Annotated in this window: 58 protein-coding genes (1 of these 58 only partly in view); 31 read left to right on the plus strand and 27 right to left on the minus strand. The window is 63.6% G+C overall.

Annotation, left to right across the window (positions count from 1 at the left end):
- From ACPPVR_RS38960 to ACPPVR_RS38985, 6 genes are all read right to left on the minus strand, one after another.
- A protein-coding gene (locus ACPPVR_RS38960) for an ABC transporter ATP-binding protein (protein ID WP_426611775.1) crosses the window boundary here: on the minus strand, positions 1–289 show its 5' end (the start). The gene continues 680 nt to the left of window position 1, outside the view; 289 of the gene's 969 nt are visible here — the first part of the coding sequence; the start codon lies at positions 287–289; the stop codon falls past the left edge of the window.
- A complete protein-coding gene (locus ACPPVR_RS38965) occupies positions 286–1,266 on the minus strand; it encodes an ABC transporter ATP-binding protein (RefSeq protein WP_426611776.1) in 981 nt (326 codons plus the stop codon). The genes ACPPVR_RS38960 and ACPPVR_RS38965 overlap by 4 nt, the downstream gene beginning before the upstream one ends.
- Positions 1,266–2,183: an ABC transporter permease gene (locus ACPPVR_RS38970; RefSeq protein ID WP_426611777.1), complete on the minus strand. Its 918-nt coding sequence runs from the start codon at positions 2,181–2,183 to the stop codon at positions 1,266–1,268. Before ACPPVR_RS38970 ends, ACPPVR_RS38965 begins: the two co-directional genes overlap by 1 nt.
- Positions 2,149–3,108 carry an ABC transporter permease gene (locus ACPPVR_RS38975; protein ID WP_426611778.1) on the minus strand — a complete coding sequence of 320 codons (960 nt, stop codon included), beginning with the start codon at positions 3,106–3,108 and terminating at the stop codon, positions 2,149–2,151. The genes ACPPVR_RS38970 and ACPPVR_RS38975 overlap by 35 nt, the downstream gene beginning before the upstream one ends.
- A gap of 29 nt (positions 3,109–3,137) precedes the next feature.
- Positions 3,138–4,928, minus strand: a complete 1,791-nt coding sequence (locus ACPPVR_RS38980) for a peptide ABC transporter substrate-binding protein (protein WP_426611779.1) — start codon at positions 4,926–4,928, stop codon at positions 3,138–3,140.
- 260 nt (positions 4,929–5,188) lie between these two features.
- Positions 5,189–6,607, minus strand: coding sequence for a M20 family metallopeptidase (locus ACPPVR_RS38985; RefSeq protein ID WP_426611780.1), 1,419 nt, complete (start codon positions 6,605–6,607; stop codon positions 5,189–5,191).
- A 284-nt stretch (positions 6,608–6,891) separates the two neighbouring features.
- Between ACPPVR_RS38985 and ACPPVR_RS38990 the strand changes: the two genes are divergently transcribed.
- The 3 genes from ACPPVR_RS38990 to ACPPVR_RS39000 all read left to right on the plus strand — a co-directional run bounded on the left by ACPPVR_RS38990 (position 6,892) and on the right by ACPPVR_RS39000 (position 9,244).
- Positions 6,892–7,863: a S1C family serine protease gene (locus ACPPVR_RS38990; RefSeq protein WP_426611781.1), complete on the plus strand. Its 972-nt coding sequence runs from the start codon at positions 6,892–6,894 to the stop codon at positions 7,861–7,863.
- 21 nt (positions 7,864–7,884) lie between these two features.
- Positions 7,885–8,955, plus strand: a complete 1,071-nt coding sequence (locus ACPPVR_RS38995) for a phospholipase (RefSeq protein ID WP_426611782.1) — start codon at positions 7,885–7,887, stop codon at positions 8,953–8,955.
- Positions 8,956–9,037: 82 nt separating this feature from the next.
- A complete protein-coding gene (locus tag ACPPVR_RS39000; RefSeq protein ID WP_045005422.1) occupies positions 9,038–9,244 on the plus strand; it encodes a hypothetical protein in 207 nt (68 codons plus the stop codon).
- Positions 9,245–9,320: 76 nt separating this feature from the next.
- Here ACPPVR_RS39000 and ACPPVR_RS39005 read toward each other — a convergent pair whose 3' ends face one another.
- The 4 genes from ACPPVR_RS39005 to ACPPVR_RS39020 all read right to left on the minus strand — a co-directional run bounded on the left by ACPPVR_RS39005 (position 9,321) and on the right by ACPPVR_RS39020 (position 11,668).
- Positions 9,321–9,980 (minus strand): DsbA family protein, encoded by a 660-nt coding sequence (locus ACPPVR_RS39005; protein ID WP_426611783.1) that lies wholly within the window; start codon positions 9,978–9,980, stop codon positions 9,321–9,323.
- An 87-nt stretch (positions 9,981–10,067) separates the two neighbouring features.
- Positions 10,068–10,790: an LrgB family protein gene (locus tag ACPPVR_RS39010; RefSeq protein WP_426611784.1), complete on the minus strand. Its 723-nt coding sequence runs from the start codon at positions 10,788–10,790 to the stop codon at positions 10,068–10,070.
- Positions 10,787–11,170: a CidA/LrgA family protein gene (locus tag ACPPVR_RS39015; protein WP_426611785.1), complete on the minus strand. Its 384-nt coding sequence runs from the start codon at positions 11,168–11,170 to the stop codon at positions 10,787–10,789. Before ACPPVR_RS39015 ends, ACPPVR_RS39010 begins: the two co-directional genes overlap by 4 nt.
- Before the next feature lie 42 nt (positions 11,171–11,212).
- The gene (locus ACPPVR_RS39020) at positions 11,213–11,668 is read right to left on the minus strand and encodes a PaaI family thioesterase (RefSeq protein ID WP_426611786.1); all 456 of its coding nucleotides are present in this window, start codon (positions 11,666–11,668) and stop codon (positions 11,213–11,215) included.
- A 97-nt stretch (positions 11,669–11,765) separates the two neighbouring features.
- Here ACPPVR_RS39020 and ACPPVR_RS39025 point away from each other — a divergent pair, with 97 nt between their 5' ends.
- Positions 11,766–12,314 carry a TetR/AcrR family transcriptional regulator gene (locus tag ACPPVR_RS39025; protein WP_426611787.1) on the plus strand — a complete coding sequence of 183 codons (549 nt, stop codon included), beginning with the start codon at positions 11,766–11,768 and terminating at the stop codon, positions 12,312–12,314.
- Between the two features lie 47 nt (positions 12,315–12,361).
- Here the strand turns inward: ACPPVR_RS39025 and ACPPVR_RS39030 are convergent, their stop codons facing one another.
- On the minus strand, positions 12,362–12,862 hold the full coding sequence (locus ACPPVR_RS39030) for a hypothetical protein (RefSeq protein ID WP_426611788.1): 501 nt from the start codon (positions 12,860–12,862) through the stop codon (positions 12,362–12,364).
- Positions 12,863–13,048: 186 nt separating this feature from the next.
- Between ACPPVR_RS39030 and ACPPVR_RS39035 the strand changes: the two genes are divergently transcribed.
- A complete protein-coding gene (locus ACPPVR_RS39035) occupies positions 13,049–13,336 on the plus strand; it encodes a PsiF family protein (protein WP_426611789.1) in 288 nt (95 codons plus the stop codon).
- Between the two features lie 102 nt (positions 13,337–13,438).
- Entirely contained in the window at positions 13,439–14,524 is a 1,086-nt protein-coding gene (locus ACPPVR_RS39040) for an AbrB family transcriptional regulator (RefSeq protein WP_426611790.1), read from the plus strand.
- Here the strand turns inward: ACPPVR_RS39040 and ACPPVR_RS39045 are convergent.
- Entirely contained in the window at positions 14,521–15,153 is a 633-nt protein-coding gene (locus tag ACPPVR_RS39045) for a pyridoxamine 5'-phosphate oxidase family protein (protein ID WP_426611791.1), read from the minus strand. The genes ACPPVR_RS39040 and ACPPVR_RS39045 overlap by 4 nt on opposite strands.
- Positions 15,154–15,277: 124 nt before the next feature.
- Here ACPPVR_RS39045 and ACPPVR_RS39050 point away from each other — a divergent pair, with 124 nt between their 5' ends.
- Entirely contained in the window at positions 15,278–16,162 is an 885-nt protein-coding gene (locus ACPPVR_RS39050; RefSeq protein WP_426611792.1) for a LysR family transcriptional regulator, read from the plus strand.
- 2 nt (positions 16,163–16,164) lie between these two features.
- On the opposite strand, the gene ACPPVR_RS39055 is transcribed toward ACPPVR_RS39050, so the two are convergent.
- Both ACPPVR_RS39055 and pobA read right to left on the minus strand, forming a co-directional pair.
- Positions 16,165–16,584: a PaaI family thioesterase gene (locus ACPPVR_RS39055; RefSeq protein WP_426611793.1), complete on the minus strand. Its 420-nt coding sequence runs from the start codon at positions 16,582–16,584 to the stop codon at positions 16,165–16,167.
- A 217-nt stretch (positions 16,585–16,801) separates the two neighbouring features.
- Positions 16,802–17,971 (minus strand): 4-hydroxybenzoate 3-monooxygenase, encoded by a 1,170-nt coding sequence (gene pobA, locus ACPPVR_RS39060; protein ID WP_426611794.1) that lies wholly within the window; start codon positions 17,969–17,971, stop codon positions 16,802–16,804.
- A 252-nt stretch (positions 17,972–18,223) separates the two neighbouring features.
- Here pobA and ACPPVR_RS39065 point away from each other — a divergent pair, with 252 nt between their 5' ends.
- The 9 genes from ACPPVR_RS39065 (at position 18,224) to ACPPVR_RS39105 (ending at position 27,154) form a co-directional block, all read left to right on the plus strand.
- On the plus strand, positions 18,224–19,240 hold the full coding sequence (locus tag ACPPVR_RS39065) for a TRAP transporter substrate-binding protein (RefSeq protein ID WP_426611795.1): 1,017 nt from the start codon (positions 18,224–18,226) through the stop codon (positions 19,238–19,240).
- A gap of 211 nt (positions 19,241–19,451) precedes the next feature.
- Positions 19,452–19,961, plus strand: a complete 510-nt coding sequence (locus ACPPVR_RS39070) for a TRAP transporter small permease (protein ID WP_426611796.1) — start codon at positions 19,452–19,454, stop codon at positions 19,959–19,961.
- Positions 19,962–19,963: 2 nt separating this feature from the next.
- Positions 19,964–21,283 carry a TRAP transporter large permease gene (locus tag ACPPVR_RS39075; protein WP_426611797.1) on the plus strand — a complete coding sequence of 440 codons (1,320 nt, stop codon included), beginning with the start codon at positions 19,964–19,966 and terminating at the stop codon, positions 21,281–21,283.
- A gap of 11 nt (positions 21,284–21,294) precedes the next feature.
- Positions 21,295–21,756: a DUF3237 domain-containing protein gene (locus ACPPVR_RS39080; RefSeq protein ID WP_426611798.1), complete on the plus strand. Its 462-nt coding sequence runs from the start codon at positions 21,295–21,297 to the stop codon at positions 21,754–21,756.
- Between the two features lie 235 nt (positions 21,757–21,991).
- Complete coding sequence (locus ACPPVR_RS39085) at positions 21,992–22,801, plus strand: crotonase/enoyl-CoA hydratase family protein (RefSeq protein ID WP_426611799.1); 810 nt, start codon at positions 21,992–21,994, stop codon at positions 22,799–22,801.
- A complete protein-coding gene (locus ACPPVR_RS39090) occupies positions 22,798–24,681 on the plus strand; it encodes a feruloyl-CoA synthase (RefSeq protein ID WP_426611800.1) in 1,884 nt (627 codons plus the stop codon). Before ACPPVR_RS39085 ends, ACPPVR_RS39090 begins: the two co-directional genes overlap by 4 nt.
- A 25-nt stretch (positions 24,682–24,706) precedes the next feature.
- Positions 24,707–25,468, plus strand: coding sequence for an SDR family NAD(P)-dependent oxidoreductase (locus ACPPVR_RS39095; RefSeq protein ID WP_426611801.1), 762 nt, complete (start codon positions 24,707–24,709; stop codon positions 25,466–25,468).
- A gap of 25 nt (positions 25,469–25,493) precedes the next feature.
- Positions 25,494–25,913, plus strand: coding sequence for an acyl-CoA thioesterase (locus tag ACPPVR_RS39100; RefSeq protein ID WP_426611802.1), 420 nt, complete (start codon positions 25,494–25,496; stop codon positions 25,911–25,913).
- Between the two features lie 89 nt (positions 25,914–26,002).
- Positions 26,003–27,154, plus strand: coding sequence for an ABC transporter substrate-binding protein (locus tag ACPPVR_RS39105; protein WP_426611803.1), 1,152 nt, complete (start codon positions 26,003–26,005; stop codon positions 27,152–27,154).
- 77 nt (positions 27,155–27,231) lie between these two features.
- Here the strand turns inward: ACPPVR_RS39105 and ACPPVR_RS39110 are convergent, their stop codons facing one another.
- Complete coding sequence (locus ACPPVR_RS39110) at positions 27,232–27,960, minus strand: glutathione S-transferase family protein (protein WP_426611804.1); 729 nt, start codon at positions 27,958–27,960, stop codon at positions 27,232–27,234.
- Positions 27,961–27,997: 37 nt separating this feature from the next.
- Positions 27,998–28,333: a hypothetical protein gene (locus tag ACPPVR_RS39115; RefSeq protein WP_426611805.1), complete on the minus strand. Its 336-nt coding sequence runs from the start codon at positions 28,331–28,333 to the stop codon at positions 27,998–28,000.
- 114 nt (positions 28,334–28,447) lie between these two features.
- On the opposite strand from ACPPVR_RS39115, the gene ACPPVR_RS39120 reads away from it, so the two are divergent.
- Together ACPPVR_RS39120 and ACPPVR_RS39125 are read left to right on the plus strand one after the other, a co-directional pair.
- A complete protein-coding gene (locus ACPPVR_RS39120; RefSeq protein ID WP_426611806.1) occupies positions 28,448–29,146 on the plus strand; it encodes a helix-turn-helix transcriptional regulator in 699 nt (232 codons plus the stop codon).
- Positions 29,147–29,151: 5 nt separating this feature from the next.
- The gene (locus ACPPVR_RS39125) at positions 29,152–29,475 is read left to right on the plus strand and encodes a YkgJ family cysteine cluster protein (protein ID WP_426611807.1); all 324 of its coding nucleotides are present in this window, start codon (positions 29,152–29,154) and stop codon (positions 29,473–29,475) included.
- On the opposite strand, the gene ACPPVR_RS39130 is transcribed toward ACPPVR_RS39125, so the two are convergent.
- Positions 29,472–29,870 carry a hypothetical protein gene (locus tag ACPPVR_RS39130; protein ID WP_426611808.1) on the minus strand — a complete coding sequence of 133 codons (399 nt, stop codon included), beginning with the start codon at positions 29,868–29,870 and terminating at the stop codon, positions 29,472–29,474. The two genes, ACPPVR_RS39125 and ACPPVR_RS39130, sit on opposite strands and share 4 nt — an antisense overlap.
- A 302-nt stretch (positions 29,871–30,172) precedes the next feature.
- Complete coding sequence (locus ACPPVR_RS39135) at positions 30,173–30,520, minus strand: DUF3307 domain-containing protein (protein WP_045005783.1); 348 nt, start codon at positions 30,518–30,520, stop codon at positions 30,173–30,175.
- A gap of 406 nt (positions 30,521–30,926) precedes the next feature.
- On the opposite strand from ACPPVR_RS39135, the gene ACPPVR_RS39140 reads away from it, so the two are divergent.
- The 4 genes from ACPPVR_RS39140 to ACPPVR_RS39155 all read left to right on the plus strand — a co-directional run bounded on the left by ACPPVR_RS39140 (position 30,927) and on the right by ACPPVR_RS39155 (position 34,756).
- Positions 30,927–32,372: a TAXI family TRAP transporter solute-binding subunit gene (locus ACPPVR_RS39140; RefSeq protein WP_426611809.1), complete on the plus strand. Its 1,446-nt coding sequence runs from the start codon at positions 30,927–30,929 to the stop codon at positions 32,370–32,372.
- A gap of 115 nt (positions 32,373–32,487) precedes the next feature.
- On the plus strand, positions 32,488–32,706 hold the full coding sequence (locus ACPPVR_RS39145) for a hypothetical protein (protein ID WP_426611810.1): 219 nt from the start codon (positions 32,488–32,490) through the stop codon (positions 32,704–32,706).
- Positions 32,707–32,848: 142 nt separating this feature from the next.
- Complete coding sequence (locus ACPPVR_RS39150; RefSeq protein ID WP_426611811.1) at positions 32,849–33,958, plus strand: cyclic nucleotide-gated ion channel; 1,110 nt, start codon at positions 32,849–32,851, stop codon at positions 33,956–33,958.
- Positions 33,959–33,970: 12 nt separating this feature from the next.
- Positions 33,971–34,756, plus strand: coding sequence for an enoyl-CoA hydratase/isomerase family protein (locus ACPPVR_RS39155; RefSeq protein WP_426611812.1), 786 nt, complete (start codon positions 33,971–33,973; stop codon positions 34,754–34,756).
- On the opposite strand, the gene ACPPVR_RS39160 is transcribed toward ACPPVR_RS39155, so the two are convergent.
- On the minus strand, positions 34,757–35,191 hold the full coding sequence (locus ACPPVR_RS39160; RefSeq protein ID WP_426611813.1) for a DUF6157 family protein: 435 nt from the start codon (positions 35,189–35,191) through the stop codon (positions 34,757–34,759).
- A 17-nt stretch (positions 35,192–35,208) separates the two neighbouring features.
- Positions 35,209–35,853, minus strand: coding sequence for a glutathione S-transferase family protein (locus tag ACPPVR_RS39165; protein WP_426616277.1), 645 nt, complete (start codon positions 35,851–35,853; stop codon positions 35,209–35,211).
- A gap of 84 nt (positions 35,854–35,937) precedes the next feature.
- Between ACPPVR_RS39165 and ACPPVR_RS39170 the strand changes: the two genes are divergently transcribed.
- A complete protein-coding gene (locus ACPPVR_RS39170) occupies positions 35,938–36,942 on the plus strand; it encodes a helix-turn-helix transcriptional regulator (RefSeq protein ID WP_426611814.1) in 1,005 nt (334 codons plus the stop codon).
- A gap of 136 nt (positions 36,943–37,078) precedes the next feature.
- Positions 37,079–37,315, plus strand: coding sequence for a hypothetical protein (locus ACPPVR_RS39175; RefSeq protein ID WP_426611815.1), 237 nt, complete (start codon positions 37,079–37,081; stop codon positions 37,313–37,315).
- Positions 37,316–37,386: 71 nt separating this feature from the next.
- Here the strand turns inward: ACPPVR_RS39175 and ACPPVR_RS39180 are convergent, their stop codons facing one another.
- The 5 genes from ACPPVR_RS39180 to ACPPVR_RS39200 all read right to left on the minus strand — a co-directional run bounded on the left by ACPPVR_RS39180 (position 37,387) and on the right by ACPPVR_RS39200 (position 43,119).
- Positions 37,387–38,334, minus strand: coding sequence for a fatty acid desaturase (locus ACPPVR_RS39180; RefSeq protein ID WP_426611816.1), 948 nt, complete (start codon positions 38,332–38,334; stop codon positions 37,387–37,389).
- Between the two features lie 11 nt (positions 38,335–38,345).
- Positions 38,346–39,359, minus strand: coding sequence for an alpha/beta fold hydrolase (locus ACPPVR_RS39185; protein WP_426611817.1), 1,014 nt, complete (start codon positions 39,357–39,359; stop codon positions 38,346–38,348).
- Positions 39,360–39,511: 152 nt separating this feature from the next.
- Positions 39,512–40,315 carry an MBL fold metallo-hydrolase gene (locus ACPPVR_RS39190; protein ID WP_426611818.1) on the minus strand — a complete coding sequence of 268 codons (804 nt, stop codon included), beginning with the start codon at positions 40,313–40,315 and terminating at the stop codon, positions 39,512–39,514.
- A 168-nt stretch (positions 40,316–40,483) separates the two neighbouring features.
- A complete protein-coding gene (locus ACPPVR_RS39195) occupies positions 40,484–41,491 on the minus strand; it encodes a zinc-dependent alcohol dehydrogenase family protein (protein WP_426611819.1) in 1,008 nt (335 codons plus the stop codon).
- Positions 41,492–41,505: 14 nt separating this feature from the next.
- Positions 41,506–43,119, minus strand: a complete 1,614-nt coding sequence (locus ACPPVR_RS39200) for an acyl-CoA synthetase (protein WP_426611820.1) — start codon at positions 43,117–43,119, stop codon at positions 41,506–41,508.
- A gap of 214 nt (positions 43,120–43,333) precedes the next feature.
- Between ACPPVR_RS39200 and ACPPVR_RS39205 the strand changes: the two genes are divergently transcribed.
- Positions 43,334–44,539: an ABC transporter substrate-binding protein gene (locus tag ACPPVR_RS39205; RefSeq protein WP_426611821.1), complete on the plus strand. Its 1,206-nt coding sequence runs from the start codon at positions 43,334–43,336 to the stop codon at positions 44,537–44,539.
- A 44-nt stretch (positions 44,540–44,583) separates the two neighbouring features.
- Here the strand turns inward: ACPPVR_RS39205 and ACPPVR_RS39210 are convergent, their stop codons facing one another.
- Entirely contained in the window at positions 44,584–45,528 is a 945-nt protein-coding gene (locus ACPPVR_RS39210; protein WP_426611822.1) for a helix-turn-helix domain-containing protein, read from the minus strand.
- 264 nt (positions 45,529–45,792) lie between these two features.
- On the opposite strand from ACPPVR_RS39210, the gene ACPPVR_RS39215 reads away from it, so the two are divergent.
- From ACPPVR_RS39215 to ACPPVR_RS39240, 6 genes are all read left to right on the plus strand, one after another.
- Positions 45,793–47,688 carry an AMP-binding protein gene (locus ACPPVR_RS39215; protein WP_426611823.1) on the plus strand — a complete coding sequence of 632 codons (1,896 nt, stop codon included), beginning with the start codon at positions 45,793–45,795 and terminating at the stop codon, positions 47,686–47,688.
- 41 nt (positions 47,689–47,729) lie between these two features.
- Positions 47,730–48,701: an ABC transporter permease gene (locus ACPPVR_RS39220; protein WP_426611824.1), complete on the plus strand. Its 972-nt coding sequence runs from the start codon at positions 47,730–47,732 to the stop codon at positions 48,699–48,701.
- A gap of 40 nt (positions 48,702–48,741) precedes the next feature.
- Positions 48,742–49,758 (plus strand): sugar ABC transporter substrate-binding protein, encoded by a 1,017-nt coding sequence (locus ACPPVR_RS39225; protein ID WP_426611825.1) that lies wholly within the window; start codon positions 48,742–48,744, stop codon positions 49,756–49,758.
- Positions 49,759–49,835: 77 nt separating this feature from the next.
- A complete protein-coding gene (locus ACPPVR_RS39230) occupies positions 49,836–51,959 on the plus strand; it encodes an ABC transporter permease (RefSeq protein ID WP_426611826.1) in 2,124 nt (707 codons plus the stop codon).
- The gene (locus ACPPVR_RS39235) at positions 51,956–53,053 is read left to right on the plus strand and encodes a hypothetical protein (RefSeq protein WP_426611827.1); all 1,098 of its coding nucleotides are present in this window, start codon (positions 51,956–51,958) and stop codon (positions 53,051–53,053) included. Before ACPPVR_RS39230 ends, ACPPVR_RS39235 begins: the two co-directional genes overlap by 4 nt.
- Complete coding sequence (locus tag ACPPVR_RS39240) at positions 53,050–54,546, plus strand: sugar ABC transporter ATP-binding protein (RefSeq protein ID WP_426611828.1); 1,497 nt, start codon at positions 53,050–53,052, stop codon at positions 54,544–54,546. Before ACPPVR_RS39235 ends, ACPPVR_RS39240 begins: the two co-directional genes overlap by 4 nt.
- Positions 54,547–54,556: 10 nt before the next feature.
- On the opposite strand, the gene ACPPVR_RS39245 is transcribed toward ACPPVR_RS39240, so the two are convergent.
- Positions 54,557–55,045, minus strand: a complete 489-nt coding sequence (locus ACPPVR_RS39245) for a DUF2059 domain-containing protein (protein WP_426611829.1) — start codon at positions 55,043–55,045, stop codon at positions 54,557–54,559.
- Between the last annotated feature and the right edge of the window lie 14 nt (positions 55,046–55,059).

Genomic DNA, 55,059 nt, shown 5'->3' on the forward strand with positions numbered 1-55,059 from the left:
GCTGCATGTTGCGCCGCATCGCGCGCAGATCGTTGCCACTGAGCTTGCGGACATCCTGGCCGTCGAACACGACCTCGCCGTCGGTCGGCTCGATCAGGCGCAGCACGCAGCGCCCCGTCGTCGACTTGCCGCAGCCGGATTCACCGACGAGACCAAGAGTCTCGCCGCGATTGACCGAGAACGACACGCCATCGACCGCATAGACAGTGCCGACCTGGCGCGACAGCAGGCCGCCGAGCACGGGGAAGTGCTTTTTGAGGCCCGTGACCTGCAGCAGCGGCTCGCTCACGAAACATCTCCCAGATGACAGGCCATGCGGTGGCCGGGCGCGATCTCGCGCAACAGCGGCTCCTTCTCGGTGCAGATGCTCATGGCGTGGCGGCAGCGCGGCGCAAAGCGGCAGCCGACCGGCGGATTGATCAAGATCGGCACCGAGCCGCCGATCGCCTCGAGCCGCACCTTGTGCTCGCTGTCGAGATCGATGCGCGGGATCGAGCGGATCAGGCCCTGGGTATAGGGATGACCGGGTGCGGCGAAGAGATCTTCGACGCCCGCTTCCTCCACCACCTTGCCGGCATACATCACGACGACGCGTTGCGCGGTCTCGGCGACGACGCCCATGGCATGGGTGATCAGCATCACCGCCATGCCGAAGCGTTCCTTCATATCCTGGAGCAGATCGAGAATCTGGGCCTGGATAGTGACGTCGAGCGCGGTGGTGGGCTCGTCGGCGATGATCAGCTTGGGTTTGCAGGCGAGCGCCATCGCGATCATCACGCGCTGGCGCATGCCGCCGGAGAACTGGTGCGGATAATTGTGCACGCGGCCTTCGGCATTGGGGATCTGCACCAGCTTCAGCATCTCGATGGTGCGCTCGAGCGCCTGCTTCCTGGTGACGTTCTCATGCCGGCGCAGGCTCTCGGCGATCTGCTCGCCGACCGTGAGCACCGGATTGAGCGAGGTCATCGGCTCCTGGAAGATGAAGCCGATCTCCTTGGCCCTGATATCGTCGAGCTGGTTGCTCGTCAACGGCACCAGATCGCGGCCCTCGAAGATGATCTCGCCCGCCGCGATGCGGCCCGGCGGCATCGCGATCAGCTTGAGGATCGACATCGCGGTGACGGTCTTGCCGCAGCCGGATTCGCCGACGACGCAGAGCGTCTCGCCGCGGTTGATGGAGATGTCGACGCCGTCGACGGCCTGCACGATGCCGTCGTCGGTGGAGAAGTGGGTTTTCAGGCCCTTGATCTCGAGCAACGGCGCCATCAGATCACCCGTCGCGCATCGAGCGCGTCACGCAGACCATCGCCGATGAAGTTGATGGCAACCACCGCGATGAAGATCGCGCCGCCTGGAAACAACGCCCAGTGCGGGCCGATGTCGAGGAAGTCCTTGGCATCGTACAGCAGCCGGCCCCAGGTCGGCGTGTCCGGCGGAAAGCCGAGGCCCAGGAATGACAGCGTCGATTCCGCAATGATCGCGGCCGCAACGTCGATCGTGCCGGCGATGATCACCGGACCCAGCGCATTGGGCAGGATGTGCTTCACCACCTGCCGCACCGGGCTTGCGCCGAGCGCGCGCGCGGCTTCGACGAACTCTTTTTCGCGGATCGACAGGAACTGCGCACGCACGAGACGAGCGACCGGCATCCAGCGCAGGCCGCCGATCACGAGCACGATCAGGATGAAGATGCCGCCTTCGGGGCCGAACGCGGCCTTCAGCCCGTCGCGGAAAAGATAAATGAGCAGCAGCAGCAGCGGCAGTTGCGGCAGCGACAGAAACAGGTCGGTGAGCCACATCAAGCCGTGCCCGAGCGCGCCGCGCGACATGCCGGCGAGCGAGCCGATCAGCACGCCGATGAACACCGAGACCAGCATCGCGGCGAGCCCGACCGCAAGCGAGATGCGGCCGCCATAGATCATGCGCGCCAGAATATCCTGACCGAGATCATCGGTGCCGAAGGGATGCGCCAGCGAGGGCCCCTGCATGCCCGCCACGACATCGATGTCGTTGATCGAGACGCGCCAGAGGAAGGGGCCAATCACCACCGCCAAAATCAGAATGAGAAGCAGGAACGCACTGACGACGGCAAGCCTGTGGCGGCTGAAGCGCCGCCACGTTTCGCGCCAAGGCGAGTAGACGCGCCGCTCAGCGGAGGGAGATGCGAGGGTCAAGCCAGCCATACAGGACGTCCGCGATGAGATTGAACAGCACGACCAGGCACGCAAAGACGAAGGTGACGGCCATCACCACCGGCGTGTCGTTGGACAGGATGGAGGAGATCAGCAGCGAACCGATCCCGGGGATGCGGAAGATCTGCTCGGTGACGATGGCGCCACCGAATACCGCAGGCATCTGGAGCGCGATCAGCGTGACGACCGGGATCATGGCGTTGCGCATCACGTGCTTGACGATCACCGTGGCCTGGCCGAGACCCTTCGCGCGCGCTGTGGTGACGTAATCGAGCCGGATCACGTCGAGCATCGCCGAGCGCACGAAGCGCGTCATGGACGCGGCCTGGAACAGGCCGAGCACCGCCACCGGCATGATCGCCTGCCGGATCATCTCCAGCACCCAGCGGATGCCGGTCGCCTTGATGTCGGTCGAATAGACGAAGGGCAGCCAGTCGAGCGTGACCGAGAATATCAGAATGAACAGGAGGCCGGTGAAGAAGGTCGGCAGCGAGAAGCCGATGAAGGCGAGCGCATTCGCAATCTGGTCGAACAGCGAATAGGGCTTCGTCGCGGCATAGACGCCGACGGGAATCGCGATCAGCAGCGCCAGGATCTGCGCCGAGCCGATCACGTAAAGCGTGGTCGGCAGGCGCTGGAGGATGAGCGTATCGACGTCCATCCGGCTGACAAAGGAGAACCCCCAGTCGCCATGTGCCATGGCGGAGAGCCAATGTAGGTAGCGAAGATAGATCGGATCGTCGAGGCCGAACCTGGCCCGAAGCGCTGCCTGCACTTCGGGCGGCACATTCGGGTTGGTCGCGAGCTCGCTGAAGGGGTCGCCTGGCGCAAGCGCGAGGACGACGAAGAGGACGAGCGAGATTCCGAGCAGGCTCGGAATCGCGATCATCAGACGACGCAGGACGTACTGACTCATGAGCGAACAATCCGCTTAAACGCCCGTCCTCAGCCCTCTCGGTACCAGTCCTGCAGATTGTCGGTTTGGTTGGCCCAGCCCGACAGCGCCGGCCGAAGCGTGTTGGCACTTGCTTCCACTGCGAGACGATGCATCACGGGAATGAAAACCGTGTCCTGCCACATCAAATCGTTGCACTTGATGTAAAGGTCTGCCCGCTTGACCGGATCGGTCTCCGTCTCGGCAGCGTCGATCGCGGCGTCGAAATCCTTGTTGACCCAGCGCGGGAAGTTCGGCCCCTGCCACTTGTTCTCTTTGGTGGCCACGTTGCGCGAATGGTAGCGGCGCATGTGCAGGGCCGGATCCGGCTGAGTCATCGGGATCTGGAACATCTCGATATCGGCGAAGAACTTGGAATAGGTATCGGGGTTGGCGACGTCGGAGGAGAAGAATACCGAGGCCACGACCGATTTCAGCTCGACGTCGATGCCGGCCTTCTGGAAGGCCTGCTTGACGATCGCCTGGGTCTTTTGGCGCGGGCCGTTGGTCGAGGTCTGGTACAGAAGCTTCAGCTTCTTGCCGTCCTTTTCGCGGATGCCATCGGCGCCCGCTTTCCACCCGGCCTCTTCGAGCAGCGCACTCGCCTTCTCGGTGCTGAACTCCCATTTGGTGTTCTTGGACGCGAACTGCTCGGGACCATTGAGGTAGTTCGCGGTGGTGCGTCCGGCGCGGCCGTAGATCGCCTTCTTGACGGAGTCGCGATCAACCAGAAGCGCAAGGGCCTGGCGTACCTTGGGGTCCGACAGGATCGGATGCTTGGTCTTCAACGACGCACGCTCGCCGTCGACCTCGGTGTTGGGATCCGTGAAATTGATGGCGATGAACTCGATGTCGCCGCCGACTGCGTAGAGAGTCTTGCCCTTGCCGCCTTTTTCCAGGCGCAGCAGAACTTCGTCTTCCACCTGCATGTTCCAGGCGAAGTCATATTCGCCGGTCTGGATGACGGCACGCGCCGCCGAGACGGCGTCGCCACCACCCTTCATCTCGATCGTGTCGAAATGGGGCCGATTGGCCATGTGGTAGTCGGGATTGATCTCGCCGCGCACCAGGTCGCCCGGCTTGAACTCGACGAACTTGTAGGGACCGGTACCGACCGGCTTCAGATTGTTCGGGGCCTCGCGGGACTTGCCACCCTTGTATTCGGCGAACAGATGTTTCGGGATGATGCAGCCGTAAGCCCCGACGAAGGCATTGGCCCAGAACGGGGTCGGGTCGTTGAACTTGATGCGGATGGTGAGGTCGTCGATCTTCTCGACGGTGAGGCCGCTATAGGTACTGATCGAGACGCACGCGGTGGCGGGGTCGCTGGCATATTCCCAGTTGAAGACGAGATCGTCGGCGGTAACCGGCTTGCCGTCGTGCCATTTGACGCCGGGCTTGAGTTTCCAGACGACCGATTTGGCGTCTGCCGAAAGGCCGCCGTTCTGGATCGAGGGAATTTCAGCGGCGAGGATCGGGTTGAGATGGCCGTCAACGTCCCAGCTCGCGAGCGGCTCGTAGAAGATGCGGGAGCCGTCCTGGTCCTTGGTGCCGGTGGCGAAATGCGGATTGAGCAAGGTCGGACCCTGCCACCACAACAGCTTGAGAGGACCGCCGCCACCGCGCTTGGTCGGAGGATAAGGGTTCGGGCTCTGGGCCATGGCGACGCCGCCGATGGCGAGGATCTGGTTCGCAAGGGGAGCGGTAAGGCCAACGGCGGCCAAGCGCTGAATGAAGGCGCGGCGATCCATCCGCCCGTCCTTCACGTCACCGATCATCGAACGCAGTTCTCTATCCAGCATGGTTGTCCCCGTCTGGTTCCCGTAATGATGCAGGCGGCCGCGGGACGGCCGCCGGGTTTTGGCTGGCGGTAGATGGCACACTGAATAGGCCGCGCGTCAACTGCGACCGTGTGTATGCAAACGGTCTTCTGGCTGTCCGTTGAGCAAAACCGCGTTCAGCAGCCCAAGCGTTCGGCAATCCGGCGTCAAAACACGCCGGAATCAACGTTGCACTGCGGAAAATTTGTTCGCCGGATCAGACGAAGTATCGAGACGAAATTCTACAGCACGGACATATCGAGCGGCGGCGCGACGTGATCGGGCAGCGGACAAACATAGGGCGTCTTGGCCGTCCGCTTCGTAAGGTCCGCTTTCGCGGCCTTGATCAGCTCCGGTTCCGTCAACGCCTTGATGCCGAGGCCGGCCATGGCCTTGGCCGCCTGCACCATCGCCTTGTGGGCATGTGGGCTCTTGCCCTGCGCCACCACCTGCCAGGTGTGGAAGGGCGTGCCGATTGCAACTGTCGGTGCGTGAACCTGCACGGTCGGCACCACCCAGCTCACATCGCCGACGTCGGTCGAGCCGACCAGCGGGTTGCGCTTGGCGTCGAGCGGCACCAGGAAGTCGGCCAGCGGCCGATCGGTCGGCTCCATGCCGATCGCGTAATAGATGGACTCAATGTCCTTGCCAGTCAGGGTCGCGCGGATCTGGCTCGCGAAGCTCTTGTCCGCCTCGTCGAAATGCGGCGGTCCGAGCTCTTCCATGACCCGGTGCAGCGCCTGCTCGAGCGGCGTATTCGGCAGGATGTTGGAGACCGCGGAGATGATCTTCATCTCCACCTTGGTCTCGGTCATCAAGGCTGCGCCGTCGGCGATCTTGCTGACGCGCCCGACCAGCTCGTTCATGCCGGGAAGGTCACGTGCGCGAATGGAATAGCGCACCCGCGCATGGGCCTGCACCACGTTGGGGGCGATGCCGCCTGTGTCGAGCAGCGCGTAGTGCACGCGCGCGTCGCTCGGCATGTGCTCGCGCATATAGTTCACGCCGACATTCATCAGCTCGACAGCATCGAGCGCGGAGCGGCCGAGATGGGGCGAAGCGGCCGCATGCGAGGTGCGGCCGGTGAAGATGAAGTCGGCGCGGGTGTTGGCGAGCGACGGCGTCACCGCGACTTCCCAAAAACTGTGCGGATGCCAAGTGATGGCGATATCGGCGTCCTCGAACGCGCCGGAGCGCACCATGAAGGCCTTGGCCGCACCACCCTCTTCCGCCGGGCAGCCGTAATAGCGTACGCGGCCGGCCACCTTGTTCTCGGCGAGCCAGTCCTTCACCGCGGTCGCGGCGAGCAGCGCGGCGGAGCCGAGCAGATTGTGACCGCAGCCATGACCATGGCCGCCAGTCTCGACCGGACGATGCTCGGCAACGCCCGCCTCCTGACTGAGACCCGGCAGTGCGTCATATTCACCCATGAAGGCGATGACCGGACCGCCCTCGCCCCACTCGCCCATCACCGCGGTCGGAATGCCGGCGACGTTCTCGGTGATGCGGAAACCCTGGTGGCGCAATTCGGTGAGATGCTCGGCGGCGGACCGCGCCTCGGTGTAGCACACTTCGGGCATGCCCCAGACCTTGTCGCTGAGGTCGATGAAACGTCCCTTGATCGTGTCGATGCCACGCCAGATGTCGCTGCGATTGTCCATGCTTCGGTCCGTGATCTATTGGTCAAACGAGGCGGCAATGGTTAGCAGCTTCATGCGAGGACGACTAGCGGCTGGCCGGACATCAGCCATGCGGCCGATGCCGAGTGAAGGGGTGCCTGCCGGCTTTGCGTGCTGTTCCTGTCTTTTTTGACAGTTTCACACGGCAAGGTCCGGAATTGTTGGGGTCGAGGCTTTCAAGACGGCCACCTCCAGCATAAATTATGCGTGCCTCGCGCGTCGTTCCGCTGCAGTGGCGGAGCGATGCTCACAGCCAGGAGAACTCCATGCCCGCTCTGACCGAATGGAGAGTGCCACCGGCCAATCAGCCGCGTGCGAGCGACTACGGTTTCGATCTCGACCGTACGCTCGCCTCGGTCGTCGGCCTGCACGCCATCATCCCGCCGGACGCCTTTAGCGCCGAGACGCTGGGCACCGAGCGCGCCGGCAACGGCGTCGTGATCGACGACGGGCTGGTGCTCACCATCGGCTATCTCATCACCGAAGCAGAGTCGGTATGGCTACATCTCGGCGACGGGCGCGTGGTGGAAGGACATGTGCTCGGCTTCGATGCCGTCACCGGCTTCGGCCTGGTGCAGGCGCTCGGCCGGCTCGACATCGAGCCATTGCCGCTCGGCTCGTCGGCGGAGACCCGCCTCGGCGATCGCGTCGTGGTCGGCGGCGCCGGCGGGCGGACGCGATCCGTCGCGAGCCAGATCGTCGCCAAGCAGGAATTCGCCGGCTACTGGGAGTATCTGCTCGACGAAGCCTTGTTCACCCATCCCGCCCATCCGAATTGGGGCGGCACCGGACTGATCAACGCGCGCGGCGAGCTGATCGGCATCGGCTCGCTCCAGCTCGAGCGTGAACGTGACGGCAAGGCCGAGCACGTCAACATGATCGTGCCGATCGATCTGCTGAAGCCGATCCTCGAGGATCTGCGCAAGTTCGGCCGCGTCAACAAACCGGCGCGGCCGTGGCTCGGACTCTATTCGACCGAGATCGACAACCGCGTGGTGGTGATCGGGATCTCCGCCAACGGTCCCGCCGCCCGCGCCGAGCTCAAGACCGGCGACGTCATCCTCGCCGTGGACGGCGACAAGGTCACGAGCCAGACGGGCTTCTACAAGAAGATGTGGGGGCTCGGCGCCGCCGGCGTCGACGTGCCGCTCACCGTGCACCACGAAGGCGTCACCTTCGACGTCACGGTGACGTCGACCGACCGCTTCAAGCTTCTGAAGGCGCCGAAGCTGCACTGATTCCAAGCAGAGGAAGCGGCAATGACCGAGGCCGTGGTCGATGACATCGTGGCCGTGCTGCCGCCGTTGCTCAATGCGCTGGAGGCGCTCGGCTACTTCGGACGGCATCTGCATCCACCGGCTTTCGCTTCCGTGATGAACGCGATCGGCGCGCCGGACGAGGCGCTACAGACCGCGCGCGCAGCAATCGGGGAATGGCCGGAGCAGTTCGCAGGTTTGCGCGATCGGCTCGATGGCGCCTGCAACGAAACGCTGGCGGCTTTCGCCGGCATCCGTGAGGTCGAGCGCGGCAATGGCGACCTGGTCGCGGTCTTCCGCGCACTGCGTCATGTGCCTCGCGCGCAGGAAGCGCTGTATCCGCTGTCCACCCAGTTTCCGCCGGTGAGCAACTTTTTTCTCAACGCCGCCAATCGCGGGAATGAGAACTTGCTGTCCCGGCTGGAAGGTGGCGCAAGCGAGCACACCGGCATCTTCCACGATCACAACGAGCCCGGCAGCCGGGGCGGCTTCTCGGTCTATGTGCCCGAATATTACACGCCGGATCGCCCGATGCCTTTGGCGATGGCGCTGCATGGCGGCAGCGGCAACGGCCGCGGCTTTCTGTGGAGCTGGCTGCGCGACGCCCGCAGTTCTGGCGCTATCCTGGTGGCGCCGACCGCCACCGGCCAGACCTGGGCGCTGATGGGCGACGACACCGACACGCCCAACCTCATGCGCATCCTCGAAACCGTGCGCAGCCGCTGGACCATCGACGCCTCGCGCCTGCTGCTGACGGGCATGAGCGACGGCGGCACCTTCAGCTACGTCAGCGGGCTCGAGGGCGCATCGCCTTTCACACATCTTGCGCCGGTGTCGGCGACCTTCCATCCGCTGATGGCGGAGATGGCCGACGCCACGCGCCTGCAGGGCCTGCCGATCTTCATCACCCACGGCAAGCTCGACTGGATGTTTCCCGTGCAGACGGCGCGGCAAACGCAGGCGGCACTCTCAGCCGCAGGCGCCCACGTCGCCTATCGCGAGATCGACGACCTCAGCCACACCTATCCGCGCGAGATCAACGCGGAGCTGTTGCAATGGCTGAATGGGGGATGAACCAGTTGTCCTTAACCGCGCCGCACTGCCGCGGAACCATCACTCCGGGTCGACGTTATCCGCCCGTCACCGGAGGTTCGCCATGCAGACTTTTTTCGGAATGATTTTGGGTGCGCTGCTGCTCGGCTGCGGCGTGTATGTCTATGACTCCATGCAGACGTCGTCGGTCGCCAATGGCGAGGTCGCGACGGCCAATCGCACCATCGTGAACTGGGATGTCGCGAAGGCCGACTGGAATGCGCTGCAGGATCGCGCGCACAAGGACTGGGTCCGCATCTCGTCGAAGTAATCTTGTCCGCCAATGAACAAGGCGCCATCGCGATACGCGGCGGCGCCTTTGCGTTGCGATCAGCGCTGTTCGCGCGTCAGTTCATCTTGGCCTTGCGGGCGTCCGCAATGACCTGCTCGAATTCGGCCATGCTGAGCACGCCAGGCACGCGGTACTTGCCGACGATAAAGGACGGGGTACCGCGGAAGCCGAACGCTTCGGCCTGGTCGTTGTTGCGCTTGAGCACGGCGTCGATGTCCTTGCCATGCGCCGTGAGGTCACCCTTGAGGCGGTCCATGTCGACGCCGGCGGCCGCGAGCAGCTCGTTGATGCGCGGCTCGGTCAGGCGCGAGCTCACGCCCATCATGGCATCATGGGCCTGGTGGTACTTGTCTTGATATTTTGCCGCGAGTGCGATCCGCGCGGCGATGACCGAGACTGGACCGAGGATCGGCCAGTCCTTCATCACCAGCCGCACCTTGCCGTCATCCTGGATGACCTGGCGCAGCTCGGGCTCGAGCTTGCGGCAATACGGACAATTGTAATCGGACCATTCGATAATGCTGATGTTGCCGTCCGGATTGCCGGCGACGGGAACGTCGGGATCGCGCAGCACCTTGGTTTCGGTCAGCACCTCGTCATCGTCGGCGGCTGCGCGCGCGAAATTGGTTCCACCGACTACCAGCGCACCGGCCCCTATCAGCGTCAGCGCGGCACGGCGCGTCGGCCTCAAACCCTTATTCCTGAATCCAGTCATATCTCGTCCCGTTTCGGTCCCATCGTCGCAAATACGGCTCGGGACCGGGAATTGTTACAGACCATATAGAGTGTCGCGGCCGCGATGTCATCGCACCAGCAGCGTCACCGCGAGCGGCACCAGGAACGAGGTGACCAAGGCGTTCAGGCTCATCGCGATGCCGGAGAATACGCCCGCGATCTCGTCGACCTGGAACGCGCGGGCCGTCCCGATGCCGTGCGCGGCGAGGCCGGCGGCAAAACCGCGGGCCCGGAAATCTGTAACACCGGTGCGATTCATCAACGGCGTCACGATGATCGCGCCCATGATGCCGGTGAGAATGACCGAGACCGCGGTGAGCGAGGGATCGGCATGCAGGGATTCGCTGATGCCCATGGCGACACCGGCCGTGACCGATTTCGGCGCTAGCGACAGCACCACTTCGCGCGGCAGGCCGGCGAGTTCGGCCAGCAGCACGACCGACACCACCGCCGTGGCCGAGCCCGCGACCAGCGCCACCAGCATCGGCACGATGGAGGAGACCACGCGCTTGCGGTTTTCATACAGCGGCACGGCGAGCGCGACGGTGGCAGGCCCGAGCAGGAAGTGCACGAATTGCGCGCCGGCGAAATAGGTGGTGTAGGACGTGCCGGTCGCGAGCAGGAACGCGCCGATGATCCACATCGCGTGCAGCATGGGATTGGCGAGCGGATGGCGCCGCGTCGCCAGCGACACCGCGTCCGTGCTCGCATAGACCAGCAGCGTCACCGTCAGCCACAGCAGCGGCGACTGCGAGAGATAGACCCAGAGCGAGAACGGATTGTCGCTCATTGCGCGTCCTGCTGGCTCAACAGGCGGCTGACCAGGCGAAAGGTCAGGACGGTCGCGAGCAAGGTCACGACCACTGAGAGCGCAAGCACGAGGATGATGGCGATACCGTGGGATTCGAGCAGATCCAGTTTTTGCACGACACCGACACCCGCTGGCACGAACAGCAACGACAGATGGGCGAGCAAACCCTTGCTCGCGCTCTCCACGCCGTCGTTTCGCAGCGGCCCGCGCGCCAGCAGCGCAAATCGGTCGCGTGCGAGCAGCAGGATCAGCAGCAAAAGCAGGCCGAGCACGGGTCCCGGCAACGGCAGGCCGAGACCGCGAACCACGGCCTCGCCGATCAATTGGCAAAGCAGGATGAGGCTGAGACTCGCAAGCATGACGCATCAAGGGATGCGCCGCAGGGCTTGTCAATTGCCGCGCTAAGCGTGGGCCGCAACGCGAGGCAGCATCGCCATCAGTGTCCCGGTCATCGAGGCGATCAGCGTGGTCTTGCCGTCATGCTCGGCAAACGCTCTGGCCTCGCAGAAGGTCAGCGTACGGCCTGGCTTGACGACCTCCGCCTTGAACACAAAACGCTGGCCGCGAGCGGGCGCGAGCAGCGTGGTCTTGAACTCGACGGTGAGGATGTCGGCCTCGCGCGGCATCAGCGTGAAGGCGGCAACGCCGCAGGCGTTGTCGAGCCCGGCCGTGATGATGCCGGCATGAACAAAACCGTTCTGCTGCGTGAAGGCCGGCGAATGCAGCATTGCCAACTCGACCTCGCCCGGTGCAAGGCGGACGATCACGATGCCGAGCGTGCGCATCGCCGGCTGGCCGTCGAACATGGCGACGGCCGCCGCACGATAGCCCGGGTTTTTCGGCTCGAATGCAGCCATTGCAATTCCCGCCCTTTTGATTGTGATACGGTAGCGTATCAAAAGCTTCCCGCGTTAGCAATACGGCACCGTATCAAGAACCTGCGAGGCTTCCTCCATGAGCGACGGCAAGGGCGATGTCTGGGTCGAGGCCGGGTTCGGCGAACTGGCGCGCGCAGGGGTCGAGGGGGTGCGGGTCGAGGTGCTCGCCAAGAATTTGGGCGTGACCAAAGGCGGCTTCTACCGCCGCTTCGCCGACCGTGCCGCGCTGCTCGACGCCATGCTCGGGCGCTGGCGCGAGGGCCGCACCGCGGCAATCGCGCAGCAGACGAGCCTCGACGGTCAAGAACCGCGCGAGCGGCTGAAGGCCATGATCCAGCTCTATTCGGAGCGGCTCAATCCAGAGGGCATGGCGATCGAGCTCGCGATCCGGCAATGGGCCCGCTCGGACGAGGGGGCAGCGGCGGCGGTGGCGAGCGTGGATGCGGCGCGGCTCAAGCACGTCGCCGAGCTCTATCGGGCGACCGGCCTTGCGGCCGAGGAGGCCGAGGCGCAGGCCTTCCTGTTCTACTGCTTCATCTTCGGCCAGAGCCTCTTGTTCGTCGACCGCGGCCCGCGCAAGCGCTCACAGCTCGTGGCAAAATCGGCCGAGAAACTATTGGATTGAAGCAAAGAGGCCGGAGCTTGGCTCCGGCCTCCGCATCATGTCGAAGCTCAGGCAGCGCCCTTCAGCTTCTTGTTGCATTCGCTGTAGTAGCCGCCGCCCTTCTCGATCCACTTCAGGCCGGCATTGCCGTTGGTGGTCTTGTTGGCATTGTACTGGTCGACGCAGGTATGCAGGCGCGCCTTGCCGGCGCTCTCCTTGGCATATTTCGCATCGACCGCGCTCGGGAAGACGGCGTTGCCCATCGGCATGGTCGGCGCCGGAGCGGCAGCGGGAGCCGCCTCCTTTTTCGCAGCCGCCTTCGGCTCGGCAGCAGGCGGGGGCGCAGCCGGGGCAGCCGCCGCCGGTGCCGCGGCGGGCGTTGCGTCGGCGCCGCACTGGGCCTTGCGGAAGTCATTCCACTTCGTCGTGCCGAGCGAGCCGTCCTTCTTGGCTGCCTGATATTTCGCGCTGCACTCTTGCGAGGTCAGGGCCTGCGCCGGCGCTGCTGCCAGCAACGCCGCGAAGCCCGACACCGCAACCGCACACAATAATTTCGTTTGAATCGTCATCCTTGGTCTCCCTCAGGGAAGCAAAACGAGGACTGCTATCCTAGCGTGCCGGGGACATCCGACAAGGAAGTGATGACGTTCACGCCAAAAATATAGTGATCGCGTCGTTCAGATTATTCATGTCGCGTTCAGCAACGCGGGCCGAGGTTCGCGCCCCTCCGCAATTCTCGCCAGAAGAGCAACACCATGACCCTCCCCTCTCGCCTCGCCGTCGTCGCGATCGCCTCCCTGTTCGCCACCGGCACCGCCTTCGCGCAGGCCGCCGCGCCGGCTGCCAAGGCCGACGCCAAGACCACAACCGCCGCCCCCACCGACAAGAAGGCGCCGAAGGAGCACTCGGCCGAGTCGCTCGAATGCTCCAAACAGGCCGACGCCAAGGGCCTGCACGGCAAGGAGCGCAAGAAATTCCGCTCCGAATGCGTGAAGGACGCGAAGGCCGGTACCCCTGCTGCCCCCGCCGCCGACAAGAAGTAAATCCGTCGCAAGCCTCCTCTCCGGCCTTTGGCGGGAGGCGCGCGCATTGCGGCATGACGTAGCCGCAATTGTGCGCCTCTCGCCGATTTGCGATAAGGCTGCGTGAAGCAAATCACCGCCTCCCTGCCGTTCGAATGGCCAAGCCGCGCCAAGCTCTTGAGCACGGCGGAAACGCTTGTCATCGGCGCCGCCGGCGGCCTGGCATTTCTCGCCGTGGGCCTTCCCGGCGGCTTGATCTCGGGATCGATGATCGCGGTCGGCATAGCTGCGATCGCCGGGCGTCAACTCTCGGTGCCGCCGCTTCTGACCCAGACCGTGCTGGTGCTGCTCGGGATTTCCCTGGGCTCCGTCGTCTCCCGGCATCTGATCCAGCAGGTCAGCGCCTATCCGCTGACCATCGGGCTGCTGGCGCTGGCGACGTTCTGCTCGACCTTCGGTTCGAGCTATTACCTCCAGCGCGTCCATGGCTGGGACCGCACATCGGCTTTCCTCGCCGGCAGCCCCGGCGCGCTGTCCCAGATCACGATTTTGGCGGTCGAGCGCGGCGCCGATCTGCCGGGCATCGCGGTGGTGCAGACCATGCGCGTCATCATCCTCACGGCGGCGCTGCCGATGGTGCTGGCGATCGCAGGGGTGGCGCCGTCCGTCGCACCGTCATTGACGACGGCGACCGCCTCGCCGCTCGACCTCCTGGAGCTGGTCGCCGCCTCGCTGGCGGCATCGCTGCTGCTGCGGCTGATCAAATTTCCGGCGAGTTGGATGTTCGGCGCGATGATCGGCTCCAGCGTGCTGCACGGCGCAGGCTGGGTCGACGGCGGCCTGCCAAACTGGGTCCGCGGCGTGGCGCTGGTCGGCATCGGCGCGCTGATCGGCAGCCGCTTTGCCCGAATGCGGATCAAGACGCTGGCCGGCCACATCAACGCGGCGCTCGGCTCGTTCGCGGTCGCCATCGCCGTCTCCGCCATCTTCGTCGGCATCGTCGCGCTCACGGCGGACGTGAAAATCTCTGACGTCGTCGTGGCCTACGCTCCTGGCGCGATGGACGCGATGCTGGCGCTGGCCTTGACGCTGCACATCGACCCGATCTTCGTCGGCGCCCATCACCTGTCACGTTTCGTGTTCGTGACGATCGCAACGCCCGGCATCGTGCACCTGTTCGGCCGTACGCAGGACGACGTGGACGATTAGCTTCCTTCTCCCGTCGGCCGCCCCTTCAGCGCCGCGACCTCCGCCTCGAGCTCCGCAATGCGCTGATCCCTCGCGGCCAGCGCGGCCGCGACGTCCGCGGCGTCGAACTTCTGCGGAATGTGCTGCGGGCAGTTGGTATCCCAGGCTGCGATCTTGAACACGATCACTTGCTCGGGTCGCGCCCGGTAGCCCTTCGGCATCAGCGACTCCGTGAGCGCGTCGTCGTCCTCGACCACCCGAGCCTCGCCCCAGATCTTCACCCGGCGCCGATGGGCGTAGTCCATGATGAAGATGTACGCCTTAGGATTCTCCGAGAGATTGCCCTGGGAGAGAAATTGCTGGTTGCCAGCGTAGTCGGCGAAGGCAAGCGTGTGGCTGTCCAGCACCTTCAGAAAGCCCTTCGGGCCGCCGCGGTGCTGGATATAGGGCTGGCCGTCCGCCGAGGCGGTGGCGAAATAGAAGCTGTTGGCATCGGCCAGGAACCCAGCCAGCTTCTCGTCGACCTCGGTGCGCCACCCGTGTTGCTCGGCACGGGCATAGGCCTCGCGCGAGCCCTTGCGGGTCTGGATCGACTTGACGGCCGGCGTGAAGGCGACATCGCTGGCATAAACACGCGCTGCTGCTGTCATCGGAACATCTCCTGAACAATTCTGGCGCATTTCTGCGTCTCTCGCCGCCTAAAATGGATCTTCCGGCAGCCAAAACAATCGGCCCGCTTGACACTTCATCGTTGCGATATATGCAATAATGCCGATGGACCGCCTCGAAGCCATGCATGTCTTCGTGACCGTCGCCGACCTGCGCGGCTTTGCGCCGGCGGCGCGCAAGCTGCGGCTGTCACCCTCCGCGGTGACCCGGCTGATCGCGGCGCTGGAAGAGCATCTTGGCGCACGGCTGCTGCAACGGACCACGCGGCAGGTAACGCTGACCGACGTCGGCACCCGCTATCTGGAACGCGCCCGGCGGATCCTCGCGGACGTCGAGGAGGCCGATGGCTCCGCACGAGATGAACGCAACCGGCCGAGCGGGCGGCTGGTGGTGTCGGCGCCGGTGGGCTTCGGCCGGCTGCACGTCGGGTCCGTCATGACCGCGTATCTCAAGCGTTATCCCGAGGTCGCCTGCGAATTGCGGCTGTCGGACAATCTCGTCAATCTCGTGGAGGACGCCGTCGATGCCGCGGTGCGGATCGGCCATCTCGCCGATTCCTCGCTGGTCGCACGCCAGGTCGGCGAGATGCGGCGGATCGTGGTGGCGACATCAGGCTATCTGAAACGTCATGGCGAGCCGAGGACGCCGGAAGAATTGCTCGAGCATCAGACCATCGCGTTCGGCCCCGCGACCAATTGGCGCTTCCTGCGCGAGGGCCGCGACATCGAGGTGATGCCGTCTCCCCGTTTCACCAGCAACAGTGCCGACGCAGCCCTACAATATGCGGAAGCAGGTGGCGGCGTGACGCGGGTGCTGGCCTATCAGGCGGCCGAGGGATTGAAGCGCGGACGGCTGAAAATCGTGCTGGCGAAATACGAGCAGCCGGCGCTGCCGATCCACATCGTCTACCCGACCTCGCGCCTGCTCTCGGCCAAGGTGCGCGCGTTCATCGATCTCGTGGTGGAGACGGCGGATTGGAAGTTTGGGTAGACTCACCCCTTCTTCGGCACCACCCGGAACGTTCCGCTGGCGCGCGCGATCACGACGTCGTCCGCCTTCGCCAGGCACTGCGCAAAACAGATCGTGCTGCCGGTCCTGATGACGTCGCTCTCGACCGCGAGCCACTGGCCGATCTCGGCGGAGCCGACGAAATCGACCGAAAGCGAGATCGTGACGAACGACGTGGTCCAGCTCGTCGCCTGCGCACAGCTATAACCCATGGCGTTGTCGGCGAGCACGGCGATGAGGCCACCGTGGATCAGGCCACGGCCGTTGGTGTGTGGCCTTGCCAGCCGAAGACCAATGATGACGGCTTTTTCGGTTTTCTTCGCGTAGAGCGGCTTCCACGGCTCGGTGAGTGGGCTCTCGCGGAGATGTGGCTCGAAGCCTTCGGGAATGTCGGTGTCGGTCATAACTGTCTCGCGTCGCAGGTGGCGTTACCGCCATTGAACGCGATGTGGATGACAGTTTCACCGCCTACAAAGTTTTAAACGACATTTGCGCGGGTGTTTGAAATGGCCTCCGCTGTCATTGCGAGGAGCTCTTGCGACGAAGCAATCCAGACTTTTTCCGTGAAGGCAGTCTGGATTGCTTCGCTACGCTCGCAATGACGGAGTATGTGGCACCGTCCTAAAACGGCAGCCCCACATAGTTCTCCGACAGCGACGTCATCGCCGCCTGGGACTGCGTGACGTAGTCGAGTTCGGCGAGCTGGATGCGCGCTCCGATCGTGCCGGTGTCGGGGAATTTGTGCAGCATCGAGGTCATCCACCAGGAGAATCGCACCGCCTTCCAGACCCGCGCCAGGGCCTTCGCCGAATAGGCATCGATGCCGGCATTCGATTTCTCGTCGTAGAATTCGCGGAACGCGCTGGCGAGATAATGCGCATCGCTGGCCGCGAGGTTCAGTCCCTTGGCGCCGGTCGGCGGCACGATGTGGGCGGCATCGCCGCACAGGAACATCTTGCCGAAGCGCATCGTCTCGGCGACGAAGCTGCGGAGCGGCGCGATGCTCTTCTCGATCGAGGGTCCCGTGACGAGGCTATCGGCTGCCTCCTGGTCGAGCCGGCGCTTCAGTTCGTCCCAGAAGCGTTCGTCCGGCCACTGGTCGACATGGTCGTCGAGCGAGCATTGCACGTAGTGCCGGCTGCGCTTCGCCGAGCGCATGGTACAGAGCGCAAAGCCGCGCGCGTGGTTGGAATAGATCAGCTCATGGCTGACCGGCGGCGTCTCGGACAGGATGCCGAGCCAGCCGAACGGATAGACCCGCTCGAACTCCTCGATCGCCGACGCCGGGACGCTGGCGCGGCTGATGCCGTGAAAACCGTCGCAGCCGGCGATGAAGTCGCAATCGAGCGTGTGGGTGACGCCGTCCTTGACCCAGGTGACGCGCGGGTGGCCGCCGTCGAAATCATGCGGCTGCACGTCCTTGGCCTCGTAGACCGTAGTGAGGCCGGCGGCCTTGCGCGCATTCATCAGGTCGAGCGTGACCTCGGTCTGGCCGTAGATCATGACCGTCTTGCCGGTCGCGGCCTTCATGTCGATGCGGTGACGGCGGCCGGAAAACGCAAGCTCGATGCCCTCATGCAGGAGGCCTTCGGCATGCGCGCGTGCGCCGGCGCCCACTTCATCGAGCAACGCGAGGGTTCCCTCCTCCAGCAGGCCGGCACGGATGCGCCCCAGCACGTAATCCGGGTTCTGCCGCTCCAGAATGACATTATCGATGCCGGATGTGTGCAGCAGTTGCCCAAGCAACAATCCTGCCGGCCCGGCCCCGATGATTGCGACTTTTGTCCGCAATACTTGCTCCTCCCGATTCTGTAGGGTGCGGCGCGGATGCGCTTGTCGCGTTGATCCGCAGACGATAATTATATCATATAACGGTTGGGCAAAAGGGGAGGCTGGTCGCCCGGGCAGCGACAAATCCATGCAACATGGCTGACGTAGACGACGCGCCAGTTCCGGCTTGAACCCGCCGGCCAATTAGATAACATGTTAACTAACGAGACCGGGCCATCGAAGCCCGCCGTCGAAAACAGGGAGAGACGACCGATGAGGAGAGCCTGTCTGGCTTTGCTGCTGGCAGCAAGCGTGACGCCTGCGTTCGCGCAGGACAAGACCTTCGACCTGAAGATCTCGCACTGGGTGCCGGCTTCGCATCCGCTGCAAAAGTCGCTGGAAGACTGGGTGGCCGCGGTGGAGAAGGATTCCGGCGGCACCATCAAGGGCAAGGTGTTTCCGGCCCAGCAGCTCGGCAAGGCGTTCGACCATTACGACATGGCGCGCGACGGCATCGCCGATGTCACCTATGTCAATCCCGGCTATCAGCCCGGCCGCTTCCCGATCGTCGGCGCCGGCGAGCTGCCGTTCCTGATCTCGGATGCCAAGGGCGGCTCGATGGGACTGGACGCCTGGTATCGCAAATATGCCGAGAAGGAGATGAAGGACGTCAAATACTGCCTCGCCTTCGTCCACTCGCCCTCCTCCTTCCACTCCCGCACCAAGAAGATCGTGATGCCGGAGGACGTGAAGGGCCTGAAGATCCGCCCGGCCCACGCCACCATGGCGAATTTCGTCACCTCGCTCGGTGGCACCAACGTGCAGTCCTCCGCGCCTGAAGTGCGCGACATCATCGAGCGCGGCGTCGCCGACGGCGTCACCTTTCCCTGGGGCTCGCTGGTGCTGTTCGGCATCGACAAGGTGACGAAGTACGACATGGAGGCACCGCTCTACACCACGACCTTCGTGTTCGTGATCAACAAGGACAAGTACAATGCGATGTCCGACAAGCAGAAGGCCGCGATCGACAAGAACTGCTCGATCGAAATGGCCGGCGTGGTCGGCGAGCATTGGGGCAAGTTCGAGGACGCCGGCATCGACAAGGTGAAGGCGGAATCCGACCACGAGGTCTACAAGCTGACACCTGATCAGACCGCCGCCTGGAAGAAGGCCGCCGAGCCGCTGGTCAAGACCTGGGCCGACGGCGCCAAGAAGGCCGGCGCCGATCCGGACGCGGCGCTGGCGGATTTGAAGGCGTCGCTGAAGAAGTACAACGCACTGGCGGAGTGACGCCAGGACGCGGCCGGTTCTTCCCCCTCTCCCCGTCCTTACGGGGTGAGGCGGCTGCCTCCACAAAGACGGTGACAACTTGATTCGCTGAGAGTCCCCCTCACCCGAATTCGAGCTGCGCTCGAATTCGACCTCTCCCCGCAAGCGGAGCGAGGTGAAGTCTGCGGCGAGACCGAGATCAAACAATGGCAGCACACAACAGGACACACCCATGAAGCGCGCCTGGATGGATCGCTTTATCGATGCGATCGAATGGATCGCGGCCGCCTTCGTCGGCATTGTCGCGCTCGACATCTTCCTGTCGGTGCTGCTGCGCAACACGCTGAATTATTCGATCCCCGACAGCTTCGACATCGGCCGCATGCTGCTCGGCATCCTCATCTTCTGGGGCATCGCCGCGACGTCGTACCGCGGCACCCACATCACGGTCGACCTGATATGGGCCAATTCAAGCCCGCGCTATCAGCGCTGGATCGACGTGTTCGCAACCCTGGTGCTGCTGTTCGTCGTCACCGTGCAGACATGGACGCTGTTCGACAAGGTGCGCGGCACCTACAACGACAACGTCCAGACCTTCGACATGCACATGCCGACCTGGCCGTTCTTCGCGATCGCCTGGATCGGCGACGTCTCAGCGGTGCTGCTGATCGCGATCCGCACTTACCGGCTGATCTTCCATCCCGAAGAGATGCACGACCCCAAGCTGAAGGCCACGGAGTAATCATGAGCACCGATGCCGTCGCCGTTCTCGGCTTCGTTTCCCTGTTCGCGCTGATGCTGCTGCGCGTGCCCGTCGGCATGGCCATGGGCCTCGTCGGTGTGTCCGGCTTCACCTATCTCGTCGGCGCGACGCCGGCGCTGAAACTGGTCGGCCAGACCTCGATGCGCACGGTCACCGACTACACATTCGGCGTCATCCCGATGTTCCTGCTGATGGGCTCCTTCGTCAGCAATTCCGGCATGAGCCGCGAGCTGTTCCGCGCCGCCAATGGGTTTGTCGGGCATTTGCGCGGTGGCCTCGGCATTGCCACCGTTGGCGCATGCGGCGGCTTCGCCGCGATCTGCGGCTCGTCGGTGGCGACCGCTGCGACCTTCTCCGCCGTCGCCTACCCGGAGATGCGCCGCTTCGGCTATCCGCAGTCCTTCGCCACCGGCGTGATCGCCGCCGGCGGCACGCTCGGCGCGATGCTGCCACCCTCCACCGTGCTCGCGGTCTACGGCATCATTACCGAGCAGGACATCGGCAAGCTCTTCATCGCCGGCATCATCCCGGGCCTGCTGGCGATGACCATGTACATGATCACGATCTTCCTGATCGGCTACTTCCGACCCGACTTCCTGCCCAAGGGCAAGGTGCTGCCGTGGCGCGAGCGCTTTGCCGGCTTGAAGGACATCTGGGCGCCGGTGCTGCTGTTCGTCTTCGTCATCGGCGGCCTCTACGGCCTGCCCTACCTGCCGCGTTTCACGCCGACGGAAGCCGGCGGAGTCGGCGCTACCGGCGCCTTCATCATCGGCGTGGTCACGGGCCGGCTCGACCGCGAAAAGATCTTTGCGTCGTTGCTGCAGGCCACGCGCACGGCGGCGGCCGTCTTCACGGTACTGATCGGCGCGCTGATCTTCGGCTATTTCCTCACGGTGACGCAGACCCCGCAGAAAGTGACGGAGTTTCTGACTGGCCTCGGCCTCGGCCCCTACGGCGTGCTGGCGCTGATCATGGTGATGTATCTCGTGCTCGGCTGCCTGATGGACGCCATGGCGATGATCATCCTCACCGTGCCGATCATCTTCCCCGTGATCATGCACCTTGGATTTGACCCGATCTGGTTCGGCGTCATCATCGTGATGACGGTCGAGCTCGGCCTGATCCATCCGCCGGTTGGCATGAACGTCTTCGTCATCAAGAGCGTGGTGAAGGACGTGTCGTTCTCCACCATCTTCAAGGGCGTGCTTCCGTTCGTGGCGACGGACCTGGTGCGGCTGGTGATCCTGATCGCATTCCCGCTGCTGGCGACCTGGCTGCCGACGCGCATGATGGCGCATTGAGAGGCAACGCAATGACCACACCGACGCTCGAAACAAAATACGTCTTCAGCATCACCGCGAAGATCGGCGACGTCGTCACCGCCGGCGAGACCGGCATCGGCGTCCGCCGCATCATTCCGATCATCGGCGGCGAGGTGAAAGGCGCGATCACCGGCAAGGTGCTGCCGTTCGGCGCCGACTTCCAGACCATTCGTCCCAACGAGCTGATCGACCTCGAAGCCAAATACGCCTTCGAGACCGACGACGGCGCCACCGTCTATGTCGAGAACAAGGGCATGCGGTTCGGCCCCGTCGAGCTGTTGCAAAAGCTCAAGCGCGGCGAGCCGGTCGACCCGAAGCTGATCTATTTCCGCACCGTGCCAAGATTCGAGACCGGACACGAAAAGTATCGCTGGCTGATGGAGCACATTTTTGTGGGCTCAGCCGCGCGGCATGCTGACCGCGTGGTGATCGACGTGCATCAGGTGGTGTGAGGGCGGCAGCCCCTGTCATTGCGAGCGAAGCGAAGCAATCCAGTCTGTCTCCTCGGAGGGACACTGGATTGCTTCGCTTGGCTCGCAATGACGGAGGATATGGCGACAAAAGCGCGTTACAACGCACTCCTCGTCCCCTGACAGTTCCGTGCCCACTGGGGCTATATCCTGCCCCTTCCCATATTGACTCCTTCCAAATTCGTTATACAACATAACTATTCTGATAAGGACGCAAATGACACAGGGAAACGCCGAGACCGCTGACGCGGGCGCCTCCGGGCTATTGAGCATCGAGCGGGTGGACCGGGTTTTGACCGTGGGTCTGAACCGGCCAGCCAAGCGCAATGCGCTCAATGACGGCATCATCCTGGACATCGGCGAATGCTTTGCGTCCCTGCCCGAGGACATCGGCGCGGTAGTCATCCACGGCATCGGCGATCACTTCTCCTCCGGCCTCGACCTGTCCGAACTCCAGGACCACGACGCCACCGGCGGCCTCCTCCATTCTCAAATGTGGCACCGGGTGTTCGACCGCATCCAGTACAGCCGCGTGCCCGTGATCGCCGCGCTCAAGGGCGCAGTAATTGGCGGCGGGCTGGAGCTCGCCTGCTCCGCGCATATCCGCGTCGCGGAACCCTCGACCTATTTTGCGCTGCCCGAGGGGCAACGCGGCATCTTCGTCGGTGGCGGCGGCTCGGTGCGGCTGCCGCGGCTGATCGGCGTCGCGCGAATGATGGACATGATGCTGACGGGGCGGGTCTATTCCGCGACCGAGGGTGCCTCCTACGGCTTTGCGCAATATGTGACGGAGGCCGGCAACGGCCTCGCCAAGGCGGTGGAGCTTGCGACCAAGATCGCCTCCAACGCGCCGCTGACGAATTTCGCCGTGCTCCAGGCACTGCCGATGATCGCGGAGGCCAATCCGCAGACCGGCCTCTTGATGGAATCGCTGATGGCGACGGTGGCGCAGAGCGACAAGGAAGCAAAGCGCAGGATCCGCGAATTCCTCGAGCACAAGACCGCCAAGGTAAAGCCGAAGTCATGAGCGCACAGCCGTCCTCGTCCAGCACAGAGCGCGGCGCGAGCACTTCCCCGCTGCGACCGATCTCGTTCGGCGATCCCGTCATCGATATTGATCGTCGCGACGACGGCACGATTTACCTGCGGCCCAAGCAGCCGCTCGGCGACTATCCCGCCCGCATCACCGACCGCCTGCATCATTGGGCGAAGACCACACCCGACCGCGTCTTCATGGCCGAGCGCGAAGGCGGCCGCGGCTGGCGCAAGATCACCTATGCCGAGCTGCTCACCGCGAGCCGGCATATCGCCTCCGCACTGATCCAGCGCGGCCTGTCGGCAGAGCGGCCGGTCGTGATCCTCTCCGGCAATTCGATCGACCATGCGCTCATAGCCTTCGGCGCGTTCTATGCCGGCATTCCGTTCTGTCCGGTGTCACCGGCTTATTCGCTGGTGTCGAAGGATTACGGCAAACTGTCCTATCTGATGAAGCTCTTGACGCCCGGCCTCGTCTTCGCCGAGGACGCCGACAGATTCGCGGATGCACTGTCAGCCAACGTCTCGCTCGGCACCGAGATCGCCGCGTCCTACGGCAGCGTGCCGGGCCGCGATGTCACGTTGCTCGCCGACCTGATGGCGACGCCAATCCGCAGCGATCTCGACAACGTCCACGGCAAAATCGGTCCCGACACGATCGCGAAATTCCTGCTGACGTCGGGCTCGACCGGCAATCCCAAGGCCGTCATCAACACCCAGCGCATGATCTGCGCCAATCAGGTGATGCTGCGCGAGACGCTCGCCTTCCTCAAGGACGAACCGCCGGTCATCATCGACTGGCTGCCCTGGAACCACACCTTTGGCGGCAATCACAATATCGGGCTGACGCTCTACAATGGCGGCTCGATGTATCTGGACGCCGGCAAGCCGATGCCCGGCGGCATCGAGGAGACCGTGCGCAATCTCCAGGAGATTTCGCCGACGGTCTATTTCAACGTGCCCAAGGGCTACGAATCGCTGCTGCCTTATCTGCGCGACGACCAGGGGCTTCGCGCAAAGTTCTTCGACCGGCTGCACGCGATGTTCTTCTCGGGCGCAGCGCTGTCGCCCTTCGTCTGGAACAGTCTCGACGAGCTCGCGGTGAAGGAGAAGGGCTATCGCGTGCCGATGCTGACTGGCTTGGGAGCCACCGAGACCGCGCCGTTCTTCATGTCGGTCAACCCGCGCACCAGCCGCTCCGGCCATGTCGGACTTCCCGTGTCGGGCAATGACGCCAAGCTCGTGCCGAACAACGGCAAGATGGAAGTGCGCTGCAAGGGGCCGAACGTGATGCCCGGCTACTGGCGCCAGCCCGAGATCACCGCAAAGTCTTTCGACGAAGAGGGCTTTTACAAGCTCGGTGACGCGCTCAAGCCCGCCGATCCCGATGATCTCAATGCCGGCTTCGATTTCGACGGCCGCATCGGTGAGGATTTCAAGCTCGGCAGCGGCACCTGGGTCAGCGTCGGTCCGCTGCGTGCGCGCTTCGTAGCCGCCTGTGCGCCGCTGGTGCGCGACGTCGTCATCGCCGGCATCAACCGCGACGAGGTCTCCGCGCTGGTGCTGCTCGATCTCGACGGCTGCCGCCTGATCAATCCCACGCTGCCGGCCGACAATCTCACCGTCACCGCGCGCGACCGGCTGGTGCGCGAGGCTTTTCGCGAGCGCCTGACGCACTTCCTGGCCTCGGCCACCGGCTCCTCGACGCGGATCACGCGCGCAATCCTCGTGGATACGCCGCTCTCGATCGACAAGGGCGAGGTCACCGACAAGGGCTCGATCAACCAGCGCGCGGTGCTGGAGCATCGCAGCGCGCTGATCGACGAGCTCTATGCTGCCAATCCATCGGACCGTGTGATATCGGTCGGTTAAGAAATCATCGCCAAAGGAGAACGCCATGTTGTTGAAGGATCAGGCAGCCATCGTCACCGGCGGTGCATCGGGACTCGGCGCCGCCACCGCGCGAAAGCTGGCGGCGCAGGGCGCCAAGATCGCGGTGTTCGACCTTAATTCCAAGCTCGCGGAGACCGTTGCCGCTGAGATCAAGGGCGTGGCCGTGACCTGCGACGTCTCCGACGCCGCCTCCGCCGAAGCTGCAATCGCGCAGGCGACCAAGGCCCATGGCCCGGCACGCGTGCTGGTCAATTGCGCCGGCATTGGCGTCGCAAAACGCGTGGTCGGCCGCGACGGACCGATGGCGCTTGCCGATTTCGACAAGGTCATCAAGGTCAATCTGATCGGCACCTTCAACATGTTGCGTCTCGCCGCAACCGAGATGTCCAAGCTGGAGCCGCAGGCGACCGGCGAGCGCGGCGTCATCATCAACACGGCCTCGGTTGCAGCCTATGATGGCCAGATCGGCCAATCGGCCTATTCGGCCTCCAAGGGCGGCATCGTCGGCATGACGCTGCCGATCGCGCGCGAGCTGGCGCAATTCGGCGTCCGTGTGCTCACCATTGCACCCGGCCTGTTCCTTACGCCCCTGCTCGCCAACCTGCCGCAGGAAGCCCAGGATTCGCTCGCTGCCGCCATCCCCTTCCCGCGCCGGCTCGGCCACGCCGACGAGTTCGCCGCGCTGGCCCTGCACATGGTCGAGAACTCTTACCTCAACGGCGAAGTGGTGCGCCTCGACGGCTCGCTGCGCATGGCGCCCAAGTAACTTCGTAGAGTAAGGCGAGCACCGCATGTTCGTGAACCGGCGCGACGTTCAGATCCAGTGGGGCGATTGCGACCCCGCAAATATCGTCTACTACCCGCGCTATTTCGCGATGTTCGACGATTCGACGTCGACCCTGTTCGAGGTCGCCGGGTTCTCCAAGCAGGACCTGGTCCGCAAATACGGCCTGGTGGGGATCCCCATGGTCGACACGCGGTCCAAGTTCTACATCCCCTCGACCTATGGCGACTGGATCACCATCGAAACCAAGATCGAGAGCATCAAGCGCTCGAGCTTCGAGGTGAAGCACAGCGTCTACAAGGGCGAGTCGCTGGCGATCGAGGGTTTTGAGACCCGCGTCCTGGTCGGCCGCGATCCCGTTAACCCCGACAAGCTGAAATCGGCACCGTTTCCGGCGGAAATGGTAGCGAAATTCACAGGGAGTTAAATTTGGAGCTAAATCGCCACATCGCCAAAAGACGGGGCTGAATTCGCCCCGGATTTCTGCTTTCAAAGAAACACATAAGGGAGGAATAAATGAAACGCTTTTACCTGACCGCCGCCATCGCAGCCGCTGCGCTGGCGCTGCCGGCCCTGCCCGCTCTGGCCCAGACCGCTGAAATCACCATCGGCATCACCACCACCACGACCGGCCCGGGCGCAGCCCTCGGCATTCCCGAGCGCAACGCGCTGGAGTTCGTGCCGAAGGAGATCGGTGGCGTGCCGCTGAAGGTGATCGTGCTCGACGACGGCGGCGACCCCACCACCGCGACCACCAACGCCCGCCGATTCGTCACCGAATCCAAGGCCGACATCATCATGGGCTCGGCGCTGACACCCCCGACGATCGCAGTCTCCAACGTCGCCAACGAAGCCGGCATTCCGCATTTCGGCCTGGCGCCGTTTCCGATCACGCCGGAACGCATGAAGTGGTCGGTGGCGATGCCGCAGCCGATTCCGATCATGGGCAAGGTGCTCTACGAGCACATGAAGTCGAAGGGTGTGAAGACAGTCGGCTATATCGGCTATTCCGACTCCTATGGCGATCTCTGGTTCAACGACTTCAAGGCCCAGGGCGTGCCGATGGGGATGACTTTGGCCGACGAAGAACGCTTCGCCCGGCCCGACACGTCGGTAACCGGCCAGGTTCTGAAGCTCGTTGCCGCCAATCCCGACGCGATCCTGGTCGGTGCTTCCGGCACCGCGGCCGCGCTGCCGCAGACCGAACTGCGCGAGCGCGGCTATCAGGGCCTGATCTACCAGACCCATGGCGCGGCCAGCATGGATTTCATCCGCATCGCCGGCAAGGCGGCGGAAGGCGTGCTGATGGCATCGGGCCCGGTGATGGACCCCGAGGATCAGCCGGACGAGGCCGCGACCAAGAAGCCGGGCCTCGCGCTCAACACGGCCTATGAAGGCAAATACGGCCCGAACAGCCGCAGCCAGTTCGCCGGCCATTCCTACGATGCCTTCGAGATCCTCAAACGCGTCATCCCGACGGCGTTGAAGACGGCAAAGCCCGGCACGCCGGAATTCCGCGAGGCGATTCGCCAGGCGCTGCTGTCGGAACGGGAAATCGCGGCGAGCCAGGGCGTCTACAATTTCACCGAAAAGGACCGCTACGGCCTCGACGACCGCTCGCGCATCCTGCTCACGGTGAAGAACGGCAAATACACGCTCGCAAAGTAAGCGCGCCGACAGTTCTGAGACAACGAGAGCCGGCCCAATGGGCCGGCTCTTTGCTTTTGCGATCCGCCTGAGTGGCTTCAGGCCGCCTGCCGCTGCGGCATCCAGGCGAACTCCGGATAATACGCATCCATCATGCGGTCGACATAGGCGGTGAGGTTCGGAAATCCTTCAGCTCGCTCGCGCAAACGGGATTCGAAGAACGGCGTCAGAATCCCGGCAAGCGCGCCGAACGCGGTCGCATCGACGCCACTGGGTCTGTTGCCCATCAGGTAGGACTTGTCGCCCAGCTGCACCGAGAGCGCAAACAGCGAGCGCACGGCGAGATCGACGTCGTCATCGGGCCCATGGCGGCCGAGGCCGGAGAGCAGATAGTTCTCGGCGACACGGAATTGCGCGTCTTCGCGCAGCTTCTCGCGGTTATGCTCCGGCGCACCATCAAAGAAATGCGCGGGCCCCTTGGCGAAATTGACGGCGTCGACCCAGCGCGCGCCGACCAGCGACCAATAGACGTGATGCTCGATCATGCGCTCGAACGCCCAGGCCTGCGCGCGCTCCTGCAACGAGAGCCCGGCGTCGAAGTCAAAGCCGTAGCGCCGTTCGATATGGGCGCGAATGAAGGTAGAATCGGCCACCGCCTCGCCGCCATCGTCGATGAAGGGTAGCTGCCCCTTCGGCGAGGCCGGCGGCATGGCGCGCTCTTTCCGGTAGGGCAGTCCCGCCATCTTGAGCTGCACCTCCGTCTTGGTGACGAAGGGGCTGATTTCCGGCAGGCCGAAGCCGGTGCCAAAGCCGTAAAGCGTGATCATGAAAGCTCTCCTGGACGACCGAAAGAGTTGACGGAACTTACCTGCCGACTGCTGCCACCATGGTGGCAGCAGTCGTGATATCCTTTGCGAAACGGGCCCCTCGCCAGGCGCGGCCCATAAAGTGGCGGACCAGCGCGTCCGCGGCCTGGACCAGCGAGCGCGTCACCACGCTTGCGAATGCAACGCGAAGGTCGACGGCCATGAGATCAGGGGATACGAGACGGCTGAACGCCCGGGCCCGCCAAGCCTTGACGTTGAAGGCCTGGACGTTGAAAGCCAAGACCTTGAAAACCAAGACCTTGCAAACCAGGACCTTGAAAGCCTCGGCCCGCCACAACGGACCAGCCGGGCCGAAATGGGTTGGAATGATCATGGACAAACCCTCTTCAATCGATGTGTTGTCCCGGTATAGAACTCCCCTGCTGCCAACATCCTGTCAGCAGCCGCGCGCCGTTTTTCAAAATTGATCACCGATAAGAGAATTGTCATGAGACGCGCGGACCGGCTGTTTCAGATCATCCAGGTGCTGAGGCGCACGCGTAAGCCGCTGACGGCGGATGCGATCGCGGCCGAGCTCGAGACCTCGAAGCGCACCATCTATCGCGACATCGCGACGCTGATGGGCCAGCGCGTGCCGATCCGCGGCGAAGCCGGCATGGGCTACATTCTGGAGAAGGGTTTTGACCTGCCGCCGCTCATGCTGACACCCGATGAGATCGAGGCGGCGGTGCTGGGCGCGCAATGGGTCGCCGGCCATGCCGATTCCGCTCTGGCGCGTGCGGCTGAAGATTTGATGGCCAAGATCGCCGACACCGTCCCGGAGCGCCTGCGCCCCTTCGTGCTTGAGCCCGCAAGCCGCGCGCGGCCGAGCTGGAACAGGGAGCCGGATCGCCTGGACATGGCGCGCACGCGCACGCACATCCACGAGGGCAAGAAGATCCTGCTGCGCTATCGCGACGAGCATGACCGCCCCAGCGAACGCATGATCTGGCCGATTTCGGTCGGCTATCTCGAAGCGGTGCGCCTGCTCGCGGCCTGGTGCGAGCTGCGCAGCGACTTCCGCAGCTTCCGTACCGACCGCGTGGTGGACGCGACTTATCTCGACGAGAGATATCCGGAGCGGCGCGACGTGCTGCGCGCGAAATGGCGGCAGAGCCTGGTCTGGGGCCCGCCAAAGGACACGTGACGACGATGGATCAGACGCCCGCGATCGGCCTTTCAAGCCTCTGCCAGAGTTGCGGCGCCTGCTGCGGCTATTCGGCGAACTGGCCGCGTTTCTCGATCGAGAGCGACGATGAGCTTGCGTTGATCCCGGAGGCGCTCGTCAACGAACGGCAATCCGGCATGCGCTGCGAGGGCGATCGCTGTTCAGCACTGCGTGGAGAGATCGGGAAAGAGACCGCTTGCGGCATCTATGAGGTGCGGCCGGAGGTGTGTCGCACCTGCATGCCGGGCGACGCCGAATGCGCGATGGCGCGGCGGAAGTTCAAGCTGCCAGCGATCGAACCAATTTAAGCAGGAACGGCTTCCGTGATCTCGTCGTCGATCTCGTCCTCGAGCGGTGCGAGCACCGAGAGCGGCTTGGTCGACAGCGTGATCGGCTTGCGGCCGGCTGACAGTGACGGTGACGCTTTGGCTGGGCCCTCGCGCGACAGCGCGTAGAGCGTCGAGCCGACACGGCCGCCGTTCTCGATCAGATCGCGCTCGCTACAGCTGGCCGCGATCGCGACCGCCAGCGAATGCAGATGGCTGCGGCGATAGCAGAACAGCGCCAGCATGGCGCGCGCGTCAGGGGAAACACTCTCAACCAGCCTCGGCAGGCCGCTCTCGCTGGCGCGGTACATTTCGCCAAGGAGCTCGTCGCGGACCGGGCAGAAATCGCTTTCATAGGCGTCGCGGCTTGAAAACATTGCAGTTCTCCCTCGATGCCGAAGATGCAGCGCAATTCTCTAATGAAAGGTTAACCACCCTGGGCGGTAGTCACCCGGGGTCCTTGCGCCTATGGCTCGAATCAGTGGGGCGGGGCAGGCACTTTCCCCGTGGCCATCCTTCGAGACACCCGCCCAGGGCGGGCCCTCAGGATGAGGCCTGAGGTTGTGGCGGGGTTGTCGATCCTCATGGTGAGGAGCGTCGCCTTCGGCGCGTCTAACGGACGATGCTTCGCATCGCCGCGAGAACCATGAGGCCGAGCAGCCGCCGAGGGCTGACCGCCTCAGTTCGCCGCCATGAAGATGGAGAGGCCGAAGCCGGTGAGGTGATGAAGCGCCTGGTCGACGCCGATCAGGGTCCAGAACCAGGGGTGCTCCTGGTTAACGCCGAAATTGGCCGACACCAGTCCTTTGGCGCGGTCGATCGTGATGTGGATTGCGAAATCAATCAGCGCCACGAACCAGAACCGCGGCGCGACGATCAGGATCAGCGGCAGCGCAACTGCAAGGTGAATCAGGCAATGCACCAGAAGCGGCAAAGCCCAGCCGTGCTTCTGGTCCTTGCCTTGCGCCATCCAGGCCGTCTGCAAAACGAAATCGGCGATGATGTGCTTGAAGGTGAGCAGCAACATCCAGCCAATGAGCGCTTCGACCGGAATCGCCGATGACATGGGTGGAAACGACAAAGCTGACGCCCTCGTTGACTCAAAAGAAAAAAAATGGAGCGTTCAGCGCAACTTCTTCTTGGCCCCGTCAGATCATCGGGACCGATGATTTATGACATCTCCCGAGGCGGAATGCAGCCGGGGGGAACCGGAAAATCACCAACTGTGGCTAAACGGTGATAGGACGACAGATCGCCGCGGATGAGTTGGGTAAGGTTACCTTCGGCGCGGAATTTGCATTCTATCGCCGGAGCGCTATCATCCCCAGGTAGAGGAATATCTTTCTTTTTTCAGACGCTTACGAATTTTCGAGCGCGTGCAGCCGGCAATTCCGTGCCGCCCGCGATGTCAGGAATTAGGCCAGAGTGCTGCCATGAGTGCTGAAGGCCCGCCCTCGTCGACCGAGCTTCCGCCGCCCCGGCGCCCCAAGGTGATCAAGACCAATCAGCAGCAGGTCCTGCTCTACGTCGTGCTGACCCTGCTGCTGTCGCTTGCCACCGTCTGGGCCGGCCGTGCCATGTTGCACAATTCGGAGACGCTGATCTTTGCCGTCGGCGCCCCCAACAGCGACGAGGCCCTGTTCGCGACCAAGCTCGCCGCGGTGCTGAAGAACAACGCCTCGCGCTTCCGGGTCAAGGTCGTCAACACCCCCGACAACACGAAAGCGATCACGCAGTTTGACCGCAAGCAGGCAGATCTCGCAGTCCTGCGCACCGACGCCAAGGTGCCTGCGCGGGCGCGCACGCTCGCGATCCTGGAGCACGATCTCGTCCTCCTGCTCGGTCCCGGCAACAAGAAGATCAAGTCGCTGGCCGAACTGAAAAAGAAGAAGGTCGCAGTCGTCGCCGAAAACGAGTCCTCGCTCGCCTTCGTCCGCAGCATCCTCGACATTCCCGACGGTCCCGACGCCGCCAAGATCCAGATGGCGCCGCAGGGCGCGACCCTCGACAAGCTGTTTGCGCCGGCCAGCGGCTTTGGCGCGGTGATCGCCATCGTTCACGCTTCGAAGGCCGTGCGGGACAAGGCCTATGAGCAGGTCGCAAAACGCGGCGGCTTCACGCTGAACGCGATCGACGAAGCCAAGGCGCTGGCGCGCAAATTCCCCGGCATATCCGACGAGACCCTGACGGCGGGCACGCTGTCGGCTTCGCCCGAGATTCCCGATGACGATCTCGACACGATCGGGCTCGAATGGCTGCTGGTCGCACAATCCAAGATGTCGGCGACCACCGCCGGCGACCTCGCGCGCATCGTCTACGAGAACAAGTCCGCCCTTGGGCTCGACAGCGGCTTCGCGACCCACATCGAACCGGCCTCCGTCGAGAAGGACGCCTTCGTGATGGCGCATCAGGGGGCGGCCGACTACATCAACGACGACACCAAGTCGTTCATGGACAAGTACAGCGACCTGATGTACCTGGGCGCCGGCGCGCTCAGCGTCATCGGCTCGATCTTTGCCGCGATCTACGCCAAGATCACCCGGGTCGCGCCGGAGAAGGCCAGCGAACTCGCCACCGCCATCCTCGATATCGGCGAACGCATCGAGCACGCTCATTCGCTGGATCAGCTCGAATGTCTCCAGGACGAGCTCGAGAGCATTTTGCGCGGCGCGGTCATCGGCCTCAGGGACGGCACCATCAGCACCGACGGGCTCGATACCTTCAAGCTCGGCTATGAATTCGTGCGCGACGAGATCGGGATGCGCCGAGGCTACCTGAAGCGGCACGCCGGCGAGACCGACAAGGCCGCCCGCGAGGCCACCCCTGTCCCGGACGACGACACCAATGTCGTGGTGGTGAAGACGGCTCAGAGTGCCTGACCTATCGATTCGGAGGATTTGAAATCGAGTCTGGCCGGGGTTTTCGACGAATCACGTCTCTGGGAACCGTCTCGGGTTACAATGGTTGGTTCCCGGTACAATCCGAGAACGCACCATGCGTATGCTCCTTCTCATCATCTTGCTGGGAATGCTGGTTGCGGTTGGCTACTTCGCTTATTCGGCCATGTCGATCGTGGGCGAGCCGATCCCGACGGAAGGTTACGTGGCGCTGGCGCTGGGAGCGGGATTCTCCGTTGCCGTCGGCATCGGTTTGATGACGCTGCTATTCTTGAGCAGCCGCCGCGGCTATGACGAGCCGCCCCATTTCAAGTAACGGCTGAACCCGCCTCGAAATCAACCACCCGCACCGAAGGCCGGCGCCTGTCGTTGACGGCCTCCGCCCGGGCATGCACTTTGGCGCGCAAGTCCCATCCGGGACCTTAAAGACCGATCTCAAGACCGGGCCGCCTTTCTGCATGTCCAAGCCGATGATTCCCGCTCTGGCCCAGTTCGTGGCCGCCACGGCCGGCCGCAACATGACCAAAGCCGCCTATGTAGCGGTGACCGTCGGCGTGCTCAGCATGGTGCTGCTGACGGTCGATCCCGCCTACGAAACCGCGCATCGCTGGGTCGATCTGCTGCTGTGGGCCTGCCTCGTCTATTTCGTGTTCGAATGGCTGGTCCGGCTGCGCCACATGGCGCGGCAGCAGCGGCTGGCGCTCTACATGTCCTCCTCCGCCGGGCTGGTCGATGCGGTCGGGGCGCTGGCCGTGCCGGTCGCGCTGATACTCGGCGCCGAGCCGAAGACGGCCTGGCTGCTCAGCGTGCTCTGGGTCTTGAAGGTGGTGCCGGGCATTCCCGGCCTGCGCCAGCTTCGCCGCGTGCTGGTGCTGGAATCGGGCCCGCTGCTCAGCGTGCTCGTGATCTTCCTGATGGTGGTCTTCCTCGCCTCCGTCGCCGAATATTTTCTCGAGCGGGACGTGCAGCCGCAGACCTTTGGCAGCGTCCCGGCCGCGCTGTGGTGGGCCGTTGTAACGCTGACGACGACGGGCTATGGCGATGCCGTGCCGGTGACGCCGGCGGGTCGCATGGTGGCAGCGCTGGTGATGATCTCCGGTCTCGGCGTGTTCGGCCTCTGGACCGGTATTCTGGCGACGGGGTTTGCGGCCGAGACCCGGCGCGACAATTTCCTCAAGACTTGGGAATCCGTCAGCAAGGTGCCGTTCTTCGCAGCGCTCGGACCTGCGGCTATCGCCGACGTCACCCACATGCTGCGCACCATGGAGCTGCCGGCGCGCACCATGATCATCCGCAAGGGTGCGCAGGGCGACTGCATGTATTTCATCGCGGCCGGCGAGGTCGAGGTCGACCTGCCCGGCAAGAAGGTCCAGCTAGGGGACGGCGCTTTCTTCGGCGAGATGGCGCTGCTCGGCAACAACATGCGCGGCGCCAACGTCTCGACCACGAAGGTCTCACGGCTCCTCGTGCTCGATCTCGTCGATTTCCGCGTGCTGATGGCACGGCACCCCGATCTCGCCGAGACTATCGACGCCGAGGCCAAGCGGCGTACGCTCGAAAACAAGTAAATGGAGACAAGAATGTCGGATCTAGCCGACGCGGCAAGCCCGCCCGTGCTCGAAATCGCCGGCGCACGCGCCACCATCCGCCTCAACCGGCCCAAGCATCTCAACCGGCTCCAGGCCGAAGATCTCGGCGAACTCGTCAAGCTGTTCGACCGGATCGAGGCCGATCCAGCGATCCGCGTGCTGGTGCTGACCGGCACTGGGCGCGCCTTCTCCGCCGGTTATGATCTCAACTCGGTAGCCGAGCGCGCGGTGAGCGCCAACGAGCAGCAGAGCGCGGGCTCGGCCTTCGAAGTGGTCGTCAATCGCCTCGAGGATCTCGGCGTGCCGACGATCTGCCGGCTCAACGGCGGCGTCTATGGTGGCTCGACCGATCTCGCGCTCGCCTGCGACTTCCGCATCGGAGTCGACACCGCCGAGATGTTCATGCCGGCGGCGCGCCTCGGGCTGCACTACTACAGGAGCGGCATCAAACGCTACGTGACCCGGCTCGGTGTCGACAACGCGAAGAAGCTGTTCCTGACCGCGCAGAAGATCAGCGCGCCGGAGATGCTGCGCATCGGCTATCTCACCGCCATGGTCGCGGTGGAATTTCTGGACGAGGAGGTCGACAAGCTCGCCAACATTCTTGCCGGCAACGCGCCGAACGCGATGCGCGGCATGAAGCGCGCCATCAACGAATTCGCCCGCGGCGAACTCGACGAGCAAGCCGCAGACCAGCGCCACCGCGACAGCATGAGCGGCGACGAGATCAAGGAAGGCATCAAGGCGTTCGCGGAGAAGCGAGCACCAAAATTCTGATCACGCCCGCTTCGACCGCATCGCGCGCACCTGTGTGAGCTTGGGATCGCGGAGGAGCGCCTGGTAGCGTTTGCTGTCGATGGCGTAGATTGCGATCCGGCCCTCACGGTCGGCATGAACGCCCCAGCCGAAGCGCTTGCTCAAGCTCGACGCCCTCATGCACGCCTGCCCCCGAGAGAAGAACGCTTCACGGGCTGCATGCTTCTCCGTTTTCGTCGCCTTCACATCGAGCTCGCGTCCCGGCGCAGACGTCGCGAAGATCACGTCGTCGGACGTATATTTGTAGGGTGCCTTGGCGATCATCCCGTATTGCAGGCAAGCCACCGTCGGCTTTCCCGCGCGCAGCGGCGGCTCCTCGCCAGTACGCGCGGGACAGTCTTCGGCAACCCGGATGAAGGTGTTGAAGCAATTGGTCGTGTGCATCGGCTTCGTCATCTGCAACCCTGGATCATTCAACCACCGGCCGCAGCGGCATGCTGCGCCGCCATCTCATCGTCGGCGGCATTGATCCGCTGGAACGCAGGCCGCGACGTGATCCGCTCGGAGTAACGGACGAACACGTCTTTCTTCGGCACGATACCGAACATCATCGTCCAGCTGAACGCGACACCCCACAGGATGTCGGCGGCCGTCATCCGCTCGCCGAGCAGATACGGCCCCTTTGAGAGCTGCGCCTCGAGCGCGCCCAGCATGGTATCGTAATCGGCATAGGGCGACTGCATGATCGGCGCAGGCTCGCGCTGCATGAACTTGTCGATCAGGGCTGGCTCGAACGAGGAGCCGTAGTAGGCGGTCCAGCGCAAATAGGGACCGCGCAGCGGATCGCTCAGCGCGGGCGCGAGCCCTGCCTGCGGGAACAGGTCTGCGAGATAGATGTAAATGGCGACCTGCTCGGTCACGAGCGCCTCGCGGTCGCGGATCGCCGGCACCTTGCCGAGCGGGTTGACGGCGAGATAGGCCGGCTGCCGCTGCTCTCCGGCCTTCATGTTGAGGATATGGAGATCGTAGGAAGCGCCAAGCTCCTCCAGCAGCACCCGCGTGCCGGTGGCACGGCTTTGCGGCGAATAATACAGCGTGATGCGGTTCGGATCGGTCATGGCGGTCTCCATCTGGCCGGCTGGCGATGGTGCAATGTAGACCACCATACCTGACATCCTGTGTCAGGTATGGTTTAAGGAAGCATGCGCGCGAGCCGGATGCTGTCGATCCTCACCACCCTTCAGGCGCGGGGGCAGGTCACCGCGCCTGAGCTTGCGGAAGCCTGCGACGTGTCGGTGCGCACGATCTATCGCGACATCGACGCGCTCGCGGCATCCGGCGTGCCCGTCTATGCCGACCGCGGCGCCGAGGGCGGTTATCGCCTGCTCGATGGCTACCGGGTGCGGCTGAACGGCTTGTCGCAGGGTGAGGCGGAGGCGCTGTTCCTCACCGGGCTGCCGGGCCCGGCTGCGGCGCTCGGGCTGGATGCGGCGATGATTGCCGCACAGAACAAGCTGATGGCGGCGCTGCCTGCCAATCTGCGCGCGGACGCCAGCCGGATGCAGGAGCGCTTTTACCTGGACGCGCCGGGCTGGTTTGGCGAGGCGGAAGACCCAAAGCACCTGCGTGCCATTGCCGGCGCGGCCTTGCGGGGGACGCTGATCAAGATCCGCTACCAGAGCTGGCGCGCGGAGAAGCAGCGCCGTGTCGCCCCGCTGGGCCTCGTGCTGAAGGGCGGCAGCTGGTATCTCGCAGGGCTCGTCGACGGCAGCGTGCGCACCTACCGCGTCGCGCGCGTGCTCGACTGCATCGCGCTCGACGACCACTTCGACCGTCCCGCCGATTTCGACCTTGCCGCCTATTGGCAGTCCGCGACGCTTCGGCTCGAAGCCGAGATGCATCCCAATGTCGCGATCGTCCGGCTGTCCCCGCTCGGCGTCAAACTGCTGGACGCGCTGAGCCAGCCTTACGTCAGGGCGCGCACGCGGATTGATGAGACTGCCGACGCCGACGGCTGGCGCATAGCCCGCGTGCCGACCGGCAAGACGTCGTGGCATGCCGCGGCCGAATTGTTGCGGCTCGGGCCCGAGGCCGACGTGCTGGAGCCTGCCGATCTCCGCGAGAAGATGGCGGAGTTGACCCAGGCGATGGCTACGCGCTATCGCGCATCGTCGCAGGGTGCAAAGTGCACGGCGCGAAAAGCCTGATCGCGGCCCATCGCGCGCGTCCTACGAAACAATCCTGAAACACGATTCTCCGATCGGGCCATGAACGCGTTCGCGCTTCGGCTCGACCGAGATGCAGGGACACAACAACGGCCCGGCGCCACACTGGAGAATGAATATGTTTCGTAAGCTTGCTCTTGGTCTGATTGCTGCCGGCTCGCTCGGCGTTGCCGCTCTCGCACCCACCGCCGCCTCGGCCCACGGCTTCCACCACTGGGGTCCCGGCTGGGGCTTCGGTTATGGCGGGCTCTACGTCAACACCGGCGTCAGCAACTGCTACCAGGAGCGCGCCGTCCCGACCCGCCACGGCGTACGCGTGCGCGTCGTGAATGTCTGCGGCTACGGGATCTACTGACATCTGGCGTCCAAGAAAACGTTCACGACAAAGCCCCGATCGCAGCGCGATCGGGACTTTGCGTTCAGCAATTAGCTTGCCTGCCGCTGCCGGCGAAACCAGTCCCAGGTCTCGCGTGTGGTCGCGATGTAGCCACGGCCCCGATGGACGATCTCGCCGTCGACGATGCCGTTCAGTTTCGGCAGCGCGTGAAACGGGATCGAGGGATAGGCGTGGTGCTCGACGTGATAGGGCATGTTCCACGCAATCCATTTGACGACCGTGCCGGTATAGGTGGTGCGGGTGTTTTCGAAGGCGCTGCGGGTGTGCTCGCAGCCGGTGTGCTCGGCATAGAGATAGGGCCGCAGGAAGAATTGCCCGATGATCAGCGGCACGATCCAGACCCAGAGCAGCAGCGCCGAGGCGAACCACAGCGACAGCGCGAGTAGTGGCGCATAGAGCGCCACATAGACGCGCGCCTCGGCCACGATGGTGGCGCGCTTGGTCTCGGGGATCCAGGGCACGCTGACCTTGCCGGCGACGGCATGACCGAGCATCAGCCAGAGCCGGCCGGCAACCTGAAGCAGGCCACTATAGGCGATCGCGAGCTGCGTGTCGGATGTCGGCTTCACGCCGACGATCAGCTCCGGGTCCTTGTCGGGATCCTGGGTGTAGCGGTGATGGTCCCAGTGAAACAGGCAGTAATATTCGTAAGGCAAGCCGATGATGAAGGCCGAGAGATAGCCGACGGCGAGATTGAGGCCGCGGCTTTTAAACGCCGTCTTGTGCGCGGTCTCGTGCACCGCCATGAACAGGAAGGCGACGAGATAGCCCTGCACCGCCATCAGCGGCAGGGCCCAGAGCACACCGTAGTTCGAAGAGACTTTCCAGATCAGCGCGCCCACCAGCATGATCACGCCGTAATGACCGAGGGTTTGCGCGGCACCCCTCAGGTTCGACCGGGCCGACAATTCGCGCAGCATCGCCGGTGTCAGCGGCTTCAGGCGATGGGCGGGCTCTGAAATGGTCGCCTCAGTCATGGTCGCATGGCTCACTTGCTGAGGAGGGCAGCGACCTCCGCCTTGAGGAAGGCGTGGTCGCGCGGATTGTTGACGGGATTGCCGGCACGATGGCCGTGAACCGACGGGATCGGACGCAGCACCGCGGATTTTGCGTTGACCACGCGGCCGAGCTCGTCCTCGTTGTCGCGGACGTCAAAATAGCGATCGGTGGCGCCCGGCATCAGCAGCATATGCGCCTTGATCGCCCCCAGCGCGCGATCGAAATCGCCACTGAAGGCAGCACAGCGGCTGATGTCACCAGACTGCCAGATGCCGATTTGCGCCAGCAGATCGTTGGCGTCGCGCCGGGCGAAGGTCGTATCCCAGGCGCGGACGAGATAATCTTCGAGCGAGGTGAAGCCAGCCTCGCGCCAGATTTCATCGCGATAAAAGCCGTGCGACATCGCCCAGCCGGCATAGATACGTCCCATCGCGCGAAAACCCGCGACGGGCTTTTCGACGAAGCGGCCGTCGCGGAAGGCGGGATCGGTGGTGAGCGCGGCTTTCACGCTTTCGAGGAAGACGTAATTGTACGGCGCGCAGCGCGCGCTGCCGCAAACCACAGCGGCGCGCTCGACCATGTCGGGGTGAAGAGCCGCCCAGTGATAGGTCTGCATACCGCCCATCGACCAGCCATAAACCAGCGCGAGCTTTGAGATACCGAAGCGCTCGGTCAGCAACCGATGCTGGATCGCGATGGCATCGTGATAAGTGACTTGCGGGAACGGCGCAGCGGAATGCGACGGCGAGGATGACAAGCCGTTGCCGAACAGGTTCGGGATGACGATGAAGTAGCGCTCGGGATCGAGCACGCCGCCGGGCTGGATCAGCCACTCGGTGTCGTAGTGCTGCGCGCTGAACGAGGTCGGGTAGAGGATGACGTTGTCCTTGGCTGGATTAAGCCGGCCGAAGGTCTTGTAGGCGAGCTTCAGCGCAGGGAAGACGGCGCCCGATTGAAGCGTAACGTCGCCCGCTTCAAAGATCTCATAATCGCGCTCTGGCATCCGCCCGGCTCCCGCTTACGCGGCCGCAGAACGCGCCGCCGGTTCGACGATGCATCGATCATGCCGAACCAGCAAACGCATCGTTGCGTCCGCGATTGATATGTGTACAAATAGTACAGTTAATTAAAATGAGCAAGGAAAATCGGACCGGCTCAGGCGATGGCCGCGATATACCGCTCCACGGATGCCGCGAACGCTGCCTTGGCGCCGGCAGCGATGTTGCGGCCCCACCAGGCGCCGTAGATACGCTCGAAGGCGAGCGGCTCCACGGCAGCTGCAATCCTTCTCACCGCGGCTGCGTTGAGCGGCATGTAGTTCGGATAGGAATACATGAAGCTGACGAAGCGCCGATCCATCGTCACCTGTGCGATGTCGCCGGTGAGCAGAGCCCCCTTGCCGTCCGCTCCGGACGCATAATGCAACATGGTGGCGCCGGCGAAGTGGCCGCCGGTGCGCAGGAGCAGTACGTCGTCGGAGATGCGATGGCGATCTCCGGTCCAGTGTACGATCGATGAACAGGGCCGCGTCACCCACTCGCGATCATCCGCATGCAGGTAGACTGGAATGCCGCCGAAGGCCTCGCTCCAGTCCGCGAGCGCGCCATAATAATGCGGATGCGAGATCGCGATCGCCTTGAGACCGCCCAGCGAGCGGACATGCGCGACCGCCTCCGGCGTTGCCAGCGGTATGCAATCCCACATGAGGTAACCATCATCCAGCGGCACCAATAACGCGCGCTGGCCGATAGCAAAGTTCGGCTCGAGCGCGATTCCGGTCAGACCAAGATCGTCGCGCCAGTCCAGGCGATGTTTCTCCGCTAGCGCCTCGCGTGTGAGGAAGGCTTGTCCCTTCCAGCCGACGAACTGCCGTTCGTCCTCGCAGATCGGACAGCATGCCGGCGGCTTATCACTGTCCGGGAATTGCGCGCCGCAGGTTTCGCAGGTCCAGAGGGGCATGACTTATGCTCCGTGAGCGGATCGCGTACATCGGTTGAACACTGTCATTGCAAGGAGGTGTCGCGACGAAGCAATCCAGGCTTGTTCCGCGGAGAGAGACTGGATTGCTTCGCTGCGCTTGCAATGACGGGTGCTGACAGCTGTGTACCATTCCGAGGCCTGCACTTGCTACGCAAACTCCACCACGATCTTGCCGAAATGTCCGCCCTGCTGCATCAGCCGTAGCGCGTCGGGCACGGCATCGAAGCCGAACACGCGATCGACCACCGGCTTCATCGCGTTGCGCCCGATCGCAGCCGCCATACCTTCGAACATGCGGCGGCTGCCGACGGAAAGGCCGATGACGTGCAGGTTCTTGGAAAACAGGCTCGGGATCGCGATCTGTTGCGAAAAGCCGGTAAGCACGCCGATCACGAGAATGGTGCCGCCGACCCGCGCCGCTTCCAGCGACTGCGCAAACGTGTCCTTGCCGCCAACCTCGACGACGTGGTCGACACCGCCACCGGACCATTCCGAAGCCGCCTTGCCCCACTCAGGAATCGAACGATAGTTGATGGTGTGATCGGCGCCGAGCGCGCGGGCGCGTTCGAGCTTCTCGTCGCTCGAAGAGGTCACGATCACACTCGCTCCCGCGAGCTTTGCGAATTGCAGCGCGAAGATCGACACGCCGCCAGTGCCCTGCACCAGTACGGTGTCGCCGGGCTTTACCCTGGCCTCCTCGAACAGCGCGCGCCAGGCGGTGAGCCCGGCGCAAGGCAGCGTCGCCGCTTCCTGGAATGACAGATGCGGGGGAATACGGCTGACACCCTCGGCGTCGAGCAGCATTACCTCCTGCAACACGCCCGGCCGCGTGCCGCCGAGCGCAAAGCGACGGCTGGTCGCCGAGACCTTCCCGTCGATCCATGACTGGAAGAACATCGGACAGACGCGATCGCCCGCGGCAATCCGCGTGACGCCACCGCCGACGGTGATCACCTCGCCCGCACCGTCTGAGAACGGAATGAGCGGCAGTCTGGACACGCCGCCCTTGCCTTGTATTGTGAGCAGATCGCGATAGTTCAGCGACGCTGCGCGCATCCGCACCGCGACCTGGCCCGGGCCAGGCGTCGGCTCCGGCAGATCGGCCAGCTCCATCCCCTCGATCGACCAGTCGTGTGCAACCTGCCAGCCTTTCATGGCGACGCTCCGTCTCAGGTGCCGAAGTTCTTCTGGATCGCCTTGTCGAGCGTCTCGCCGCCGACGAAGCGCTGGCGCAGTTCGCGCTTGAGCAACTTGCCGCTCGGGTTCTTCGGCAGGCTGTCGACGAAGATGACCCGCTTGGGCACCTTGAAATGCGCCATCTGGCCGGCGCAGTGCTTGATGACGGACTCTTCGTCAAGCTTCTCGCCGGTCTTGATCACGACGATCGCGGTGACCGCCTCGATCCAGCGCGGATCGGGCAGGCCGACGACGGCAACCTCGGAGACCCCGGGGATGCGATAGACCATCTCCTCGACCTCCCGGCTCGCGACATTCTCGCCACCGGTCTTGATCATGTCCTTGACGCGGTCGACCACGGTGATGTGGCCCTCATCATCGACCGTGGCGAGATCGCCAGAGTGAAACCAGCCACCGGAGAAGGCAGCCGCGGTTTTCACGGGATCATTGTAATAGCCGGACAACAGATGCGGCGAGCGGTGCACGATCTCGCCGACTTCGCCGACCTTGACGTCCTCCATCGCCGTATTGACGACGCGCGTCTCGACATTGAGCACGGGCTTGCCGGCCGATCCGGCCTTGCGGAGCTGATCCTCGGGGCGCAGCACGGTCGCAAGCGGCGCAATCTCGGTCTGGCCGTAGAAATTCCAGAACTTGACATTGGGCAGGCGGCGCTGGAGTTCGAGCAACACCTCCACCGGCATGATCGACGCGCCGTAGTAGCCCTTCTGCAAGCTCGACAGATCGGTCTTGTCGAAGTTCGGCGAGCGCAGCATCGCGATCCAGATCGTCGGCGGCGCGAAGAACGAGGTGATCTTGTGGGCCTGGATCAGCGCCAGGATATTGTCGGCGGTCGGCTTGCCCGTGATCACGCCGGAGGCGCCGAGATAGATTTGCGGCCCCAGGAACACGTCGAGCTGGGCGCAGTGATAGAGCGGCAGCGCGTGCAGGAATTTGTCATCCACGCTCATGCCGCCGTCGATGATGCAGCTGACATACTGCCACATCACGGCCTCATGGGTCAGCATCGCGCCCTTGGGCAGCGATTCCGTGCCGCTGGTGTAGACGATCTGGGCGAGATCGCGGCTGTCAACGGAGGCTTCCAGAAACGAGCTGTCCGTATGCAAGAGATCGTCGAAAGTGGTCAGGCCAGCGGGAGCCGTAGCGGGTTCCTCGCCTGGCAGCCAGATCATCTTCTCGACAGCGCAATCCTTGGCGCTTGCGGCCCGCGCGGACTCGACGAAATCGGGACCGGCCGCGAGCAGTTTTGCACCCGAGCTCTTCAGGATGAAATTAATTTCGTCCGGATTGAGCATGAAGTTGATCGGTACCAGCACCGCGCCGATCCGCGCCACCGCGAAACGCAGCGCGGCAAAGGCGTGCGAATTGCGCGAGAGCACCGCAAGACGGTCGCCCTTCTTGACGCCGAGACCGAGCAGACCGCGGCCCAGGCGGTTGCAGATCGCGTCCATCTCGGCAAACGTCCAGCTCACACTGCCGCAGCTCACCGCGAGCTTGCTCGGCTCGCGGCCGGCCGAACGGCGCAGGAGATCGCCGATGGAATGCTCACGCGCTTTCGAAATGGTGGCTGTGGTGTCACTCGACATTTCCGTTCCCCTGGACTCGTAACTTATGCAAGCTCCGCCCTCGATGTTCGTCGGGCTCCTGCATCTCCGCGCATCGTCGCTTTTGCGCGAAGGGTAGTCGGCGCCACCAGCCGCGTCAAATTGGTGCACGCCGACGCCATGACGCAAGAATTGACCGTATGGCGGGACAAATCTAGGTTGGTGCACCAATTATAAAATCTTCGGGGGAAATGCCATGTATCGGATCGCGCGCGCCGCTTTCGCGGCCGGGCTGCTTTCTGCGTCTTTTATCAATCCGTCTTCCGCCCAGCAAACGCCGCTCAAGATCGGCGTACTCTCCGATTTCTCCTCGGTCTATTCCGACATCGGAGGCCAGGGGAATGTCGAGGCCACCAAGATGGCAATCGAGGATTTCGGCGGACAGATGTTCGGCAAGCCGATCGACATGGTCTCGGCCGACGTGCTCAACAAGCCCGACGTTGCCTCGACCATCGCCCGCAAATGGTGGGAGACCGAAGGCGTCGACATGATCATCGACCTGCCGACCTCGGCCACTGCGCTCGCGGTGATGGAGCTGTCGAAGCAGTACGAGAAGGTCATGATCGTGACGGACGCAGCGAGCTCCGACATTACTGGAAAGTCCTGCTCGCCCTACACCGCACACTGGACCTACGACACCTATTCCAACGCCCACACCGTCGGCAGCGCCATCGTCAAGAGCGGCGGCGACAGCTGGTTCTTCCTGACCGCGGACTACGTGTTCGGCCATTCGATCGAGCGCGACACCGGCGACGTCGTGAGGGCCGCCGGCGGCAAGGTGCTCGGCAGCGTCAAGCATCCGCTCAACACCGCAGACTTCTCCTCCTTCCTGCTCCAGGCTCAGGCTTCCAAGGCCAAGATCATCGGGCTAGCCAATGGTGGCGGCGACACCATCAACGCGATCAAGCAGGCAGGCGAATTCGGCATCGTCGCCGGCGGACAGAATCTGGCTGCGATCGTGATGTTCATCTCCGATGTGCACAGCCTGGGACTCAAGCTCGCGCAGGGCCTGATCATTACCGAGGCCTATTACTGGGATCTCAACGACAAGACCCGCGCCTTCGGCAAACGTTTCATGGAGCGCATGAAGCGTATGCCGACCATGAACCAGGCCGCGACCTACAGCGCCACGCTGCATTATCTCAAGGCCGTGCAGGCCGCCGGCACCAAGGACACCAAAACGGTGATGGCCAAGATGCGCGAGCTGCCGGTGAAGGATGCCTTCACCGACAACGGCGTGCTCCGTGAGGACGGCCGCATGGTGCACAGCATGTACCTGTTCCAGGTGAAGAAGCCCGAGGAGTCGAAGGGCCCGTGGGACTATTACAAGCTGCTCGCAGAAGTGCCCGCCGACCAGGCGTTCCGACCGTTGAAGGATGGCGGCTGCCCGCTGGTGAAGTAAGCTTACGACGACGGACCTGCATCGCTTCGCGCGTTGCAGGTTCTCTAGCGCCGTCGCAAGTCGGACGGGCTGTGCCCGAACTTTTTCCGAAACACCGTGCTGAAATGTGACGAGCTGCTGAATCCCAACTGATAGGCGACTTCGGTGATCGACAGGGAACGCAACTCGGGACGCGTCAAGACGTCGTAGCAGCGCTGAAGCCGGCGATCCAGGATCCATTCGGACACAGAGACGTCGGTGAGCCGGAAGAGATAATGCAGATGCCTGAGAGAGACGCCATTGTTCTTCGCGATCTTCTCGAGCGACAGATCAACGTCGGTGAGGTGCGCTTCGATCCAGGTCTTGACCGAGCGCAGACGGGCCTGCTGCGTGGTGGCATCTTCCGAGAACTCGTCCCGGTCGCCCATGTCGAGCGCGAGCGCCAGCACGTCCATCAGCTCACCGCCGAGCCGGGTCCTTGCTGCTTCGTCCAGCGAAGCAGCTTCCGACGCAAGCGTCGCGCAGAACTCTGCGGCAATCCGTCCAAGGCCACGGCCCGTCGTCATCGTTGTGACGACAGGCAGGCGCCCGTCGCTGAAGCGCGCCAAAAATTCCTTGCGTGGGATCTCGAGATAGAGCGATCGCACCTCGCCGACGCATTCGAGATCATAGGCTTCGGAGGCCGAGAAAATCGCGCCGACGCCGGGGTTCGAAAGCAGGGTCTCACCGGCCTGCAGAACGTTGACCCGGCCCTGCTGAACGAAATCGACGTAGTAGCAATCCTTGTCGAGCTTCGCGATATGCCGCTCGCGCCGGGATATGCGCTGCTCGGACAGCAGAACGTCCGTCATCGTGACTGGGCCGAACCGCGCCTCGCGAATGAAGCCGTGGTAGTCGGATCGCTCCTCGGCGTTCACGTCGACATGGACATAGACATCGCAAATGGCGCCTTGCCATGCTGCGTAGCGCTTGGACGGCTCCAGATCGTCTGTCGTGAATACCAGGTTCATCGTCCGTCCCATCGCGAGGCCAGGATGAACACGTTTGTGCATTGCACAAGTCGGCCAAGCGCCGAAATTTTAGATGGCCGCCGCCTACACGCAAGACTAGTTTGCACGGAGAAGCAAAAGCTTTGCGCTCCCAAGCAAGCCGCGTCCAGGCATGTGGCCTATGAAAAACAAAAAACGGCCAACAAGATAGGCGGGAAACGTTCACTTGCGTCAGGTCGTATCAACCGCTGCACAGTCTGCCGTGCCACTTGAATGGCGGCGCCCGTGAGCAGCGCCTTGTCATCGCTGATCACGACGCGGTTCACGCAACCAATCACGACCATTGCCGATATCGAGGCGCTGGAGCGGCTGCCTTACGATTCCCTCATCCCTGCCCGCAGTCTCTATCAACTCTTCGAAGCCACGGCGCGACTGCATCCCGACCGGCCTGCGCTGACGGTTCTGACCAAAGGTTCGCGAGAGCCCGGCGACGTCACGCTGACCCATCGGCAATTGTTCGCCGAGATCACCCGCGCGGCCAATCTGTTCAGATCGCAGGGAATCGGACAGACCGGCGGCACCGTCGCGTTTCTCTGTCCAATACTTCCGCAGCTATTCCCCGCGCTGCTCGGTGCCCAGGTCGCGGGTATTGCCAGTTCGATCAACTATCTCCTGAACGAAGATGCGATTGCCGACCTGCTCCAGGCGCAGAACGCTACCGTTTTGGTCGTGGCGTCCGAAGCGGCCGATCCTGCGATCTGGGCCAAGGCGCGCAACATCGCGAAACGTGTCCCATCGCTCAAGACGATTTTCGTGATCGGCTCGAACGGTCCCCTGCCCAATGGTTTTCTGAGCTTCGATCGGGCGATCGCAGGAGCACGCGACACGCTGGAGTTCGATCCTTCGACGGATCACAAAACAGTATGCGCCCTCTTCCACACCGGCGGGACGACCGGGCGGCCTAAGCTCGTTCGCCTGACGCATGGAAACCAGATTCATGCGGCCTGGAGCTTTGCACAGGTGCACGGGTTGGATGAGACCGACACGGCCGTGAACGGTTTCCCGCTGTTTCACGTCGGCGGCACGATGACGCTCGGCTTGTCGATTCTCGCGGCCGGCGGCCATGTGATCATTCCCTCGCCATACAGCCTCAGAAGTCCCGATGCGATCCGCGACTACTGGCATACGGTGGAGCGCTTTCGCGCGACCATCGTGAGCGGCGTACCGACGTCGATTGCCGCCCTTGCCGAGGTGCCGATCGGGTCGTCCGATATCAGCTCGGTTCGAATGGCCCTCACCGGCGGGGCCGTGGCTCCGAAGGCCGTCAGCGAGAGGTTTCAGGCGCGAACCGGGATCACCTTATTCGAGACCTACGGCATGACGGAAACGGCGGCCGCAATCGCGTTCAATCCCGGCCGCGGGACCCCGGTGCAGGGTAGTGTCGGATTCAGAGCGCCGTTTGCAAAAACCAGGATCGTCGCCCTGACTGATGCCGATCTCAAGACGGTATGCCCGCCGCTCACCAGCGGCCTCGTCCTTGTCAGCGGACCGCAAGTGTTTCCAGGTTACGTCGATCCGCAGCACAACAAGGGCGTGCTCACCGACGATCATTGGATCGTCACCGGCGACATCGGCTATCTGACCTCGGATCAGCGGCTGGTGCTGACGGGGCGCGAGAAGGATCTCATCGTGCGCAGCGGTCACAACATCGATCCTGCTGCAATCGAGGATGTCGCCAACGTCTTCCCCGGCGTCCAGATGAGCTCGGCCGTCGGAATGCCCGACGCCTATGCCGGAGAGGTCCCCATTCTCTTCGTGGTGCCGTCTCCCGGCGAGAGCATCGATCTGGCGCAATTGCGCGAGCATCTCGAGCGCAACGTCAATGAACCTCCCGCGCGACCGAAGCGCGTCGTCCTGCTCGAGGCCCTCCCCGTCACCGCAGTCGGCAAGATCTTCAAGCCCACGCTGCGCGACCTCGCTGTTCGGGAGAAGGTCCGAGCCGAGATTGACCGCATCTTCGGCTCCGATACCGCGGCAGATATTCTCGTCGACAAAGACGCCAGGTTGAATACGCTGGTCCACATCTCGGTCGACTCCACCGATCAGGATCTGGCGAAGGCACTCACGGAAAGCCTGACTCCGCTTCCACAGACTTATCGCATAGAGACCCGATCGTCATAACGGACCCGCAGAGGCCGACGTCGAAGAGAGGCAAGACAGGGATGAAGCGTTTCCGGTTCAATCAGCAAGAGATCGTCTTCGCCGTCTTTGCGCTGCTGTTCCTCGTATTTTCGATCTTCCTGAATGGCTTTCTGACCGCGGACAATATGCTGACGCTGCTCCAGAATGTGGCAGTGCTCGGCATCCTCGGCCTTGCCATGGCGATCGTCGTGATCGGACGCGGCATCGACATCTCGCTGATCGCGGCGCTTGCGGTGCCGCCGGGGCTCGTCTTGCAGATGGTGCAGAACGGTCACTCGCTGCCGGCCTCGCTTCTGACTGCCGTGCTGCTCACGATCGCCTTCGGCCTCGTCAATGGCTGGCTGATCGCCTATGCGGAAGTTCCCTCGCTGTTTGCGACGCTCGCAACCGGCCTGCTGCTGGCCGGGCTTGGGCAAGCCGCCTTGTTCCAGCTCGACGTGGTGCAATGGAGCCCGGGCATGAACGGCTTCGAGCGGCTCGGACAGGGCACCATCTTGGGCATTCCGACGTCGATCGTCATGTTCGCGATTGCCTGCGTCGTGGTCGCCTTCCTGCTGCGGCAGACGCGCTGGGGCGCTTATATTTATGCGATCGGTGACAATCCTTACGCTGCGCGGGTCACCGGCGTCCCCTCCCGCCCGATCATCGTCCTGCAGTATGTCGTCGCCGCGCTGATTGGCTGCTTCGCCGGCCTTGTGATGGCCGCGTCCGTCAATTCGATGCCGACCCGCGTCTTCAACTCGACGCTGATCTACGACGTGATCCTGGTCGTCGTGCTGGGCGGCATCGGGCTATCAGGCGGGCGCGGCGGCGTGCTGAACGTCATCATCGGCACGCTGCTGATCGGCACCATGCTCAACGGCATGACCATCATGGATGTCTCTTACGCCGGCCAAAATCTCATCAAGGGCGTGGTCCTGCTGCTCGCCGTCATCACGGACTCCTTCCTGAATCCGCGCAACGAAGAAACGGCACAGCAGGGCGACATCTGAACGAGCGACAACAACGACAACCATAACCAAGGAGGAAGCAATGAAACATCTTGGCAGCCCGACAAGCGCGACCCTGGCCGCAATGGCTCTCTCGGCAATGATCGCGCCGGCCCTGGCCCAGCAGGGCCTGGACGAGCCGTTTCAGAAGCCGTTCAAGGAGGCGCTGGCCGGCAAGACCGTGGCCTATGTGCCAGTGGCGATGAACTTCGACCTCACTGAGGGCTGGTATGCCGGCCTGAAGAAGGAGCTCGAGCCGTTCGGCGTCAAGTTCGTGATCCGCGATGCCAACTGGAACACCAATGCCGGCGCGCAGGCCGTCACCTCGCTAATCTCCGAGAAGCCGGCGGTGATCGTCGTCCACAATCCGGACGTGCAGACCTACGCCAAATTGCTTCAGCGCGCCGAGAACGAAGGCATCTACGTCATCCAGATCAACATGGGCTCGGCCTATCGCAGCTCGGCCTTCGTCGGCGCCAACTGGGTCGAGATCGGTGAACGCCAGACCGAAGGCGTGGTCAAGGCCTGCGAAGGCAAATCGAACAAGATCGCGATCATCCAGGGTGCGCTGTCGGCGGCGGCAAGCGCCTATACGCTCAAAGGCGTCGAGAACGTTCTCGCCAAGCATCCCGAGATCAAGGTGGTGTCGAGCCAGGCCGCGGATTGGGACGCCGCCAAGGCCAAGGCGATCACGCAAACCGTGCTGAAGCAGAACCCCGATCTCTGCGGCATCGTCGGTTTCTGGGACGGCATGGACATCGGCACCGCGGCGGCCGTCAAGGAAGCAGGCCTCACCGGCAAGGTGTTCCTCGCGACCTCGGGCGGCGGCGAACGCAAGGGTGCCTGCGAGCTGGTGAAGTCCGGCGCGTTCGACCTCAACATGAGCTACGACGTGCCGACCCAGGCCGCCCAGATGGCCGGCACGATCAAATGGCTGCTGTCGTCGGGCGCCAAGCCCGGCTCGATCAAGGGCTCGGAATACACCACGCTGATTCCGATCACCAAGGAGAACGCCGACAGCCCAACGGCCTGCTGGAATCTCAGCGACCTGAAGAAATAAGTCTCGCAACGCACGACCCAAACGTCCCGGGCAGCTTCTTGTCCGGGACGTTGTCCCGAACTTTGCAAGGTCCTGGAATGCCGATGCGCGATACCCTGACGAGCCTGCGTTACCGCTACTGGCCGGATCATCTGCTCGGCGAAATCCTCTCCAAGCAATGGACCGAGACAGCCATTCCGGTGATCCTCCTGCTGATCATCGGCTTCGCGCTCAGCCGATCCATCGATAATTTCCTGTCGCCGGCGAGCCTCGCCGACACCGCGCGTCAGGCCGGAGAGATCGGCTTCATCGCGCTCGGGCTGGCGCTGGTCGTCATCGTCGGCGGCATCGATCTGTCCGTTGGCTCCATCTTCGCACTGACTGATTTCTGCGCGCTCTATCTTCTCGACGTGTTGGGCTGGCCGGTCCCGGCGGTGGTGGTTGCCACGCTGCTCTGCGGCGCGATGCTCGGCGCCGTCAACGGCATCCTGGTGGGGTATCTGCGGCTGCGTGCCTTCATCACCACGCTGATCACGCTGATCATCTACCGCTCGGCCTACGATCTGCTGATCCAGCGCTACTCCAACGCGATCGCGTCAGCCTTTCCCGATATCCCATCCTGGGATTTCATTGGCGGCGGTTCTGTCTTCGGCATTCCCACCGTGGCGATCGTCTATGTCGTCGTCGCCATCTTCGGCCATATCTTCCTGACCCGGTTGCGGCCGGGCTGGCACATCACCGCGATCGGCGGCTCCCGCCGTTCGGCGTATAATTCCGGCATTCCCGTCCGTCGCACGATCGCACTCTGCTACGTCGCGAGCGGCGTCCTGACCAGCATCGGCGCGCTGTTCTTCGCGTCCCGGCTCGGAACCGTCGGCGGCGACATCGGCGTCGGACTCGAGGTGATCGTGCTGACCGCGACGGTGCTGGGCGGCATCACGCTCGGCGGCGGCAAGGGCTCGGTCGCCAAATCGGCGGTCGGGGTGCTGATCGTGCTCCTGATCACCAACGGTCTGACGACCATGAACGCGCGCGGCGGCGTCAACCGGATGGCGCTGGCCGGCATCCTGCTCGTCGCCGCGATGGTCGACATTCGCTGGCAGAAGAACCGCACCCGTATCATCAGCAAGGTCTACGTCGCGCCCACCTATCACGCGTTGCCGCCGCCGCCATCCACTGAGATCGGGCAAGGCGGGCCATTCGAGCAGAATGACAAGCTGCGTCACGTCGAGTCGATCGGTCTCGGCCGCATTGAAGCGCCCGAAGACGTTATCCTTGATCGCCACGACAATCTCTATGCCGGCTCGCGCCACGGCGATATCATGCGCTTTCTCGCGCCCGACTATCAGAAGATGGAAGTGTTCGCCCATATCGGCGGCCAGCCGCTCGGCATGGCCTTCGACCGTGAGGACAATCTCTACGTCTGCATCGGCGGCATGGGGCTCTACCGCATCAAGCCTGATGGCACGGTGGAAAAGGCCACCGACGAAACCAACCGCAGCATGCGTTCGGTGAACGACGATAGCCGCCTGCGGCTCGCCGATGATCTCGACATCACCGACGACGGTCTCATCTTCTTCTCCGAGGCGACCGTGCGCTACGAGATGGACGAATGGCCGATCGACGGCCTCGAAGCGCGCGGCAACGGCCGCATCATCTCCTACGACACCAAGAACGGTGCGACGCGCACTGAGCTGCGCGGCCTCAAATTCCCCAACGGCATCTGCGTCGCCAGCGACGGCCAGTCGATCCTGTTCGCCGAGACCTTTGGCTGCTCGATCAAGCGCTATTGGTTCGCGGGACCGAAAAAGGGTGCGGTCGAAGTGGTGATGGACAACCTGCCTGGCTACCCCGACAACATCAACCTCGCCTCCGACGGCAATTACTGGCTGGCGCTGGTCGGCATGCGCAGCCCTTCGCTCGATCTCGCCTGGAAGATGCCTGGCTTCCGGCGCCGCATGGCCAAGCGCGTGCCGGTCGATGAATGGCTGTTCCCCAACATCAACACCGGCTGCGTGGTCAAGTTCAACGAGCAGGGCAAGATCGTCGAATCGTTCTGGGACCTGCACGGCGAGAACCACCCGATGATCACCTCGATGCGCGAGCATCGCGGCTATCTCTATCTCGGCGGCATCCTCAACAACCGGATCGGCCGCTACAAGCTCGACAACGCCGATCCGAACTTCGTTCAGTATGACAAGAGGTGGGGGAAGCTGTCGTGATCGCGGCCGTCAAAGAATTCGCCAACCGCTTTCTCGGTCGCGGCGACGCCACCATCACCGTGCCGTCTTTTGATGGCGCACTGAAGCCCAACCAGAAGCTGGAATCCGCCGAGACCCTGCTGACCTGTGAGTCGCCCGAGGATCTCGCCACCGACGGCAGCAATCTCTTCGTCGCCGACGGACAGCGGCTGATGTCCCTGAATGGCGGCGCGGCATCGGTGGTGCGCAACTTTGAGCGGTCGATCTCTGCGCTCTGTGCCTTGCCCGGCGGCGGCCTTGCCGTCGTGCTCGGCGGACGGGAGGTGCGTCTCTATTCAAGCCCCTCGGCCGAGCAACCAAGCGCGACGTTTGCTGATGCAGCATTCAACGCGATCAACGCGCTCGCGCTGGCAAATGACAACACACTCATTGCGACAGACGGCTCTCTGAGATGCGGCGTCGACGATTGGGCGCGCGACCTGATGGAGCTGAACCGGACTGGGCGCGTGTTCCGGCTGGATACCGTCAACAAGACCGTGACGCGATTGGCCCAGGGGTTTGGTTACGCCTTCGGCGCCTGCGCGCACGGCAACGCCATGCTGGTCAGCGAGAGCTGGCGTCATCGGCTCGTTCTCGTGACGCCCGGCGCATCGCCGCGGGTCGTGCTTGGTCACCTTCCCGTCTATCCATCGCGGCTGTCGAAGGCCTCGGGCGGCGGGTACTGGCTCACCGCCTTCACCGCACGCACCCAGCTCGTCGAGTTCGTGTTGCGCGAGCCGGCCTACCGGCGCCGCATGATGGCCGAGATCGATCCGGCCTACTGGGTTGCCCCTCGCTTGCGCTCCGGCACATCGTTCAAGGAGCCAATGCAAGGTGCGCACATCAAGACCATGGGCGTCATCAAGCCATGGGCGCCGCCGCGCTCCTATGGCCTCGTCATTCGCCTCGATGCAGACGGCCAGCCGCTCTATTCGCTGCACAGCCGGGTCGACGGTGCCAATCACGGAATCGTCGCCGCGATCGAGATGGGCAACGACCTCATTCTGATCGCCAAGGGACCGGGCCGCGTCCTGAGACTGCCGCTAGCCGGTCTTGCCGAGGAGTTTCGCCCATGAGCGACGTCATGCTCTCGCTGCGCAAGGCCACCAAGCTCTACGCCGGCGTGCCCGCCATCGACGGGGTCGACTTCGATCTGCGTCGTGGCGAGATTCACGCGCTGGTCGGCGAGAACGGTGCCGGCAAGTCGACCCTGACCAAAATAATGGCGGGCGTGGTGACGCTGACCTCGGGCGCCATGACGGTCGACGGCGCCGACGTTGCGCCGAAGACGCCGCTGGAGGCGCGCAATCTCGGCATCGCCATGGTGTTTCAGGAGAACAGCCTGGCGCCAACCATGACGGTGGCGCAGAATCTGTTTCTCGGGCAGGAGAAGTTTTACAACCGCCTGCGCGGCATCTACATCGCCGCGCAGCAGTTTTTGCAATCGCTCAATTTCGATGTCACGCCGACTGCGACCGTGAGCGGCCTTGGAGCTGCCAAGAAGCAGATGGTCGAGATCGCGCGCGCGGTCCTGCACCGCGCCAAGGTCATCATCTTCGACGAGCCGACGGCGTCGCTGACGCCGGAGGAGAAGAAATACTTTTTCGACCTCGTCCGTGACCTCAAGAAGCGCGGCGTCTCGATCGTCTTTATCTCGCACGCCCTGGAAGAGGCTCTGCTGCTGGCCGACCGCATCACGGTCCTGCGCGACGGCAAGCATGTCGTGACCGACGACGTCGCCAAATTCGACCGCGCCGCGATCATCCAGGCCATGGTCGGGCGCGATCTCTCCAACACGCTCTATGGCACGAGGAAGAGCAGCGTGCGGGCGGCCGGCGCGCGCGTGCTGACGGTGCAGAACCTGAAGATGGCGCCGATGGTGAAGAACAATTCGCTGTCGGTGTTCGCAGGGCAGATCACCGGCGTGTTCGGTCTCGTCGGCGCGGGCCGCACCGAAACCTTCAAGATCGTCGCCGGCGTGCTCAAGCGCGACTTCTTCCACGGCGGCGAGATCCTGCTGCACGACAAGCCGGTGCGCTACCGGGTGCCGGCACCGGCGGTCAAGGCCGGCATCGCCTATGTCACAGAGGATCGCAAGGTCGAGGGCTTCTTCGAGACGTCCTCGATCGCGCGCAACATCTATCTCGGCCTGCTGTCGAAGTTCCCCAAGGGCCGCATGATGTTATCTCGGCGCGAGGCCGATGCGGTCGGCAGGACCTGGATCGAACGGCTCAAGGTTCGCGCCATCGGCAACAATGGCAAGGTGGTCGAGCTCTCCGGCGGCAATCAGCAGAAGGTCGTGATCGCCAAATCGCTGGTGCAGGAGCCCGACCTGATTATCTTCGACGAGCCGACCCGCGGCGTCGACGTCGGCGCCATCGTCGAGATCCACGAGCTGATCAACCGACTCGCCGACGAGGGCAAGGCGGTCGTCGTCATCTCATCCTACCTGCCCGAGATCATGGCACTGTCCGACCGCATCCTGGTCTCGCGCCAGGGCAAGGTCGTGGAGGAATTCTCCGCGCTCGAGGCGACGGAGGAGCGGATCATGTACGCCGCGATTCACTGAAGGCGGCCGCCTACGGCTTTTGCCCCTTCTGGCGCAACGCCTCGATCAGGCGCAGCTTCAGTTCGTCGGCGGCTTTCTGGCTGACGTCCTGGCCGATCTGCGCGCTCGCCTGCGCCAGCGCATCCGACTTTTGCAAAAGCTTCTGTCCGGCCGGCTGCGAATAGAACGCTTCGATCTGGCGCAGCTCGTCTACGGTGAAGCTTGTAGCGTAGATGGCGGCGATCTGGTCGACTATCGCGGTGAAGAACGGGGCGTAGATCTCGGCACCCGGCGCTGTCATCGCATCATAGTTATGCTCGATCTCCGGCCTGTCCTGCGCGACCACGGGTCTCAGCTTGAGCAGGAGCTGCGGGAGAACCGCGCGATACTGATCCGCGATCTTCAGAGTGGCAACGAGTTTGCGCGCGGCATCCATCGCCTCGGGCGACGGTGCCTGCGCCGACGCGCTGCAGACGAGGAGCAGAAGGGTGCCGGCAATCGTCAACAAGAGTCTCGACATGGATCCCTCCCGAA

The sequence above is a fragment of the Bradyrhizobium sp. McL0616 genome (assembly GCF_049993385.1).
Taxonomy (GTDB): Bacteria; Pseudomonadota; Alphaproteobacteria; order Rhizobiales; family Xanthobacteraceae; genus Bradyrhizobium.

Coding starts and splice junctions, on each gene's coding strand:
- ACPPVR_RS38965 (WP_426611776.1), bottom strand. CDS start 1,266: ATGGCGCCGTTGCTCGAGATCAAGGGCCTGAAAACCCACTTCTCCACC.
- ACPPVR_RS38970 (WP_426611777.1), bottom strand. CDS start 2,183: ATGGCTGGCTTGACCCTCGCATCTCCCTCCGCTGAGCGGCGCGTCTAC.
- ACPPVR_RS38975 (WP_426611778.1), bottom strand. CDS start 3,108: ATGAGTCAGTACGTCCTGCGTCGTCTGATGATCGCGATTCCGAGCCTG.
- ACPPVR_RS38980 (WP_426611779.1), bottom strand. CDS start 4,928: ATGCTGGATAGAGAACTGCGTTCGATGATCGGTGACGTGAAGGACGGG.
- ACPPVR_RS38985 (WP_426611780.1), bottom strand. CDS start 6,607: ATGGACAATCGCAGCGACATCTGGCGTGGCATCGACACGATCAAGGGA.
- ACPPVR_RS38990 (WP_426611781.1), top strand. CDS start 6,892: ATGCCCGCTCTGACCGAATGGAGAGTGCCACCGGCCAATCAGCCGCGT.
- ACPPVR_RS38995 (WP_426611782.1), top strand. CDS start 7,885: ATGACCGAGGCCGTGGTCGATGACATCGTGGCCGTGCTGCCGCCGTTG.
- ACPPVR_RS39000 (WP_045005422.1), top strand. CDS start 9,038: ATGCAGACTTTTTTCGGAATGATTTTGGGTGCGCTGCTGCTCGGCTGC.
- ACPPVR_RS39005 (WP_426611783.1), bottom strand. CDS start 9,980: ATGACTGGATTCAGGAATAAGGGTTTGAGGCCGACGCGCCGTGCCGCG.
- ACPPVR_RS39010 (WP_426611784.1), bottom strand. CDS start 10,790: ATGAGCGACAATCCGTTCTCGCTCTGGGTCTATCTCTCGCAGTCGCCG.
- ACPPVR_RS39015 (WP_426611785.1), bottom strand. CDS start 11,170: ATGCTTGCGAGTCTCAGCCTCATCCTGCTTTGCCAATTGATCGGCGAG.
- ACPPVR_RS39020 (WP_426611786.1), bottom strand. CDS start 11,668: ATGGCTGCATTCGAGCCGAAAAACCCGGGCTATCGTGCGGCGGCCGTC.
- ACPPVR_RS39025 (WP_426611787.1), top strand. CDS start 11,766: ATGAGCGACGGCAAGGGCGATGTCTGGGTCGAGGCCGGGTTCGGCGAA.
- ACPPVR_RS39030 (WP_426611788.1), bottom strand. CDS start 12,862: ATGACGATTCAAACGAAATTATTGTGTGCGGTTGCGGTGTCGGGCTTC.
- ACPPVR_RS39035 (WP_426611789.1), top strand. CDS start 13,049: ATGACCCTCCCCTCTCGCCTCGCCGTCGTCGCGATCGCCTCCCTGTTC.
- ACPPVR_RS39045 (WP_426611791.1), bottom strand. CDS start 15,153: ATGACAGCAGCAGCGCGTGTTTATGCCAGCGATGTCGCCTTCACGCCG.
- ACPPVR_RS39050 (WP_426611792.1), top strand. CDS start 15,278: ATGGACCGCCTCGAAGCCATGCATGTCTTCGTGACCGTCGCCGACCTG.
- ACPPVR_RS39055 (WP_426611793.1), bottom strand. CDS start 16,584: ATGACCGACACCGACATTCCCGAAGGCTTCGAGCCACATCTCCGCGAG.
- ACPPVR_RS39065 (WP_426611795.1), top strand. CDS start 18,224: ATGAGGAGAGCCTGTCTGGCTTTGCTGCTGGCAGCAAGCGTGACGCCT.
- ACPPVR_RS39070 (WP_426611796.1), top strand. CDS start 19,452: ATGAAGCGCGCCTGGATGGATCGCTTTATCGATGCGATCGAATGGATC.
- ACPPVR_RS39075 (WP_426611797.1), top strand. CDS start 19,964: ATGAGCACCGATGCCGTCGCCGTTCTCGGCTTCGTTTCCCTGTTCGCG.
- ACPPVR_RS39080 (WP_426611798.1), top strand. CDS start 21,295: ATGACCACACCGACGCTCGAAACAAAATACGTCTTCAGCATCACCGCG.
- ACPPVR_RS39085 (WP_426611799.1), top strand. CDS start 21,992: ATGACACAGGGAAACGCCGAGACCGCTGACGCGGGCGCCTCCGGGCTA.
- ACPPVR_RS39090 (WP_426611800.1), top strand. CDS start 22,798: ATGAGCGCACAGCCGTCCTCGTCCAGCACAGAGCGCGGCGCGAGCACT.
- ACPPVR_RS39095 (WP_426611801.1), top strand. CDS start 24,707: ATGTTGTTGAAGGATCAGGCAGCCATCGTCACCGGCGGTGCATCGGGA.
- ACPPVR_RS39100 (WP_426611802.1), top strand. CDS start 25,494: ATGTTCGTGAACCGGCGCGACGTTCAGATCCAGTGGGGCGATTGCGAC.
- ACPPVR_RS39105 (WP_426611803.1), top strand. CDS start 26,003: ATGAAACGCTTTTACCTGACCGCCGCCATCGCAGCCGCTGCGCTGGCG.
- ACPPVR_RS39110 (WP_426611804.1), bottom strand. CDS start 27,960: ATGATCACGCTTTACGGCTTTGGCACCGGCTTCGGCCTGCCGGAAATC.
- ACPPVR_RS39115 (WP_426611805.1), bottom strand. CDS start 28,333: ATGATCATTCCAACCCATTTCGGCCCGGCTGGTCCGTTGTGGCGGGCC.
- ACPPVR_RS39120 (WP_426611806.1), top strand. CDS start 28,448: ATGAGACGCGCGGACCGGCTGTTTCAGATCATCCAGGTGCTGAGGCGC.
- ACPPVR_RS39125 (WP_426611807.1), top strand. CDS start 29,152: ATGGATCAGACGCCCGCGATCGGCCTTTCAAGCCTCTGCCAGAGTTGC.
- ACPPVR_RS39130 (WP_426611808.1), bottom strand. CDS start 29,870: ATGTTTTCAAGCCGCGACGCCTATGAAAGCGATTTCTGCCCGGTCCGC.
- ACPPVR_RS39135 (WP_045005783.1), bottom strand. CDS start 30,520: ATGTTGCTGCTCACCTTCAAGCACATCATCGCCGATTTCGTTTTGCAG.
- ACPPVR_RS39140 (WP_426611809.1), top strand. CDS start 30,927: ATGAGTGCTGAAGGCCCGCCCTCGTCGACCGAGCTTCCGCCGCCCCGG.
- ACPPVR_RS39145 (WP_426611810.1), top strand. CDS start 32,488: ATGCGTATGCTCCTTCTCATCATCTTGCTGGGAATGCTGGTTGCGGTT.
- ACPPVR_RS39150 (WP_426611811.1), top strand. CDS start 32,849: ATGTCCAAGCCGATGATTCCCGCTCTGGCCCAGTTCGTGGCCGCCACG.
- ACPPVR_RS39155 (WP_426611812.1), top strand. CDS start 33,971: ATGTCGGATCTAGCCGACGCGGCAAGCCCGCCCGTGCTCGAAATCGCC.
- ACPPVR_RS39160 (WP_426611813.1), bottom strand. CDS start 35,191: ATGACGAAGCCGATGCACACGACCAATTGCTTCAACACCTTCATCCGG.
- ACPPVR_RS39165 (WP_426616277.1), bottom strand. CDS start 35,853: ATGACCGATCCGAACCGCATCACGCTGTATTATTCGCCGCAAAGCCGT.
- ACPPVR_RS39170 (WP_426611814.1), top strand. CDS start 35,938: ATGCGCGCGAGCCGGATGCTGTCGATCCTCACCACCCTTCAGGCGCGG.
- ACPPVR_RS39175 (WP_426611815.1), top strand. CDS start 37,079: ATGTTTCGTAAGCTTGCTCTTGGTCTGATTGCTGCCGGCTCGCTCGGC.
- ACPPVR_RS39180 (WP_426611816.1), bottom strand. CDS start 38,334: ATGACTGAGGCGACCATTTCAGAGCCCGCCCATCGCCTGAAGCCGCTG.
- ACPPVR_RS39185 (WP_426611817.1), bottom strand. CDS start 39,359: ATGCCAGAGCGCGATTATGAGATCTTTGAAGCGGGCGACGTTACGCTT.
- ACPPVR_RS39190 (WP_426611818.1), bottom strand. CDS start 40,315: ATGCCCCTCTGGACCTGCGAAACCTGCGGCGCGCAATTCCCGGACAGT.
- ACPPVR_RS39195 (WP_426611819.1), bottom strand. CDS start 41,491: ATGAAAGGCTGGCAGGTTGCACACGACTGGTCGATCGAGGGGATGGAG.
- ACPPVR_RS39200 (WP_426611820.1), bottom strand. CDS start 43,119: ATGTCGAGTGACACCACAGCCACCATTTCGAAAGCGCGTGAGCATTCC.
- ACPPVR_RS39205 (WP_426611821.1), top strand. CDS start 43,334: ATGTATCGGATCGCGCGCGCCGCTTTCGCGGCCGGGCTGCTTTCTGCG.
- ACPPVR_RS39210 (WP_426611822.1), bottom strand. CDS start 45,528: ATGAACCTGGTATTCACGACAGACGATCTGGAGCCGTCCAAGCGCTAC.
- ACPPVR_RS39220 (WP_426611824.1), top strand. CDS start 47,730: ATGAAGCGTTTCCGGTTCAATCAGCAAGAGATCGTCTTCGCCGTCTTT.
- ACPPVR_RS39225 (WP_426611825.1), top strand. CDS start 48,742: ATGAAACATCTTGGCAGCCCGACAAGCGCGACCCTGGCCGCAATGGCT.
- ACPPVR_RS39230 (WP_426611826.1), top strand. CDS start 49,836: ATGCCGATGCGCGATACCCTGACGAGCCTGCGTTACCGCTACTGGCCG.
- ACPPVR_RS39240 (WP_426611828.1), top strand. CDS start 53,050: ATGAGCGACGTCATGCTCTCGCTGCGCAAGGCCACCAAGCTCTACGCC.
- ACPPVR_RS39245 (WP_426611829.1), bottom strand. CDS start 55,045: ATGTCGAGACTCTTGTTGACGATTGCCGGCACCCTTCTGCTCCTCGTC.